This is a genomic window from Mediterraneibacter glycyrrhizinilyticus (genome assembly GCF_015560805.1).
Lineage (GTDB): Bacteria > Bacillota > Clostridia > Lachnospirales > Lachnospiraceae > Schaedlerella > Schaedlerella glycyrrhizinilytica_A.
Genome location: NZ_JADMSO010000013.1, coordinates 1 through 57671 on the forward strand (window position 1 = coordinate 1; position 57671 = coordinate 57671).

The 57671-nt window shown below is 43.5% G+C and carries 47 protein-coding genes (1 of these 47 running past the window's edge); 41 read left to right on the forward strand and 6 right to left on the reverse strand.

The window, feature by feature from the left end; all coding sequences use genetic code 11:
• The first annotated feature begins 208 nt into the window (after positions 1 to 208).
• The 6 genes from I2H87_RS11715 (at position 209) to I2H87_RS11740 (ending at position 10786) form a co-directional block, all read left to right on the forward strand.
• Positions 209 to 418, forward strand: a complete 210-nt coding sequence (locus I2H87_RS11715; RefSeq protein ID WP_009320319.1) for a hypothetical protein — start codon at positions 209 to 211, stop codon at positions 416 to 418.
• A complete protein-coding gene (locus tag I2H87_RS11720; RefSeq protein ID WP_009320318.1) occupies positions 411 to 635 on the forward strand; it encodes a hypothetical protein in 225 nt (74 codons plus the stop codon). Before I2H87_RS11715 ends, I2H87_RS11720 begins: the two co-directional genes overlap by 8 nt.
• A 34-nt stretch (positions 636 to 669) precedes the next feature.
• The gene (locus tag I2H87_RS11725; protein WP_195610086.1) at positions 670 to 7920 is read left to right on the forward strand and encodes an LPD25 domain-containing protein; all 7251 of its coding nucleotides are present in this window, start codon (positions 670 to 672) and stop codon (positions 7918 to 7920) included.
• The gene (locus I2H87_RS11730; RefSeq protein WP_003831705.1) at positions 7901 to 8275 is read left to right on the forward strand and encodes a TnpV protein; all 375 of its coding nucleotides are present in this window, start codon (positions 7901 to 7903) and stop codon (positions 8273 to 8275) included. The genes I2H87_RS11725 and I2H87_RS11730 overlap by 20 nt, the downstream gene beginning before the upstream one ends.
• Positions 8276 to 8641: 366 nt before the next feature.
• Positions 8642 to 10561: a tetracycline resistance ribosomal protection protein Tet(O) gene (gene tet(O) / locus I2H87_RS11735; RefSeq protein ID WP_137327922.1), complete on the forward strand. Its 1920-nt coding sequence runs from the start codon at positions 8642 to 8644 to the stop codon at positions 10559 to 10561.
• 54 nt (positions 10562 to 10615) lie between these two features.
• A complete protein-coding gene (locus I2H87_RS11740) occupies positions 10616 to 10786 on the forward strand; it encodes a cysteine-rich KTR domain-containing protein (RefSeq protein WP_004614788.1) in 171 nt (56 codons plus the stop codon).
• 70 nt (positions 10787 to 10856) lie between these two features.
• Here I2H87_RS11740 and I2H87_RS11745 read toward each other — a convergent pair whose 3' ends face one another.
• Positions 10857 to 12248 carry an MATE family efflux transporter gene (locus I2H87_RS11745; RefSeq protein ID WP_147598129.1) on the reverse strand — a complete coding sequence of 464 codons (1392 nt, stop codon included), beginning with the start codon at positions 12246 to 12248 and terminating at the stop codon, positions 10857 to 10859.
• Positions 12249 to 12376: 128 nt separating this feature from the next.
• Between I2H87_RS11745 and I2H87_RS11750 the strand changes: the two genes are divergently transcribed.
• From I2H87_RS11750 to I2H87_RS11840, 19 genes are all read left to right on the forward strand, one after another.
• On the forward strand, positions 12377 to 12907 hold the full coding sequence (locus I2H87_RS11750; protein ID WP_147598130.1) for a PadR family transcriptional regulator: 531 nt from the start codon (positions 12377 to 12379) through the stop codon (positions 12905 to 12907).
• Between the two features lie 120 nt (positions 12908 to 13027).
• Positions 13028 to 13714, forward strand: a complete 687-nt coding sequence (locus tag I2H87_RS11755; protein ID WP_009243486.1) for an ABC transporter ATP-binding protein — start codon at positions 13028 to 13030, stop codon at positions 13712 to 13714.
• Entirely contained in the window at positions 13704 to 16265 is a 2562-nt protein-coding gene (locus I2H87_RS11760; RefSeq protein WP_195610087.1) for an ABC transporter permease, read from the forward strand. Before I2H87_RS11755 ends, I2H87_RS11760 begins: the two co-directional genes overlap by 11 nt.
• Positions 16266 to 16347: 82 nt before the next feature.
• Positions 16348 to 17013 (forward strand): response regulator transcription factor, encoded by a 666-nt coding sequence (locus I2H87_RS11765; RefSeq protein WP_195610088.1) that lies wholly within the window; start codon positions 16348 to 16350, stop codon positions 17011 to 17013.
• A 2-nt stretch (positions 17014 to 17015) separates the two neighbouring features.
• A complete protein-coding gene (locus I2H87_RS11770; protein ID WP_173695081.1) occupies positions 17016 to 18041 on the forward strand; it encodes a sensor histidine kinase in 1026 nt (341 codons plus the stop codon).
• Between the two features lie 94 nt (positions 18042 to 18135).
• Positions 18136 to 18306: a cysteine-rich KTR domain-containing protein gene (locus tag I2H87_RS11775; protein ID WP_101874530.1), complete on the forward strand. Its 171-nt coding sequence runs from the start codon at positions 18136 to 18138 to the stop codon at positions 18304 to 18306.
• Positions 18307 to 18796: 490 nt separating this feature from the next.
• On the forward strand, positions 18797 to 19267 hold the full coding sequence (locus I2H87_RS11780) for an RNA polymerase sigma factor (protein WP_195610089.1): 471 nt from the start codon (positions 18797 to 18799) through the stop codon (positions 19265 to 19267).
• A gap of 602 nt (positions 19268 to 19869) precedes the next feature.
• Positions 19870 to 20247 (forward strand): type II toxin-antitoxin system PemK/MazF family toxin, encoded by a 378-nt coding sequence (locus I2H87_RS11785; protein ID WP_011527995.1) that lies wholly within the window; start codon positions 19870 to 19872, stop codon positions 20245 to 20247.
• A complete protein-coding gene (locus I2H87_RS11790; protein ID WP_117504853.1) occupies positions 20234 to 20392 on the forward strand; it encodes an SHOCT domain-containing protein in 159 nt (52 codons plus the stop codon). The genes I2H87_RS11785 and I2H87_RS11790 overlap by 14 nt, the downstream gene beginning before the upstream one ends.
• Before the next feature lie 37 nt (positions 20393 to 20429).
• Entirely contained in the window at positions 20430 to 22199 is a 1770-nt protein-coding gene (locus I2H87_RS11795; protein ID WP_195610090.1) for a recombinase family protein, read from the forward strand.
• Positions 22200 to 22711: 512 nt separating this feature from the next.
• Positions 22712 to 23116 carry a MarR family winged helix-turn-helix transcriptional regulator gene (locus tag I2H87_RS11800; RefSeq protein ID WP_009266938.1) on the forward strand — a complete coding sequence of 135 codons (405 nt, stop codon included), beginning with the start codon at positions 22712 to 22714 and terminating at the stop codon, positions 23114 to 23116.
• Entirely contained in the window at positions 23113 to 23952 is an 840-nt protein-coding gene (locus I2H87_RS11805) for a pirin family protein (RefSeq protein ID WP_009266937.1), read from the forward strand. Before I2H87_RS11800 ends, I2H87_RS11805 begins: the two co-directional genes overlap by 4 nt.
• A gap of 44 nt (positions 23953 to 23996) precedes the next feature.
• Positions 23997 to 24572 carry a nitroreductase family protein gene (locus I2H87_RS11810; RefSeq protein WP_009266936.1) on the forward strand — a complete coding sequence of 192 codons (576 nt, stop codon included), beginning with the start codon at positions 23997 to 23999 and terminating at the stop codon, positions 24570 to 24572.
• A 245-nt stretch (positions 24573 to 24817) separates the two neighbouring features.
• The gene (locus I2H87_RS11815) at positions 24818 to 26824 is read left to right on the forward strand and encodes an SHIRT domain-containing protein (protein ID WP_195610091.1); all 2007 of its coding nucleotides are present in this window, start codon (positions 24818 to 24820) and stop codon (positions 26822 to 26824) included.
• A gap of 486 nt (positions 26825 to 27310) precedes the next feature.
• Positions 27311 to 27538 carry a DNA cytosine methyltransferase gene (locus I2H87_RS11820; RefSeq protein WP_009266934.1) on the forward strand — a complete coding sequence of 76 codons (228 nt, stop codon included), beginning with the start codon at positions 27311 to 27313 and terminating at the stop codon, positions 27536 to 27538.
• Positions 27523 to 29409 (forward strand): DNA cytosine methyltransferase, encoded by a 1887-nt coding sequence (locus I2H87_RS11825; protein WP_147623670.1) that lies wholly within the window; start codon positions 27523 to 27525, stop codon positions 29407 to 29409. Before I2H87_RS11820 ends, I2H87_RS11825 begins: the two co-directional genes overlap by 16 nt.
• A gap of 163 nt (positions 29410 to 29572) precedes the next feature.
• Positions 29573 to 31024 carry a nicotinate phosphoribosyltransferase gene (locus I2H87_RS11830; protein WP_009266932.1) on the forward strand — a complete coding sequence of 484 codons (1452 nt, stop codon included), beginning with the start codon at positions 29573 to 29575 and terminating at the stop codon, positions 31022 to 31024.
• A 56-nt stretch (positions 31025 to 31080) separates the two neighbouring features.
• Positions 31081 to 32136, forward strand: a complete 1056-nt coding sequence (locus I2H87_RS11835) for a D-alanine--D-alanine ligase family protein (protein WP_195610093.1) — start codon at positions 31081 to 31083, stop codon at positions 32134 to 32136.
• An 11-nt stretch (positions 32137 to 32147) separates the two neighbouring features.
• The gene (locus I2H87_RS11840) at positions 32148 to 33518 is read left to right on the forward strand and encodes a UDP-N-acetylmuramoyl-tripeptide--D-alanyl-D-alanine ligase (RefSeq protein ID WP_195610095.1); all 1371 of its coding nucleotides are present in this window, start codon (positions 32148 to 32150) and stop codon (positions 33516 to 33518) included.
• A 208-nt stretch (positions 33519 to 33726) separates the two neighbouring features.
• On the opposite strand, the gene I2H87_RS11845 is transcribed toward I2H87_RS11840, so the two are convergent.
• From I2H87_RS11845 to I2H87_RS11855, 3 genes are all read right to left on the reverse strand, one after another.
• Complete coding sequence (locus I2H87_RS11845; protein WP_009266928.1) at positions 33727 to 34338, reverse strand: YesL family protein; 612 nt, start codon at positions 34336 to 34338, stop codon at positions 33727 to 33729.
• 162 nt (positions 34339 to 34500) lie between these two features.
• Complete coding sequence (locus I2H87_RS11850) at positions 34501 to 34962, reverse strand: DUF2798 domain-containing protein (RefSeq protein WP_195610097.1); 462 nt, start codon at positions 34960 to 34962, stop codon at positions 34501 to 34503.
• Positions 34963 to 35225: 263 nt separating this feature from the next.
• Positions 35226 to 35960, reverse strand: a complete 735-nt coding sequence (locus tag I2H87_RS11855) for a lysophospholipid acyltransferase family protein (protein ID WP_022152362.1) — start codon at positions 35958 to 35960, stop codon at positions 35226 to 35228.
• Between the two features lie 223 nt (positions 35961 to 36183).
• Between I2H87_RS11855 and I2H87_RS11860 the strand changes: the two genes are divergently transcribed.
• Positions 36184 to 36903, forward strand: coding sequence for a FadR/GntR family transcriptional regulator (locus I2H87_RS11860; RefSeq protein WP_195610099.1), 720 nt, complete (start codon positions 36184 to 36186; stop codon positions 36901 to 36903).
• Positions 36904 to 37079: 176 nt separating this feature from the next.
• Here I2H87_RS11860 and I2H87_RS11865 read toward each other — a convergent pair whose 3' ends face one another.
• On the reverse strand, positions 37080 to 39149 hold the full coding sequence (locus I2H87_RS11865) for a family 10 glycosylhydrolase (RefSeq protein ID WP_195610101.1): 2070 nt from the start codon (positions 39147 to 39149) through the stop codon (positions 37080 to 37082).
• Positions 39150 to 39637: 488 nt separating this feature from the next.
• Between I2H87_RS11865 and I2H87_RS11870 the strand changes: the two genes are divergently transcribed.
• The 6 genes from I2H87_RS11870 to I2H87_RS11895 all read left to right on the forward strand — a co-directional run bounded on the left by I2H87_RS11870 (position 39638) and on the right by I2H87_RS11895 (position 47943).
• Positions 39638 to 41026 carry an ABC transporter substrate-binding protein gene (locus tag I2H87_RS11870; RefSeq protein ID WP_009266923.1) on the forward strand — a complete coding sequence of 463 codons (1389 nt, stop codon included), beginning with the start codon at positions 39638 to 39640 and terminating at the stop codon, positions 41024 to 41026.
• Between the two features lie 141 nt (positions 41027 to 41167).
• Positions 41168 to 42052, forward strand: a complete 885-nt coding sequence (locus I2H87_RS11875) for a carbohydrate ABC transporter permease (RefSeq protein ID WP_009266922.1) — start codon at positions 41168 to 41170, stop codon at positions 42050 to 42052.
• Positions 42052 to 42894 carry a carbohydrate ABC transporter permease gene (locus tag I2H87_RS11880; protein ID WP_022152359.1) on the forward strand — a complete coding sequence of 281 codons (843 nt, stop codon included), beginning with the start codon at positions 42052 to 42054 and terminating at the stop codon, positions 42892 to 42894. Before I2H87_RS11875 ends, I2H87_RS11880 begins: the two co-directional genes overlap by 1 nt.
• A gap of 14 nt (positions 42895 to 42908) precedes the next feature.
• Complete coding sequence (locus I2H87_RS11885; RefSeq protein ID WP_330611582.1) at positions 42909 to 45602, forward strand: glycosyl hydrolase; 2694 nt, start codon at positions 42909 to 42911, stop codon at positions 45600 to 45602.
• A 61-nt stretch (positions 45603 to 45663) separates the two neighbouring features.
• A complete protein-coding gene (gene tdh, locus I2H87_RS11890; protein ID WP_022152358.1) occupies positions 45664 to 46731 on the forward strand; it encodes an L-threonine 3-dehydrogenase in 1068 nt (355 codons plus the stop codon).
• A gap of 18 nt (positions 46732 to 46749) precedes the next feature.
• Positions 46750 to 47943, forward strand: a complete 1194-nt coding sequence (locus tag I2H87_RS11895; protein WP_195610103.1) for a glycine C-acetyltransferase — start codon at positions 46750 to 46752, stop codon at positions 47941 to 47943.
• A 71-nt stretch (positions 47944 to 48014) separates the two neighbouring features.
• On the opposite strand, the gene I2H87_RS11900 is transcribed toward I2H87_RS11895, so the two are convergent.
• Positions 48015 to 49199: an MFS transporter gene (locus I2H87_RS11900; protein ID WP_195610104.1), complete on the reverse strand. Its 1185-nt coding sequence runs from the start codon at positions 49197 to 49199 to the stop codon at positions 48015 to 48017.
• Between the two features lie 166 nt (positions 49200 to 49365).
• Between I2H87_RS11900 and I2H87_RS11905 the strand changes: the two genes are divergently transcribed.
• From I2H87_RS11905 to I2H87_RS11945, 9 genes are all read left to right on the forward strand, one after another.
• Entirely contained in the window at positions 49366 to 50310 is a 945-nt protein-coding gene (locus I2H87_RS11905; RefSeq protein ID WP_083460848.1) for a DMT family transporter, read from the forward strand.
• 126 nt (positions 50311 to 50436) lie between these two features.
• On the forward strand, positions 50437 to 50871 hold the full coding sequence (locus tag I2H87_RS11910) for a protease complex subunit PrcB family protein (protein ID WP_009266912.1): 435 nt from the start codon (positions 50437 to 50439) through the stop codon (positions 50869 to 50871).
• A gap of 10 nt (positions 50872 to 50881) precedes the next feature.
• The gene (locus tag I2H87_RS11915; RefSeq protein WP_054705330.1) at positions 50882 to 52441 is read left to right on the forward strand and encodes a DUF3794 and LysM peptidoglycan-binding domain-containing protein; all 1560 of its coding nucleotides are present in this window, start codon (positions 50882 to 50884) and stop codon (positions 52439 to 52441) included.
• Between the two features lie 77 nt (positions 52442 to 52518).
• A complete protein-coding gene (ispE, locus tag I2H87_RS11920; protein WP_054705332.1) occupies positions 52519 to 53394 on the forward strand; it encodes a 4-(cytidine 5'-diphospho)-2-C-methyl-D-erythritol kinase in 876 nt (291 codons plus the stop codon).
• Between the two features lie 3 nt (positions 53395 to 53397).
• The gene (locus tag I2H87_RS11925) at positions 53398 to 54093 is read left to right on the forward strand and encodes a GntR family transcriptional regulator (protein ID WP_009266909.1); all 696 of its coding nucleotides are present in this window, start codon (positions 53398 to 53400) and stop codon (positions 54091 to 54093) included.
• Positions 54094 to 54156: 63 nt separating this feature from the next.
• Positions 54157 to 54828 (forward strand): stage II sporulation protein R, encoded by a 672-nt coding sequence (gene spoIIR, locus I2H87_RS11930; protein ID WP_009266908.1) that lies wholly within the window; start codon positions 54157 to 54159, stop codon positions 54826 to 54828.
• Positions 54829 to 54892: 64 nt separating this feature from the next.
• Positions 54893 to 56083 carry a cation diffusion facilitator family transporter gene (locus I2H87_RS11935; protein ID WP_022152353.1) on the forward strand — a complete coding sequence of 397 codons (1191 nt, stop codon included), beginning with the start codon at positions 54893 to 54895 and terminating at the stop codon, positions 56081 to 56083.
• Between the two features lie 50 nt (positions 56084 to 56133).
• The gene (locus I2H87_RS11940) at positions 56134 to 56838 is read left to right on the forward strand and encodes an acyl-[acyl-carrier-protein] thioesterase (protein ID WP_054705338.1); all 705 of its coding nucleotides are present in this window, start codon (positions 56134 to 56136) and stop codon (positions 56836 to 56838) included.
• Positions 56839 to 56972: 134 nt separating this feature from the next.
• A protein-coding gene (locus I2H87_RS11945) for an NAD(P)/FAD-dependent oxidoreductase (RefSeq protein WP_054705341.1) crosses the window boundary here: on the forward strand, positions 56973 to 57671 show its 5' portion. Its footprint extends 675 nt past the window's final position; only the first 699 of its 1374 coding nucleotides appear in the window; the start codon lies at positions 56973 to 56975; its stop codon lies beyond the right edge, outside the window.

Sequence of the window (57671 nt, forward strand, 5' to 3'; positions counted from 1 at the left end):
TCCTTGATCTATGACTATCATATACTATTTATTGAAAATGGTCATGTTTATTTTGTACTATTTATATTCTAACATCACCTGTATCATATCGGTGAGTTTGCCGAGTTTCTGCACAAAAACGGTGCAGCCTGTGATCCGATCAGTAAAGAGCCGCAGGCAACAAAAGCACCGAAGCACAAAGACTATGAACGATAGGAGGGATGGGACAATGGCAGTCAACCAGAAAGCGGTAAAGGTTTTGAATAAAGTCTTTGAAGCAGGCTTTGCAGATGAAAAGGCAATCGCTTCTATGACAATGGACGATATTCTTTCCATGCAGGGCATTACGGTGGCAGATATTACCCTGATCAACGACCTGCAAAAGAGTATCAAATCGAACAAGGTCATTTCCTTTCTTGGTGGTGGTATGAATGAGTGAAAAAAGAATGATCCATTTCAAAAATGAAGAAAACGGGATTGAAGTTTCTGTTCCAGACGGAGGTATGCTTCGGCTGTTTTCTGAAAACGGGGATGCACAATGTGTCCTTTGCCGCTATGTAGATGAAAACCACACAGAGATTGACGGTGTTCTGTATGACACCAAAGACTTTATCAGACGAATGAAACACAATAAAATCAGTTACGCTCCTGCCTGATCGCAGGGGCAGATAACAAGGAGGTGTAAAGAAAATGGCTGCAAAGTATCAGCTAATCACGGAGCTGTATCGGCGTACAGGCGTGTCGGTTGCGAAAAGTCCGCAGGCGTGGCAGAGTTTTCTGTCCTCTGCCTGCCGCAACTATAAGTGCCGCTTTGACGAACAGCTCTTAATCTATGCTCAACGCCCCGATGCCGTAGCTGTGGCAGAGCTTGGCACTTGGAATAAACTCTTTAAGCGGTGGGTAAATAAAGACAGCAAAGGGATTGCCGTGTTCGACCCAAAAGGTCGTAGGAACACGCTGAAATACTACTTTGATATATCCGATACCCACGAGGGTTATTATGGAAGTCGTCCTGTTCCGATCTGGCAGATGGATGAGCGATATGAGCAGGCAGTAAAGGAAAGGCTTTCTGACCGTTTCGGAGAGATTGAAGAAACAGACTTGGCGGAAACACTTTTTAAGACTGCTGAGAACGCTGTGGAGGACAATCTTCCCGATTACCTGTCACAGCTCAAAAGCGTAACTCAAGACAGTTTTTTAGAGGGACTGGATGAATACAACATTGAAGTGCTGTATAAGAGGCTTGCGGTCAACAGCGTGGCATTTATGCTGATGAGCCGCTGCGGTCTGGATGTAAAGGAATATTTTGACCGAGAAGATTTTGCCGACATTGTGAATTTCAATACGCCCCATACGATAAATGCAATCGGGATTGCCACGAGCGATATATCGGAGATGGCACTTCGGGAAATTTCCGCAGCTATCCGAAATGTGCAAATGGAAGCAAGAGGAGAAAACCGCACCTTTGCACCAAAGTCCCAATCCCGTTATGATGTAGGCAGAAAACAGCCCGAAAGGAGTGAAAATAATGAGCGAAATCACATACACAAGGCAGGGGGATTATCTTATTCCCGACCTAACATTACCGACAGAGCCAGAGCTTCCGCTTGGCAGATACGCTATGATGCACAGGGAGTATCTGGAGCAGCACAAGAGAGTGACCTATCTGAACCTGCTGACAGAGGGGATGCTAAATCAGCATCTTTACGAGGTGGAACAGACGGCACTCAAACGGTTGGAGCTTCTGACGAAGCAGCTCTCAATGGAGCAGGGCGTGACGGAGGAACTGAAGGAAAAAGCCCCGATGCAGTGGGTAGGATTGATGAACAACATCCGCAGCCAAGCGGAGGAAGTCATCTTGACGGAACTGATTTACAGCTAAGCATTGCCAATGAGGAAGAAGTAAGTGCCAATCTTCCAACGGTTGAACAGCAGATAGAAAAAATCACACAGGCAGAGGATGAAAAGTCCTCTGCTTTTGTCGTTTCACAGGAAGATATTGACTCTGTTTTGCAAATGGGCAGTAGTTATGATAAGAGCAAATACCGCATCTATCGTCAGCTTCAGAAAAATAGTGACAGCAAAACAAACATTGAATTTCTCAAAAAGGAATATGGTACAGGCGGCGGAACACACATTTTTCCAGACGGGACACAGGGCGGAAGATGGGCAGACAGTAAAGGAATCGCCATTGAAAAACAGGGTTCTTATACTGATCCAGACCTGCGATTATCTTGGTCGAAGGTGGAAAAACGCCTGCGTGAGCTTATCAAGAATGACCGCTATTTAAACCCAAAAGAGAAAGACCATTATGCGGACTATCTGGAACAGGTATCTGCACCGCAGTATGAAATCGACACCCAGAGAAAACTTGTAAGACAACGGTTTATCCAGTCTAAGCAGGCACTTTCCCCTGCTGACAAACGGGACAGCCTTGCCCTGCGTCTGTCTGATTTTATCCGTGATTTGGACGGTTATGAAAAAGAGCTTTTGTCGCAGGTAAATCGTACCGACCTTGCCAATATAAATGACAGGCAGATGGAGGAACAGCTTTCTGATCCTGCGACGGTGCAACAGCTTCTTGATTTTCTGGCTTTGGTACAAGGTAAAACGAGCGACACTTACAGCCGCAGTAATGCGTGGTATTTTTCCAAAGAACTGACGGAGCTGCATCCAATGCACTACCTCTGTCACGAGGGCGATGTGGTGTATCTGGGGGCAGACAAATATGAAGTGCAGTCGGTGACTGAGGATAGGGTGACTTTGCAGAATGTGCAGTTCCCGATTTTGATGCAGGCGTACAATCATACGAAACTAAGCGAACTTCTGAACAAAAACCCTGCTAATGACCATCTCAAAGTCGTAGTAACCGACAGGCAGAAATCAGAAACACTCACCGAGAAAAAGCCTGACAGCTTAGAATTTTCTATCGGCTTTTCCGAACATCCCTGCTTTTATGCAGACGGATTAGGCGATGATATTGAGATCAGTTTTGCATTAGGAAATAAATTACTCGGTATTTTGGATGAGAAACAACACCGTGAAAGGCAGGATGAGAGTAAAAAAGTCGGGTGGTATAAAAAAACTGACTTTCAGATAAACGCAGTAATCAATGGAGAAAACTTCCGATATGATGGGCGATTTGACATCGGTGACGGTGAGGGCGATTTAATTGCTCATTTGAAAAACCATTATGACTATTGCCTGTCGCCGAACTGTCCGTTTATCCCAGAGTGGAAAAAGCAGGGCGAGGATGCGTATCGGAAAAAGATGGAAAGCCTGCGGTGGGGGCGTGAGGTGTTTATTCCCTATTTGGAACAGCACACCGAATTGTCGCAAGAAGATGAAATGCAGCTTGATGCATTTATGGCGTCTGAAAGTTATTGGTATAAAGAGAAAGAAGAACTATTAGAGCAGGCTAAAAAATTCATTGATGACTATGCCTATAAAAAATATGGTCAATCTGATAGGGTGGATTATTCTGACCTGTCAAAAATAGAGATTGCGACGGCTACTACTGAGGATGGTCAGCGTAAGTTTATGGTTATGCTCGATCTTGAGAACTACCGTATGAAATTTTATGAGAATGGTAAATGCACGGATTATACAGAGTATCTTAGCCTTGCTGATATGATAGCAGCCGACATTTCTCATTCAGATTTTGAAAGTTTCGTGTTAGAACGGGCTGAAAAATATAATCAACTTTATCGTGAGGAAAAGACCGAAGCAGTACCAAAAGATACGGATAGATTAAACGCAAGAGAACTGGAAAGCTCAAGGGAACAGTTGAGTGAGCCAATAGAGGATGACTTTATCGGCAGGGAAATTGTTCTTGATAACCGCCGCTATGTGATCGAGCGTATCAGCGAAATCAGCGGTGATGTGTCAATGCGGGATGTGACTTTCCAAAATCAAGCAGGTATTCCGATAAACCGTGTGGAGAAAATTGGTTATATCCGCAGCCTTTTGGAACGGGAAGTATTACCACCCGAAAAAGAAAATGTAGATGTTCCTGTTCCGTCTGATGACCGTCGAAACTTCCGTATTACGGATGATGCTTTAGGCGTGGGCGGTGCAAAGGAGAAATTCAGAAACAACATCGCAGCGATCCAGACACTTCACGAGCTTGAGATTGAAAACCGCCTTGCAACGCCAGAGGAACAGGAAATTCTCTCAAAGTATGTCGGCTGGGGAGGTCTGTCACAGGCATTTGATGAAAATAATGCAGCGTGGGCAGATGAGTTTATAGAGCTTTATGAGAACCTCTCCCCAGAGGAATATCGTGCGGCAATGGAATCGACACTTACTGCCTTTTATACTCCGCCCGTGGTAATCAAGGCGATGTATGAGGTGCTTGACCGTCTGGGCTATGAGAAAGGAAATATGTTAGAGCCGTCTTGTGGCACAGGAAACTTCTTTGGTCTGATCCCTGAAAAGATGGCAGGATCAAAGCTCTATGGCGTGGAGCTTGATGATCTGACTGGCAGGATTGCAAAGCAGCTTTACCAGAAAGCCACCATCGCCGTACAGGGGTTTGAAGATACCAAACTGCCAGACGATCATTTTGATGTGGTGCTTGGCAATGTACCTTTTGGAGATTTTCGGGTCAACGACAGCCGCTACGAACAGCAGAAATTCCTTATCCACGACTATTTCTTTGCAAAAGCCCTTGATAAAGTAAAAGCAGGCGGCGTTGTAATGCTCCTTACCTCAAAAGGCACAATGGATAAGGCAAGTCCCGAAGTACGAAAATATATCGCCCAGAGAGCCGAGCTTTTAGGGGCGATACGGCTTCCAGACAACACCTTCAAAGCCAATGCGGGAACGGAAGTTACAAGTGACATTCTGATCTTAAAAAAGCGTGACCGAGTTATGGAGATAGAGCCAGAGTGGGTACACCTTGACACGGACGAGAATGGGATCACAATGAACCGCTATTTTGTAGAGCATCCAGAGATGGTGCTTGGAACAATGCAGATGGAAAGCACCCGTTTCGGTATGGATACTGCCTGTAAAGCAGATAAAGAACATTCCCTTTCCGAGCTTTTATCGGAAGCGGTGCAGCGTATCAATGGGGAAATCACAGCACAGGAAAATCAGATTGATGAAATCTCCGATGAACAGGCAGAGAGTATTCCTGCCGACCCTTTGGTACGGAACTTTTCTTATACTTTAGTGGATGGCAAGGTTTACTTCCGAGAAAATGATGTGATGACCCCTGCCAAAGTATCTATGACTGCCGAAAACCGTATCAAGGGATTGGTGGAGATCAGGGACTCTGTCCGCAGGCTCATTGACTATCAGACCAACGATTACCCTGATGAAGCGATACGAAAGGAGCAGGAACAGCTTAACCGCTTGTATGATACCTTTACGGGGAAGTACGGGCTTATCAATAACCGAGGGAATTATCTTGCCTTTGCATCCGATGAAAGCTATTTTCTGTTATGTTCCCTTGAAGTGCTTGACGATGATGGGAAATTTAAGCGGAAAGCGGATATGTTCACGAAACGGACGATCAAACCGCACCGTACTGCAACTTCTGTGGAAACCGCAAGCGAAGCCCTTGCCCTTTCTATTGGAGAAAAAGCCTGTGTTGATTTAGGTTATATGGAACAGCTTACAGGGAAAACACAGGAGGAACTGATTGCAGATTTGCAGGGCGTTATCTTTCGTGTACCCAATGCCGAGCCTGCCCGTTATGTGACTGCGGATGAGTACCTTTCTGGAAATGTAAGGGAAAAGCTGACGGTTGCAGAAATTGCGGCAAAGCAAGACCCGTCGCTGTCTGTCAATGTGGAAGCCTTAAAACAGGTTATTCCCAAAGACCTGCCTGCCAGTGAAATCGCTGTGCGTCTTGGTACGACTTGGATACCGCAGGAGGATATTCAGCAATTTGTGATGGAACTTTTAACCCCGTCACAACACGCAAGAGGCAGGATCAAAGTCCGCTATACACCATATAATGGCGATTGGTTTATCGAAAATAAAACTTCCGATTACGGGAATGTCAAGGCGGACAGCACTTACGGTACGAAAAGAGCTTCCGCCTATCGTATTATCGAGGACACGCTGAATCTGAAAGATACCCGTATTTTTGATTATGTGTATGATGAACACGGAAACAAAAAAGCGGTGTTCAATCATAAGGAAACCACAGCGGCACAGGCAAAGCAGGAAGTGATTAAACAGGCGTTTCAGGATTGGATATGGAAAGACCCTGAGCGAAGAAACCGCCTTGTCCGTTACTATAACGACACTTTCAACAGTATCCGTACCCGTGAGTATGATGGAAGCCATATCACTTTTGGCGGGATTAGTCCAGAAATTCAGTTAAGACCGCATCAAGTGAACGCTATTGCCCATATCCTTTATGGAGGGAATACACTTCTTGCCCATAAGGTAGGTGCAGGCAAGACCTTTGAAATGGTCGCTGCCGCACAGGAGAGCAAGCGTCTGGGACTGTGCAATAAGTCCATGTTTGTTGTGCCAAATCACTTAGTCGGACAATGGGCGTCTGAGTATTTAAGGCTGTATCCCTCTGCCAATATCCTTGTGACAACGAAACAGGACTTTGAAACAGCGAACCGAAAAAAGTTCTGTTCCCGTATTGCCACAGGCGATTATGATGCGGTCATCATCGGACATTCCCAGTTTGAAAAAATTCAGATGAGCGTGGAAAGGCAGTACGAGCAGCTTCAGAAACAGCTTGACGATATTGAGCGTGGGATTGAAGATGTGCAGAAATCAAATGGCGAGCAGTTCACAGTCAAACAGCTCATGAAAACAAGGAAAGCCATTGAGCAGAAGCTCAAAAAACTCAACGATACCAAACGAAAGGACAATGTGATTGACTTTGAGCAGTTAGGCGTTGACAGGCTTTTTATTGACGAGAGCCATTTTTACAAAAACCTCTACCTCTATACCAAGATGCGAAATGTGGGCGGTATTGCCCAGACCGAAGCCCAGAAAAGCTCTGACCTCTTTATGAAGTGCCGCTATCTGGATGAAATCACAGGCAACCGTGGCACGATTTTCGCTACGGGAACACCGATCAGTAACTCAATGGTCGAGATGTACTCCGTGCAGAGATACTTGCAGTATGATACACTTGTAAGGAACGGTTTGCAGCATTTTGACAGTTGGGCGTCCACTTTTGGTGAAACCATCACAGCATTAGAGCTTGCCCCTGAAGGGACAAACTACCGAGCAAAGACAAGGTTTGCGAAATTCTATAACCTGCCAGAGCTGATGTTAATGTTTCGAGAAGTAGCTGATATTCAGACTGCCGATATGTTAAAACTCCCTGTGCCAAAGGTCAACTATCACAATATCAAGACCAAGCCAAGTGAGATACAGATAGAAATGGTAGCTTCTCTTGCTAAGCGGGCAGAAAAGATAAGGGCAAGGCTTGTTGAGCCGCAGGTCGATAATATGCTGAAAGTGACCAATGACGGACGAAAACTTGCCCTTGACCAGAGAATGATTGACCCGATGCTGCCTGACGACCCAGAAAGCAAGGTCAACACCTGTATCGACAATGTGCATCGCATTTGGGAGGAATACGCTGACACAAAGGCGGCACAGCTTATATTTTGCGACCTTTCCACGCCGAAGAATGATGGCTCATTTAATGTTTATGATGATATACGGGAGAAACTGATCCGCCGTGGCGTTCCTGCTGAGCAGATACGCTTTATCCATGAAGCGACTACCGATGTGCAGAAAAAAGAGTTATTTGCGAAGGTCAGAAGCGGCGAGGTGCGTATTTTGTTAGGCTCTACCCAGAAGATGGGGGCAGGTACGAATGTGCAGGACAGGCTTGTGGCACTCCATAATTTAGATTGCCCGTGGCGACCAAGCGATGTAGGACGGATTTTGCGGACATTCAAAATAAAAAAGAATGTGGAGGTAACAGACAATGGCAAAGACAATTTTTGAGGAAATGGGCGGCAAATATCAAAGGCAAGGCGATTACTTAATACCGTGTTTGACTGTACCCGCCGAAGAAGAACAGCCGATAGGCATCTGGGGACAGCGGCATTTGGATTATCTGAAGCATCACTGTAAAGTTACATACACCAATCTTCTTACAAGCGGCAGACTTAACGCTTACCTTGCCGACATTGACAGACAGGCACAGGAACGCTTTGAAAGGCTCATAGAGGGTATGAAACAGGCACAGGGCATAACGGAACAGCTAAAGGCAGAAAACGCCTTAGAATGGACAGGATGCCTCAATAACATAAGGGCTTGTGCGAGGGAGATTGTGGAAAAGGAAATTATTTTTGCATAAACAGATGATTAGTGGCAGGGGGAAATCCTGCCGCTTTTTCTGCTTTAGTTTGTCAGCTTGACAAATAAAGGGTTAAGGAATATAATTAGATTCAGTATTATACAAGGAGTTAATAAATATGCGGCAAGGTATTCTTAAATAAACTGTCAATTTGATAGTGGGAACAAAAAGTAGCAGTCCCGTTTCACTTTTAATATGGGGCTTAGTTTTTTGTACCCAGTTTAAGAATACTTTTATCATGTAATTTTATATGCCCGAAAACATATAAGTGTTTTGGGGCTATTGGAGTTATTTACCCAGTGATAGGAGTATTTATCACTGGGTATTTTTATGCCCTTTTTTGGGTGTTGATAGGAGGAAAATCACATGAAAATAATTAACTTAGGCATTCTGGCTCACGTTGACGCAGGAAAGACAACATTAACGGAAAGTTTATTGTATACCAGTGGTGCAATTGCAGAACTAGGGAGCGTAGATGAAGGCACAACAAGGACAGATACCATGAATTTGGAGCGTCAAAGGGGAATCACTATCCAGACAGCAGTGACATCTTTTCAGTGGGAGGATGTAAAAGTCAACATTATAGATACGCCAGGCCATATGGATTTTTTGGCGGAAGTATACCGTTCTTTATCCGTATTAGACGGAGCAGTATTATTAGTTTCTGCAAAGGATGGCATACAGGCACAGACCCGTATACTGTTTCATGCACTACAGACAATGAAGATTCCGACAATTTTTTTCATCAATAAAATTGACCAAGAGGGGATTGATTTGCCAATGGTATATCGGGAAATGAAAGCAAAGCTTTCTTCGGAAATTATAGTGAAGCAAAAGGTTGGGCAGCATCCCCATATAAATGTAACGGACAATGACGATATGGAACAGTGGGATGCGGTAATTATGGGAAACGATGAACTATTAGAGAAATATATGTCAGGGAAACCGTTTAAAATGTCAGAACTGGAACAGGAAGAAAACAGGAGATTCCAAAACGGAACGTTATTTCCCGTTTATCACGGAAGCGCTAAAAACAATCTGGGGATTCGGCAGCTTATAGAAGTGATTGCCAGTAAATTTTATTCATCAACGCCTGAAGGTCAATCTGAACTATGCGGGCAGGTTTTTAAGATTGAATATTCAGAGAAAAGGCGGCGTTTTGTTTATGTGCGTATATATAGCGGAACATTGCATTTGAGGGATGTTATTAGAATATCTGAAAAAGAGAAAATAAAAATCACAGAGATGTGTGTTCCGACAAACGGTGAATTATATTCATCCGATACAGCCTGCTCTGGTGATATTGTAATTTTACCAAATGATGTTTTGCAGCTAAACAGTATTTTGGGGAACGGAATGCTGTTGCCGCAGAGAAAATTTATTGAAAATCCTCTCCCTATGCTCCAAACAACGATTGCAGTAAAGAAATCTGAACAGCGGGAAATATTGCTTGGGGCACTTACAGAAATTTCAGATGGCGACCCTCTTTTAAAATATTATGTGGATACTACAACGCATGAGATTATACTTTCTTTTTTGGGGAATGTGCAGATGGAAGTCATTTGTGCCATCCTTGAGGAAAAATATCATGTGGAGGCAGAAATAAAAGAGCCTACTGTTATATATATGGAAAGACCGCTTAGAAAAGCAGAATATACCATCCACATAGAAGTCCCGCCAAATCCTTTCTGGGCTTCTGTCGGGTTGTCCATAGAGCCGCTCCCTATTGGAAGCGGAGTGCAGTATGAAAGCAGAGTTTCACTTGGATATTTAAATCAATCGTTCCAAAATGCGGTTATGGAGGGGGTTCTTTATGGCTGCGAGCAGGGGCTGTATGGATGGAAAGTGACAGACTGTAAAATCTGTTTTGAATATGGATTGTATTATAGTCCTGTAAGTACCCCCGCAGACTTTCGGCTGCTTTCCCCTATCGTATTGGAGCAGGCTTTAAAAAAAGCAGGGACAGAACTATTAGAGCCATATCTCCACTTTGAAATTTATGCACCGCAGGAATATCTCTCACGGGCGTATCATGATGCTCCAAGGTATTGTGCAGATATTGTAAGTACTCAGATAAAGAATGACGAGGTCATTCTGAAAGGAGAAATCCCTGCTAGATGTATTCAAGAATACAGGAACGATTTAACTTATTTCACAAATGGGCAGGGAGTCTGCTTGACAGAGTTAAAAGGATACCAGCCAGCTATTGGTAAATTTATTTGCCAACCCCGCCGCCCGAATAGCCGTATAGATAAGGTTCGGCATATGTTCCACAAGTTAGCTTAACAGCTTGCAAAAGTCATATAAAATGAGATTTGAAAGGATTAGAGACTAATTATGATGAAATGCGAATGGATATTGTGTCCTGTTTGTGGGAGCAAAACCCGTAATAAAATTAGGAAGGACACTGTTTTGGAGAATTATCCCCTTTATTGTCCAAAATGCAGACAAGAAAGATTGATTAAAGTTGACAACTTGAAGATAACTGTCATCAAAGAGCCAGACGCTTAAGACGCAGAGCCGATGAACTTGAGAAATGTTTCACAGTTCATCGGCTCTGTTACTACTTTTATGCTTGATTTTATTGCCTGTCACAGGGGATAGAAGCTGTTATCTTCATTTTCTGTTCGGCAACAGCTAAACTTCTATGCAAAGGGATTGCCATAAATACTGTAATAAGTGCAGAGAGAACATCGGAAATCGGCTGTGCATATAAAATACCGTTTAATCCCCATATAAATGGAAAAATTAAGATAACGGGAATGAAGCAGATACCTTGTCGGCAAGATCCAAGAATAAACCCTTCTTTTCCTTTTCCAAGAGCAAGGAATAAAGAGGAATATACCGTGTAGTATCCAAACAGCATAAATGTAATACCGTTTACTCTTAAAGAGGAAGCTCCAATGTGAATCATTTCTGTGTTTCCAGTTGTAAACTGTGAAACAATAGTCGTAGAAAACAGACTGAATAATAAACCTACGATCACACAAAAAATAGTTGACCATAAGATGGAAATTTTGATTGCAGTACGCAGACGATCAAATTTTTTCGCCCCATAACTGTAACCTGCAATCGGTTGAAAACCTTTGATAAAACCAAATACTGTTAAGCTGCCCATAGATATAAGACGGGTAACAACGCCCATTCCCGCTATGGCTGAATCGCCGTAATTACCTGCGGCATTGTTTATTAGAGAGATGGAAATACTTGTTAATAATTGAAATACAAGTGTCGGAACGCCAATTTTGAAAATTTCAGATAGAATTTCTTTAGAAAAGGTACAGTCCTTTATTCTAAACTGAAAAGCACTTTTTTGTCTGAAAATATAAAACAGATACACAAGAGTAGATACTACCTGAGAAATTGCTGTGGCAATAGCAGCTCCTGCAACACCAAAATTAAAAGTGTATATAAATAATGGATCTAACCCGATATTGAGGACTGCACCTAACAACAAGGCACACATTGTAGTTTTTGCTGATCCTTCACTTGTCACGATATTGTTCATTGTGACATTAAAAACATTGAAAATGCAAGAAGCAATGTAAATACCGGCATAGGTAGCCGCATAAGGAAGGACACTTTCTGTTGCACCTAAAAGTCTTAGAATGGGGTTCAAAAAGAGGATTGATAAAACAATCATAATTGCACCGCCAACAAGACTGCTATATAGTGCAGTGCTTGCCACTTTGTTTGCCTGATCCTTATTTCTTTGTCCTAACAGTCGAGAAATGTAGGATGCTGCCCCATTACCAAAAAGTAATCCTAAGCCGACGACTACTTGACCGAGAGGATACACAACCGAGATGGCAGCCATTTGACTTTCGCCTAAGCCGCCTACAAAATAGGCATCAACAAGATTGTACAAGGCGTTGATGAGCATACCAATCATTGTTGGAATACCCATAGCTAAAAGGGCTTTTGGAATTGGAGCATTGCCCAATAACTCCAATTTTCTGTTTTGATTGTCCATAGTGTTCTTTCTCCTTTCACTTGACATATAGAATAAAATATACTACTATAAATTATAGTAGTTGAAATGCAAGTGGTATTCTACTATAATTTATAGTAGTTGTCAAGAGAGTAAAGGAGGAAATTGATATGGCGACCATTGACTTAATTGTTTTGGGAATGTTAAAGAAAGAACCTCTGAGTGCGTATGACCTTCAAAAGTTGGTAGAGTACCGCAATATTTCAAAATGGGTAAAAATTAGTACCCCGTCTATTTATAAAAAAGTTATCCAGTTGGAGGAAAAAGGATATATTTCAAGTCATATTGAAAAAGAGGGTAAAATGCCAGAAAAATCAGTGTATTCTTTAACTGAAGAAGGGAAACAGCAGTTTGAAAAATTGATGCTTGAAATATCCTGTAAGCCGATAAACATTTTTTTGGATTTTAATGCTGTCATTGTAAATCTGGACAGTATGCCCAGAGAAAGACAGCAAGAATGTCTGGATAATATTGAGAGCAGTATGGAGGTATTGAAAAAATATCTGGAAGAAAATATTACTTTGAAAAAAAGTAAAGAAGATATTCCTGTTACGGGTATGGCAGTTTTACAGCAACAATACACATTGGCAGAGGCAATAGAGGAATGGATTGTTTCATTAAAAAAAGAAATCAATTCGTAAAAGTGCATGGTAGGAACAAAAGAGATGCTGTTATTTTTTAGTTTGGATTGTAATGAGATTGTAAGAAGTGGTTGCTATACTGAACTTACAAAATAAAAACAGAAATTTGGAGGTTTTCATATGGCAATACTTGAAACAAAAGATTTACGAAAGATATACGGAAGCGGAGAAAACGAAGTCCATGCTTTGGATGGGGTATCCATTTCCGTAGAGGAAGGCGAATTTGTTGCTGTTATCGGTACATCAGGCAGCGGTAAATCTACACTACTTAACATGATCGGCGGGTTAGACCGTCCTACTTCTGGTAGTGTTACTATCCGAGGAAAAGAACTGTTGAAAATGAAAGACGAGGAACTGACGATTTTTAGGCGTCGAAACATTGGCTTTGTTTTTCAGAATTATAATCTGCTTCCTGTTCTTAATGTATATGAGAACATTGTGTATCCTATTGAGATCGACGGTGGCAAGACCGATACAAGATTTGTAAAAGAGATTATCCATACTCTTGGCTTAGAACAAAAGCTTAAGAATATGCCGAATAATCTTTCAGGTGGTCAACAGCAGAGGGTTGCGATTGCCCGTGCCCTTGCGACAAAGCCTGCCATTATCCTTGCGGATGAGCCGACTGGAAATCTGGACTCAAAAACAAGTATGGATGTTATTTTGCTGATGCAGTCGATCAGCCGTCAGTTCCACCAAACCACCATTATGATCACGCACAATGAGGAAATCGCTCAAATGGCAGACCGCACAATCCGCATTGAGGATGGCAAGGTTGTTTCGGGAGGTGTCAGATATGCACGCTAACCGAAATAAAAAAGCAGTTAAGCGAGTAGAAAAGGGAATGATGAAAGCAAACCGTATTCGTAACCTGTTTGCGGTGTTTGCGATCGTTCTTACTACCTTTATGATTACTACCGTGTTTAGTTTGGGCATTAACTATATGGAAAATATGAAGTTAATGCAGGTGCGTACCGCAGGCACAACCGCTAATGCGTCCCTTGCGATGCCGACAGAAAAGCAGGAACAGCAAATTAAGAATTTGGAATATGTTAAAACCGTCGGTACTCAGTATATGGTTGGCTCGGTTGCCGAGAAGAATGACGAGGGGCGTGATCTTTCTATCGCACTTTCGTATTACGACACTACTGAATGGGATAAACACTATAAAGAAACAATCAAAGATATAGAAGGGAAATATCCTTCAAATGAAAATGAAATTATGCTGTCAGAGGATGCTCTTTCACAGCTTGGAATGAAAGAGCCGAAGCTGAATATGGAAATCCCTCTGTCCTATTATGATAAAAACGGTCAGCAGGAAAAAAAATTCACATTAAGCGGATGGTTTCATTCCTATACAGGCACGGGAATGGGCTTTGTTTCCGAAGCGTATTGCAAAAATGCAGGCTATACAATGGAAGAGGACGGCGTTCTTTCCTTGTCGTTGAATAAAATGCCTGATGATTTTTATCGTATTCAAAAAGATGTGGAGCTTAACGAAAATCAATCTTTCGGCGGTGCGGTTTCCATGAAATCATCAAGCGGTTCAGTGATCGCAATGGTAATCCTATTGGTATTCTTTATCATTGGCAGCGGGTATCTCCTTATTTACAATGTTTTGTATATATCCATTTCAAAGGATACCCGTTTTTACGGTTTGATGAAAACGCTTGGAACAACGCAAAAACAGATTAAATCACTGGTAAAAAATCAGGCAGTTAAGTTTGCCTGCATTGGTATCCCGATTGGTATTTTGTTAGCCACCGCTGTTTCCTTTGGAATTGTTCCATTTGTGTTGAACGAGGGTTTTGAACAGGGCAAGTCGATGATGGATGCCGAAGTGTTTTTCCATCCATCTATCTATATTTTGTCCGTAATCTTTTCAGCGGTAACCGTTTGGATTGCCTGCAATGCTCCTGCAAAAGCGGCTGCAAAAATTTCGCCAATAGAAGCATTGAAGTTTCAGAATTTTGCACCGAAGAAAACAAAAAGCAGAAATTCCACCAACGGCGGCAAACTGCACATAATGGCGTTCCACAATGTATTCCGTGACAAAAAGCGTGCTGTCCTTGTGTTTATGTCCTTGTTTATGGGAATTACTATGATTTTAGGTGTAAACGGGGTTATAAGCAGTATGTCGGCTGAGAACTTTATTAAGGAATATATGGACTATAACTTTGAATACACTGATATTCAGTTTGAGCAAGCCGAGCAGCTCAACAAGGAGGTACCTCAATTCGACGAGCATTTTGTGGAACAGATTAAGCAAATCGATGGTGTCGAAAATGTAGATATTCAAAAGACAGTCTGGGCAGGAATTGACTTTGATGAAACCGCTTTAGAAGACTTTATGAAAATTCAATATAAGGACAGCAAATATAAAGCAAAAGGACAATCTTATGAACAGATGTTGGAGGTAATGAAAGGGTATGCTGATGCCGGTGACTACGGCTGCTATATTACAACCCTTGACGATGACAAGGCGTTGGAAAAATACAATGCGGAGCATCCTGATACGCCCATTGACATGGAAGCATTTAAGCGTGGCGAAACAGCGATTGCGGGAAAAGATACTGAATATAATGCGCCCAATACCGCTTTAGTGGGTGAAACGCTGACGCTGACCGCCGACAGCACTGACGGCAAGGCAACTAATTTCAAAATTGGCGGAGCTTTTTACTATGACGATTACTCGAATAATCTTTCCGATAGTATTGATAGACGCAAGGACATTAATATGGTGCCCAATATTATCTTTGTCAGCGAAGCGGGTATGGAACGCCTGACAAAAGAACCAATCATTTCCGCAATCGGTGTTGACATTAAGGATTTCAACGACTTAGAGCGAATTGACAGCGAATTACAGGCAATCAACAGTACCTTGACTGAATCAGAATGGCAGCTTAGATCCTCTGTTAATCAGAAAGAACAATTTGAACAGATGAACTACTCTTTGAGTTTGCTGGGAAACGGTGCTGCAATTCTGCTGATTGTCATCGGCTTGATTAATTTTGTCAATGTAATGCTGACGGGTGTGGTGGCAAGGAAAAATGAATTTGCCATTATGGAAAGTATCGGGACAACGAAAAAGCAGATCAGGAAGATATTGACTTTAGAAGGCGGTATTTATGCTTTGATTTCTACTCTGCTGATTATGACTTTTGGAAATGCCTTCCTAATGTTGGTGGCAGATGCAGTTCCGCATATGGCAAACTATGCAGTATTTAAATACCCTGTTGCTCTTGTCATCGGTTTGATCGCAGCAATCTTTGTAATTTGCTTAAGCGTTCCTGCCATTGTTTACAAGGCAACTTCTGATGAAACGGTCATTGAAAGACTGCACAATTTTGATAATTAAATGAGGTTGCGGGACGGACGCAGCGTTGCTGCGTCTGTTCCTGCAATTTTGCATATTGAGGAAGGTGGTGCGTTTTACGGCTATGGCAAATATTTTTCTCCTTGAAGATGATAAAATTCTGAGCAAGGGTATTTCTATCGCCTTAAAAAAAGACGAGCATACGGTTACAGCAGTCTATGGGTATTTGGAAGCATTGCAGCAATACCAACAGCAAAAGTATGATTTGTTTCTGCTTGATATTAACCTGCCTGACGGCAATGGTTTGGAATTTTGTAAGAAAATTCGGGAAACATCGGAAACACCCGTATTATTTTTAACCGCTAATGATACGGAAGAAGATATGTTGGAAGGGTTTGGCGTTGGTTGTGATGATTATATATCAAAGCCTTTTTCTATTGAAGTTTTACGAAAAAAAGTATTGGCAGTTCTAAAACGAACTGGCATAGGAAAATTTCGTATGAAATACAGAGATTTAGAGTTAGATAAAGAAAAGTGTCTTGTTTTAATGAAGGGACAGGAAATACATTTGACCTCAACAGAATACAAATTGCTCCTTTATCTAATGGAAAACAGGGGAAGGGTTGTTACAAAGGCGATGCTTTTGGAACAGCTTTGGGATATAGACGGAAACTTTGTTGATGATAATACCGTGCGTGTGAATATTAAGCGGCTAAGGCAGAAACTGAATGATGAAAAGCAGGAATACATTGTAACAGTTTTTGGCATGGGCTACTCTTTTGGAGAATGACGATGAAGCATTTTGAAATTTACAGAAAACTGATTTTAATTACAGGTACTGCTACGGCGGTGGTATCTGTTGGTGTGTTCTTTTTTATGGAGGACATCCTTTTCCGTACGCTTTTTATCTCTTTTGTATTTGTATTTTTATGTGGTCTGTTGTTCCTGCTGGACTTTCTGCACAACCGCTATAATGATAATCTGTTAGAGGAGATTACGCTGCTCATTGAAGCTTTGGTAGAACAGCAGGAACGGACGGTCTTTTCAGAGGCTGAGGATACCCTGACCGCACGGCTGCAGCACCAACTTCTAAAACTCCGCAATATTTTAAAGGCACAGAATCAAATGCTGACACAAGAGAAAGAACAGATCAAAACTTTAATCTCCGATATTTCGCATCAAATCAAAACGCCCGTAGCAGCGGCAAACACCTTTGCACAGTTATTAGGTGATACAGGGTTATCCGATGAGGAGAGAAGTGAATATATTGCCACCTTGCAGATGTCCCTTGAAAAGCTGACTTTTTTGACAAACAGTTTGATTAAAATGTCCCGTTTGGAAAGTGGCATTATCCGATTGAAACCTGAACAAAGCAGTTTAAATGATATTGTTATGCAAGCAGTAAAAACGGTTTATGCCAAAGCAAGGGACAAAAATATTACGATTACCTTTGATTGTGGGCAGACCTTTGAAGCCCTGCTTGATTTTAACTGGACGGCAGAAGCTGTTACCAATGTACTTGACAATGCTGTGAAATACACACCAAGCGGAGGAGTTGTGGACTTGAAAATCACCGAATATCCATCGTATTTGCGATTGGATGTATCCGATAACGGAATTGGCATTCCTGAAGAAGAACAGGCAAAAATCTTCGGCAGATTTTACCGTGGAAAGCAGTCAGCAGGAGTTGACGGTGTGGGAATCGGGTTATATCTTACCCGTGATATTGTGAATAAGCAGAACGGGTATATCAAGGTGGCATCCGATGAAAAAGGTACAACATTTTCTTTATTTTTGAAAAAGTTTAGAGAACAATAGTAATTCCAGATAAGTGTACGATATGAATTTGTCAAGATAGTAAATATAAAATTGAAAGATCAAATAAAACAAGATAAATGGAGATGGATAATTTATGATTTCAGAATGGATAATTTGCCCGATTTGTGGCAACAAAACCCGTGATAGAGTTAGAGAAGATACTATTTTAAAAAATTATCCTCTTTATTGTCCGAAATGTAAGAAAGAAACTTTAATAAATGCAAAGAAATTACATATAACCGTCATCAAAGAGCCAGACGCATAGACGCAGAGCCGATGAACTTGTGAGATAACCTTATAAGTCATCGGCTCTTTTTTTACATAAATATAGAATTTGACAAGTCCGCCAAATAAAAAAAACGGTGTTTTGGTGGGCAATTTTGTCATGCTCAGATGGCTATTTTATCCCTCCAGACCTGTTTTGAGTTTGGAGGGATTTCTTATGTGTTGGTCTGATAACACTGTGCTGCTGATTTTAAGCAGCAGTTATTTACATACCGTTCGATAGAGATGAGGATAATTTGTTAAAAAAATTCTTATCTCCATTTGGGGAAATTATGCTCCAAGAATAGATATTAAATATCTATATAATAGAATTGATATTTCTTATAACCGTAAAGGTCTGACAGCCTTTGCGGTTTTTCTTTTGTCGTTTTTTGTTGAATTAAGGCGTAAGCCTGTTTGGGGTGTAGGGTGTCGTTCTCCGCCGATCAATCTGAAATTTCAAAAATTCAGATTGATTGGAGGAACGAAAAATGAATGAAAAACATCCTAACCGAAAAAAGGACAAGCATAACCCTTATACGCCGATGATTGTAGAGGGCAGATATTACCTCTCTTTTAAAGATGGGCGGGGGATAATGCAAAATATTGAAATAGATAAAGTGCTGTATGACCTGTTTAACCGTTTTGAGCTTGAGGACATTTCCTATCTTAATCGAGTGAGCAGGCACATTGAACACTCTGAGTTGACAGAAAGCTCCTTAAATGACCGAGCCTTTTATAAGGAAGAAAGTCTTGAGGAAACCGTTTCAAGGAGTATGGAATATGAGCAGTTACATAAGGCAATTTCAAAACTGCCCGAAACACAAAAACGAAGGCTGCTTCTGTATTTTTTCGGAGAGTTGAACTATGAACAGATCGCAGAGCTTGAGGGATGTAAATATCAGGCTATTCAAAGCTCTATCTATGCGGCAATCAAAACTTTAAAAAAATTTTTGAAATAGTGCCTTGTGTTATGGACTTTGAGTGAGCAAACAGGTGAGAGGGATTAAATTCCTTCCACCTGTTTTGCTTTGTGTGGCGAAAACGGGAGTGATCCTTGACAACCGAATATCCATTCGTCAAATACTTCCTCTTTGTGATTGTGATGAGCATAAGCGTGTGCAGCGGTACGCCAAGACCTGTTAAGAAGCAGCGAGCGATGAAAGGGGGTGATCTCATTCATTACCGACTGAAAATATCGGATTGCTTCCGATTTCGCAATAACCCACAAAGAGAATAATGGTACTCCCGTCCAGTCACAAGTCCGAGCGTGATAAAACCGTCGCAGACAATGAGGGCGGCTCTGGCAGACCGTCAGAGGGGTGAAACTCCCGTGGTGTCAGTTCGCTGCTGACCGTTTGGCGACTTCCCTGTGTTCTATGAACACATTGCATTTCGGGGTGTCGAGGACAAATTGAGATGCTTCTATCATAAAGCCAGATAAAAGGTAGTCATAGGAACAGATTTTGCTAATGATCTTCCAATATTAAATACTTCCTTTTGTCTGGCTGTTACATAGGTAAGTTCTTTCTTACCTAAAACCAGATAGGAGGTCTGAATATTTATGGAAAGAATTATCAAGCGTGGGGATATTTTCTACGCAACACTTAATCCCGTCATTGGCTCAGAGCAAGGTGGTACGAGACCTGTTCTTACTATTTCTAATAATACGGGGAACAGGCATAGTCCAACAATTATTGTCGCACCGATAACAAGTCGTACACATACGAAAGCAAAACTCCCGACACATACAGAGGTGAAAGATTTTGATAAGCTCGATAAGGACTCAATTATTCTGCTTGAACAGATAAGGACGATTGATAAGCAGAGATTAAAACAGTATATAGGGCTGATGCCCGACCACATAATGGCAAGAGTTGATAAGGCTCTTGCCATTAGTCTTGCAATGAACGGAGAGGGGTGTTTTGATGGAGCAAAGTAATGGACAGAAATTTGCACATTATAGTATTCAATTTGCATGTTTGCAGAAGTTAAAGAAAAACGGTTTAATTACGGTAGATGAGTACGAAGCCATAAAAAAACGGCTTATGAGTGATTTCAATGTCGTTTCAAATCTTGCGGCTTAATACTTATCAGTAAATAAAATATCGGAGGTATAATCGTATGAATGATGTTCAAGTAATTAAAGCAAACCGTAACGAAAATCGTATTCGTGGTAGAAAGGTAGAGATACTGAGAGTTGCTGCTTATTGCCGTGTTAGTACAGATAGCGAGGATCAGCTTAACAGCTATAAGTCACAGGTTATGTATTATACGGACTTAATCAAGAAAAAACCAGAATGGTCTTTAGCTGACATATATGCTGACGAAGCCATAACAGGAACGCAGGTAACAAAGCGAGAGGATTTCCAGAGAATGATAAACGATTGTATGAATGGAGATATTGATATGGTCATTACAAAATCCATTTCGAGATTTGCCAGAAATACATTAGATACTCTGAAATATGTTCGTATGCTGAAAGAGAAAGGCATTGCTGTTTTCTTTGAGGATGAAAATATCAATACTTTAACAATGGATGGAGAACTGCTTTTGGTGGTACTTAGTTCTGTTGCACAGCAGGAAGTTGAGAATATATCTTCCAATGTCAAAAAGGGCTTGAAAATGAAAATGCAGCGAGGAGAACTTGTAGGTTTTCAAGGATGTTTGGGATATGACTATCATAAAGATACGAAAAGCATATCTGTCAACGAAAAAGAAGCTGAAATTGTGAGATATATTTTTAATCGGTATATAGAAGGGGCGGGGTGTACAGTGATAGCCAATGAGCTTGAGAATCTTGGCTATAAGACAAAATATGGAAGCTCACGGTGGGTGCAATCCACAGTAATCGGTATTATTAAAAACGAAAAATATAAAGGCGATTTGCTGTTAGGTAAAACATTTACGGTTGATCCTATTTCTAAAAGACGGTTGGAAAACTTTGGAGAGGAAGATAAATTTTATATCCGTGACCATCACGAAGCAATTATCAGTGAGGAGATATTTGAAGAAGCACAGAAGATACTTGCAAAAAGAAATGTTAATCGTGGTGTACATCAGGAAGGTCAGAAGCGGAACAAATTTAGCAGGAAATATGCTTTTAGCTGTATGATTAAATGTGGTTTTTGCGGAGGTACACTAAGCCGAAGAAATTGGCACAGTAGTTCTGCTTATACTAAGACAATCTGGCATTGTGTGACGGCTACCAAACATGGAAAAAAGAATTGCCCACATTGTAAAGGCATACCTGAAGAAGTAATTGAAAATGCTTTTGTAAAAAGCTATCAGCTCTTATGTTCCGATCAACATGAGGTTGTGAGTGAGTTTCTTCAAAAAGTTGAGGATATTCTCAAAGACGACGCTTCTTTGAAACGCTTGCCGAAGATTGAAAAAGAAATGACAGATTTGCAGCGAAGAAAAGAAAAACTGCTTGACTTAAGGCTTGATAACAATATCGACAGGGATATTTATGATAAGAAAAATCAGGAGTTATCGGAGCAGTTAAAAAAACTTCAAGCCGAACAGTTGCAGTTGGTTGAGTTGAGCAAAAATCAGGAGAGTACCAAAACAAGGATAAGAGAATTTCGGAAAAACTTAAATTCTGGAGAACTATTGGAGAGCTTCGATAGAGTGGTTTTTGAAAGTGTAGTTGAAAGAATAATTATCGGCGGTTATAATGATGAAGGAGTGGAAGATCCGTTGAAGATAACTTTTGTATATAAAACTGGTATCCACTCAAATCTTAATGCAAAAGATTTTAAGCCAAAGCGTAAAAACGCTGCGGCTGTACATACGGACGCAGAATTGTGTTCCTATGCAAGTGTCGAGGATGACAAATTGTGTTTACATAGTAGCTCCGACACATGTGGAGACGGTTGTAATGCTGGTTAGAAAAACTCCTGACGCATATATCGACATTACCGTGGATATGGATGAACTGGATTTAACTGCTTCGGAAGCAAAGGCAACCTGTTAGGAAATTAAGGATTACATTAAGGAAAAGTATGACGTGAAAGTGTCTTCGCTGTATATCCCACAGATAAAGCAAAAGATATAAGAGATTTAAAGCTATTAAGCGAGTGCGTAAAGACGGTTCTGAGTATTGAAGTCAAGGGAACGTGCTTTGGCGCTTGACTATACATAGTGGAGAAATTTTCAGCTGGTTCAAGATCTTTTTTATAAATATTATTATTTGTTACCGTCGGATATTCGAACTCATATTTCTGGGAGACTGCTTTCAAAATGTCATAGAAAGCTTCCTCTTAGTCAATACCTATTTCCTTAAAAGAGTTGTAAACTTTGTATTTACAAAATATGAAATATAGTATAATATATCTACATAGATAATATCTAGTTAGATATAAAAACGTAAAGGAGGTGAAAGAGATTTGGGGAGAATCGAGATGAAAATTTTGATTGGACTTCACAGAAACGTAAATACACTGGATAAAAAAACAGCTAAAATAGCTTCGGAGTACCATTTGACATTTAGCCAGTTTATGGTCTTAGAAGCGCTTTACAGTAAAGGTGATATGAGCGTGGGCGAGGTAAGGGAAAGGATACTCAGTAGTGTAGGAACAATTTCGCTTATCGTGAATAATTTGGTGAAAATGAAGTATATAGAAAGAATACCTGATAAAAAAGACAGACGTGTATGTATACTACATTTGACGAAAGAGGGGTATGAAGTGATCAGCAAAATTGCGCCAAAAAATGAAGCGAAGATAACGGAAAGTATGGATGTTTTGGATCAGGATGAAAAGGAAACTTTGCTATATCTTTTGAAGAAGATAGGAGGAATCAAATGAAAAGAAAAGTGAGGACAAAAGTAAAAGGATTTAGAGCAACTGATGGGGCGGGCGTAAATTTAGTAAGAGTCTTAGGAAGTCACACGGCAAGAGAGTTCGATCCTATTTTAATGTTGGATTCTTTTGACAGTCTTAATCCGGATGATTATACAGCAGGATTTCCAATGCATCCTCATAGAGGGATCGAAACAATCAGTTATGTGTCAAGTGGAAAGATGGTTCACAGGGATAGTTTGGGGAACGAAGATGGGATTTCAGATGGTGAAGTTCAATGGATGAATTCCGGTTCGGGGATCATGCACGAAGAAATGGTTCCGGCGGCGGAAAGACTTTTGGGAGTACAGCTGTGGTTAAATCTGCCTGCAAAAGATAAAATGAGCAAGCCGAGTTATAATAGTATTAAGAATGATGAGGTTAAAGAAATAGAAATAGAAGGCGGAAAAATACGACTTTTAGCAGGCGCATATATGGAATACCAAGGATATAAAGGCAATTATTTACCTATGGATTATTATGATATTCATTTAAATCCGAACGCAGAAATTACACTTACCATGGATCAAAATGATTCGGTAATGATATTCACTCTTTTAGGCGATGTCTATATCAATGGGGAGCATATAGAAGAAAAAACAGCGGTTAAATTGACAGAAGGCGATAGCCTTACAATAAAAAATGGAGAAAAGAAAGCTCAGGTTTTATATATGAATTCAAGAGCGCTGAATGAAACCATAGCATGGGCGGGACCTGTTGTCATGAATACGCAGGAAGAGTTGCAGCAAGCATTTTTAGAGCTTAGAAACGATACGTTTATCAAAGATAAAGTAGTGTATTAAGAATGAAGAATAAGAAAAAGTATAACAAGTAAAGAGAGGAAAGTATGAGCATTATAAAATCATTGGAAAAAAGAAGAACATATTATAATCTTGATAAGAAGATACCGATTTCAGAACAAGAGGTCGAAGAAAAAGTAAAAAAAGTGACTGAATTAGTGCCTGATGCATTTAACATGAAAAGCGCGCGAGTTGTGCTCGTGTTTGGTGAAAAACATGAGCAGTTATGGGACGAGATTTATGATGTGTTTGAAGGAAAAGTACCGAGGGAGAAACTAGATTTATTTAAGAACGGAGCAGGAACAATATTATTTTTATATGATCAGGATATTGTTAAGAAAATGCAGGAACAATTTCATACATATGCGGATAATTTTCCGATTTGGGCTAATCAGGCAAACGGAATGCTCCAGATTGTGATGTGGAGTATGTTAAGGGAACTTAATATCGGAGCGTCTTTGCAGCACTATAATCCGATAATAGATGCAAAAGTTAAGGAGCTTTTTGATATACCTGAAAGCTGCATGTTAGTAGCGCAAATGCCGTTCGGAGGCATTAAAAAGGAGCCGGATGAAAAGGAGAAAGAGGATATAAATAAAAGAGTCAGCGTTGTAAGATCGTAAATAAGATTTCAATGAAACCGATGTGCAGAAAAGTCACGTCGGTTTTTCTGTGTTTACAGGAAATTTTCAAAGAGATATATAAAGAATAAGTGTAGATGTTTGAACTGCGAAAGAATCAAATTAGTTGAAATATACATGAAATGGAAGATTGGTAATATATACATGGAATAGAAACTACAATATAATTAATAGGGACTTCCAAGGAAGAAAGTTAAAACAGAAGAATACGAAGGAGGGAGGAAGAGATGAAAAATAGAGCGCTTGCGATCGGGACGGCTGTTATAGTATTGCTAGGCTTGATTTCATTACCGGTATCGGCTGACGAAAGGAGATATGAAGTTTCTGATTTTGAACAGTTTAAAACTGCTGTCGCAGAAATAAATAATAAGCCTTTAGATGGAACATATACGATTAGCCTGACGGGAGACATTAATTTTGGAAGCACCGGATTTGACTGTATATTTTCCAGAAATGTAGAGATACTCGGAAATGGGTATATGATTGATCTCGGCGATCAGTTGTCTCATGGAGAACTTCGCGTAAGAAACAATGCCGTTTTATCATTGGGGAAAAGTAATGGTACGGATAATGAGAATCGGCTCAAGATCACAACTTCTGCACTTAAACGTTCAGCAGCGTTGGTGCAGATCGGGCAGCGAAGTGAAATAGCCGTGTTAAATATGTACGATGGCGTGGAACTAACAGGATGCGTGACGAACGGGGCATCGCTGGCATCTGCTGTTAATATTAACAATGGAGAGTTCAATATGTACGGCGGCAGTATTCATGAAAATATAAATGAAGCTATCGCCGGGATGGGGGGAGCCGTTGCAGGACATGGCAATTATGGAAAAGTTACCTTTAATATGTATGGCGGAGCAATCCGGGAAAATAAGGTAGTCACGAATTATGCGGGCAGCGGAGGGGGTATTTTTTTAGCTGAGGCAGAATTTAATATGTACGGCGGGGAGATTATCGGAAATATAATAGAAAGGACGAAAGACAACGCACAAGGATACGGCGGCGGAGTAATGATATTTGGTGGAAACGCTGTATTGAGCGGCGGAGAAGTATCCAATAATACAGGGGCAGTCGTTGGTGGCGGTATCTTTACAGATGATAAAGCGAATGTTGTAATAAAAGATGGATTTCGCGTAGTTGGGAACGGGGCTCTGGCAGGCGGAGGGATTGGGAATAACGGAGAGCGGATGGTTATCGAAAACGGGGCTGTCATTGCCAATAATACTGCTGTTTTAAAGGGGGATGATATTGCGCATTATGGGAAATCGCTTACATTGGCTCCGGCTGAAAATATGAATACAACGCTTTTGACAGACGGATCTAACGAATGGATCACAGGATGGTATGTAGATGATCCCCGCTGGCAGAAAGACAGTGCGCGAGAAGTGGATGTGACATTCCCATTAGAAAAAGTTACTACATTTCTGAAAGCTGCATATAAAACCAGTAATGTGGTGCGATATCATTTTGAAAGTATTTCGGAGGAGGAACTTCCGGACGAAGTTGCGGAACTACTTCCGATTGACACAGGGGCGTATAATCTGGGAGATATTGTTATTCCTATTCAGCCGATAAAAATAAGCGTGGCAGTAGAAACGGGCATGTGGGAATTCAAAGGATATGACTCTGACAAAAAAATAATAGAAAAAGCAACGACAGAATTTATCGGTTCATGGGAATTTAAGCCAAAAGCGAGTGTTTTGAATGAGGCTCCGACTATTCAGGCACATGATAAAACGATCAATATAGGAGATTTATTTGATCCGTTAGACGGTGTAAGTGCGAATGATAAGGAAGACGGGGTTTTAGAAATAACAATGGATCATATCATTGAGAACAACGTGAATACGGAACAGGCAGGAACATACAATGTTATTTACAAAGTGAGCGATTCGCAAGGCGCATCTGTAAGCAAAAGAATTATCGTAACAGTAGTAGAGAAGACGAAGCCTTTGGATCCGGGGAACAATCCAAATGATAAAAAAACGGATCCGGAGCCGCCAGATCCGAAAGAACCGAAAGAGAGTGATACTACAAAGCCAATAAAACCGGAGAAACAGCCAGAACCGGATAAAACAGAAAGAAAGACTTCCCAACCGGATACAGTAAAGGTATCTGTTGTTCCAAAGACCGGAGATCGGTCAAACATTCAAGTATACAAAGTTTTGTCTGCGGGAATGATAAGTTTGTTGATCATTTTGTTTAGAAGAAAGAAAAAAACAAAGAGATAAGACGACATATGTCGGCGGATAGAGATTAGTATATGTGGTAAGTTATTTCAAGAAAGGGCTGTCGCTTTAACGATGATTAATAAATCGTGAAGCGGCAGTCTCTTTTTGTGGTTTTGCTATACAGCAGTTTTATTTTTATGCGAACGGCGGTATTTATATATGTTCTCTTTTGATGCCATGTGAAATTCAGGGTATCTCTAAAGAACAGGTATATGAATTTTTTTAAGTGTTTGATATAATGTAGGGTATGTTTACGGAAATAGAGAAAAGAATTCTTTACAGTTTTATCAAAAGAATTGCAAGATATCCTGAACTGTTTGCAAATGGGCAAGTATGAAAAACATGCAGTTTCGCTATCCGATTATTTTGCAAAATGTATAAAGAAAAAACGGGCATTCCAGCACAAAGAAAGCTGTGGAACTCAAATCATCAGAAATGAATGGAGAGTAAGCTGCAGAAGTGCGGAATGAACAGGAGGAAAAGTGAATGATGACATATATTAGTTTGTTCAGTAGCGCCGGAGTAGGGTGTTATGGGTTCAAGCTGGAAGATTTTAGTTGTATAGCGACAAATGAACTGATTGAACGCAGACTAAAAATTCAAAAATACAATAATAAATGTAAATACGACAGTGGATATATTTGTGGAGATATTACTACAAACGAAGTAAAAGAGCGTTTATTTGAACAAATAGATCTTTGGAAGAAAAATTAAAGAGAGTTGACGTTGTGATTGCGACGCCTCCTTGCCAGGGAATGTCAGTCGCGAATCATAAGAAAAAGGAACAGGAGATCATAAGAAACTCTCTTGTTGTAGAATCAATAAAAATAATTAAAAAGGTTCGACCAAGATTCTTTGTTTTAGAAAACGTACCGGCTTTTATGAAGACAATATGTACGGATATAGATGGTGTTAATAAACCGATATCGGAGGCAATTCAAAATAATCTGGGCGGTTTTTATTCTTATATTGCTCAGTTGATTAATTTTAAGAATTATGGAGCATGTTCCAGCAGACAACGAACAGTTGTAATTGGCGTGGCAAATGATTATGCAGATGAAATTTCTCCTATGGAGTTGTTTCCGGATTTTGTTGAAGAAAAAACACTGAGAGATGTTATTGGAGGTTTGCCGGCATTAAAAGAGTTCGGAGAGATCGATCATACAGATATCTATCATTCGTTCAGGATGTATCCGGAACATATGAGGGAGTGGATTATGGATTTGGATGAAGGGGAATCTGCATTTGACAATGAAGATGATAAAAAGAAAACACATCAGATAAAAGACGGGAAACTGATCATTAATCAGCAGAAAAACGGAGATAAATACCGGCGTCAGATTTGGGATAAGGTAGGACCTTGTATTCATACTCGTAATGACCAGCTTGCTAGCCAAAATACAATTCGTCCGGAGGATGACAGAGTATTTAGCATTAGAGAATTGATGCTTATGATGACAGTGCCGCATGATTTTAAATGGGTTGATCAATCGTTTGATGATTTGAATCAAATGTCATTGACCGATAAACGGAAGTTTCTAAAAAAAGAAGAAATTAAGATACGACAATCATTGGGCGAAGCGGTGCCTACGGTTATTTTTCAACAAATTGCCCATAAGATGAAAGCGGTATTGCAAAATCCACCATTGAGTACAGCGGAAATAAATAAAATTGTTTCGGGGAGAGCGTTTAACAACACAGAAGAACTTATTGAATTTATAAATAAAAATCCATTGAATTTGCCGATATCAGCATTAAGCCGCATCGCGGAACTTTCAAATACGAAACGGACAGATAATGCTGCTTTTTTTACGAGTAAGTCTCTCATAACTGAGATGATGAAAAATCTTCCTGTTATTGAGAAGAAAAAAGTCAAAATTTTAGAACCGTCGGTTGGAGTTGGTAATTTTATTCCGTTGATTATTGAGAAATTTAAAGATAAAGATGTGGAACTTGATTTAGTGGATATTGATGCAGATAATATGGAAGTGTTAAATGCAATTCTTGGGAAATATAACATACCTGAAAATATAAAGATTCGTTATATTGTGGACGATTTTCTGCTTCATTCCTTTGAGGAAATGTACGACTATGTTATTGGAAATCTGCCGTTTTTCAAAATGAAATCCTCTGACAAATTATTATCCAAGTATAAAGAGGCGGCGATCAACAAAGAAACAACAAATATCTGTTCATTTTTTCTCGATAAAGCGGAGTTAATTGGGAATTATGTTATGCTTGTTTTTCCCAAATTTTTATTGAATACTCCGGAATTTGAGGAGACGAGAACTTATATATCTAAGAAAGCGGTTGAATGTATTATAGATTTTGGAGAAAAAGGTTTTCCGGGAGTATTAATTGAGACGATCGCAATTTTTATTAATAATATGGCAAAGCCGAATAAGACGAGAGTTTTTTCATATCCCAGACAAATAAGACTGCTCCAGAAGCAAAAGTATATTTTGGATAATAAGCTGCCTTATTGGATTATTTATCGGAATGAAAAGTTCGATGAAGAACTGAAGAAATTAAAATTCGATGTGTTTACGGTGTTTAGAGACAGACAAATTAAGAATCGTGTATAGTTCAAGCATCAGTGTACGAGGGGAATTACGCAGTTGAGATTTGCTCTTAATCGACCGTTTTCCCCCTTGTACACCGACGCTAAGATTATCAAATCACAAAAAAGATGAAAATCCTCCGGTTGATGTGGTATAATGTAACGAAAAACGGAAAGGAATTAGATTTATGAGTGCTCAGAATCTTACGCTGCTGACAGATCTGTACGAATTGACGATGATGCAGGGATATTTTGAAACCCAGGAAAATGAAACCGTCGTGTTTGACGTCTTTTTCCGGGAGAACCCGAACAAATCCGGATATTCTGTGATGGCAGGTCTTGAGCAGGTCATTGAATATATCAAAAATTTGAATTTTTCTTATGAGGATGTGGATTATCTGCGGAAGCTGGGGATCTTCAGTGAAGATTTTCTTCAATATTTAAGCGGATTCCATTTCAGCGGAGACATTTATGCGATCCCGGAGGGGACGGTTGTCTTCCCGAAAGAACCGCTTTTGAAAGTGATCGCGCCGATCATGGAAGCGCAGCTTGTGGAGACGGCGATCCTCAATATCATCAATCATCAGTGTCTGATCGCGACGAAGACTTCGCGTGTTGTCTATGCGGCGGAGGGTGACGGCATTATGGAATTCGGACTGCGGCGTGCGCAGGGCCCGGATGCGGGGCTGTACGGCGCGCGTGCGGCGATGATCGGCGGATGTGTCGGAACGTCCAATGTGCTGGCAGGAAAATTGTTCAACGTTCCGGTGATGGGAACGCATGCGCACAGCTGGATCATGAGCTTCCCGGATGAATATACCGCGTTCAAAGAATATGCGAAATTATATCCGAATGCGTGCACGCTTCTTGTGGATACTTACGATACGCTGAAATCCGGTGTGCCAAATGCGATCCGAGTCTTTCGGGAGATGCGGGATGCCGGGATCAAGCCGAAGTCATACGGTATCCGGCTGGACTCCGGAGACTTGGCATATTTATCAAAGAAAGCGCGGAAAATGCTGGACGAGGCAGGCTTTGAAGATGCGGTGATCGCAGCGTCCAATGATCTGGATGAGATTTTGATCCATGATCTGAAGATGCAGGATGCGGCGATCACGTCATGGGGTGTGGGAACGAATCTGATCACATCCAAAGACTGCCCGTCTTTCGGCGGTGTTTATAAGCTGGCGGCGATCCAGAATGCGGACGGGGAATTTGTGCCGAAGATCAAACTTTCGGAAAACACGGAAAAGATCACAAATCCGGGAAACAAAACGATTTATCGTGTATATGATAAAGAGACCGGGAAAATCCGGGCGGATCTGATCTGTTTTGTCGGAGAGACATTTGACACAGCAGAAGAATTACTTTTGTTTGATCCGAGTGCGACATGGAAAAAGACAAGACTTCCGGGCGGAAGTTACACAATGCGCGAGATTTTAAAACCGGTGTTCATCAAAGGGGAATGTGTTTATGAATCTCCGTCGGTGATGGAAATCGCGGAATACTGCCGGCAGGAGAAAGAGACATTGTGGGAGGAGACGAAGCGTCTGTTCTATCCGCATAAGATGTATGTCGATCTGTCACAGAAATTATACGACACAAAGGTAAGTCTTTTGAATGAGATGAGCCAGAAATAAAGCGTCTGAACTGCGGGATTGAAAATAATTGATAAGAAATATAAAGGAGAAAAATCATGAAGATTATCGTATTGGCAGGGGGACTGAGTACCGAGCGGGATGTGTCGCTTTCGTCCAGCGCGGGGATTTGCCGCACACTGTTGGAGAAAGGACATGATGCATTCCTTTTGGATGTATTTATGGGATTTCCATATGAGAAAGACCGGTTGGAGGAAGTATTTACACTTCCGGATCATGGGCTGGATATCGTGAAAAATATCAGCGAGGAAGAGCCGGATCTGGCAGCAGTGAAAGCGTCCAGACCGGATCAGTCCGATTGTTTTTTAGGACCGAATGTCATCGAATTGTGCCGCATGGCGGACATTACATTTTTAGGGCTGCACGGCGGCGAGGGAGAGAACGGAAAGCTGCAGGCGACGTTTGATCTGCTCGGAATCCGTTACACAGGACCGGATTCCCTCGGCTGTGCGATTGCAATGGATAAAGGGGTGACGAAACAGATTTTCCAGCAGGCGGGAGTAGATACGCCGAAAGGTGTCTGCATCCACAAAAATAAAAAGAAAAAAGAGCTGGACGATCTCGGTCTGACACTTCCGGTTGTTGTGAAACCTTGTTCCGGAGGATCGAGTATCGGCGTATATATCGCGCAGACGGCGGAGGAATACGCAGAAGCTTTGGAAAATTCATTCCGTTACGAGGATGAAGTTGTGATCGAAGAGTATATCAAAGGGCGTGAGTTTGCGTGCGGCGTGATCGATGGAGAGGCGCTTCCACCGATCGAGATCATTCCGAAGACCGGATTTTTTGATTATGCGAACAAATATCAGGACGGTGCGACCGAAGAAGTCTGCCCGGCAAATATCAGCGAAGAGATTTCCGAGCGGATGAAAGAGCTGACTGTGCGCGCGTTCCATGCGTTGAAACTGAATGTGTACAGCCGTGCGGATTTTCTTTTGGATGAAAAGGGAAATCTTTACTGTCTGGAGGTAAATACGCTTCCGGGGATGACTGCGGCAAGTCTGCTTCCGAAAGAGGCGAATGTAGCCGGGATCGCATATGGAGATCTTTGTGAACTGATCATCAAAAAATCGTTGGAAGCACGGTACGAGTAAGGAGCGGATTTATGAAACATATGACATTGCGAGAAATCGCACAGGCATGTAAAGGAACGTATTTCGGTTCGGAAGAATCGATGGGGAAAGAAGTTTCCAGCGTTGTGATCGACAGCCGGAAAGTGGAAAAAGACAGTCTGTTCGTGGCGATCCGCGGGGCGCGTGTGGACGGACATACATTCATTCCGAAGACGATAGAGGACGGCGCGCTCTGTGCACTTTCCGAAGAAGATCTGGGCGATGTGTCCTACCCGTATATTCGGGTGGAATCCTGCACGCAGGCGTTAAAAGATCTGGCGGAGCATTATCGGAAGAGTCTGGATATCAAAGTAGTTGGAATTTCCGGAAGTGTCGGAAAAACAAGTACAAAAGAGATGATCGCCTCCGTACTGGAGCAGAAGTTCAACGTGCTGAAAACGGAGGGAAATTTTAATAATGAGATCGGTGTTCCGCTTACCATTTTCAGGATTCGTGAGGAACATGAGGTGGCAGTTCTCGAGATGGGGATCAGCGGATTCGGAGAAATGACACGGCTTGCCAAGATGGCGCGACCGGATATCTGTGTATTTACCAATATCGGCTGTGCACATTTGGAACAACTTGGTTCCCGGGATGGGATTCTGAAAGCGAAGACCGAGATGATCGCTTATATGAATCCTGATGGAAGCATTTTACTGAATGGAGATGATGACAAGCTCGCATCTTATCTTCCGGAAAATGGAATCAAGCCGGTAAGATTTGGGCTTCACACGGAAAATGATTTTCATGCGGAGCAGATCGAGAACCAGGGGCTTCGCGGAACGGACGCCCGGTTTGTCACACCGGAGTCCGCATTTTCCGCGCATATCTCGATACCGGGAAATCATATGGTGTACAATGCGCTTGCCGGGATCGCAGTCGGTTATGCGCTTGGCATGACAGATGATCAGATCAAAGCCGGAATCGAGGCGCTTGTGCCGCTTGCCGGACGGAACAATCTGATCGAGACCGGGAAATTTACAGTGATTGACGACTGTTATAACGCCAATCCGGTGTCGATGAAATCTTCGATCGACGTACTGAAAAAGGCGGATACACGAACGGTTGCCGTGCTCGGGGATATGTTTGAACTCGGGGACAATGAGAAAGCGATGCATTTTGACGTCGGTGTGCACGCGGCAAAATCCGGTGTGGACGTTCTGATCTGTATTGGCGCGCTTTCGGAAGAGATGGCAAAAGGTGCGAGAGAAACAAACGCGGAGATGGAAATTCACCATTATGCAGACAAAGATACATTTTTTGAGGAAATGGATCGGGTGCTGGAAGACGGTGACACGATTTTGGTCAAGGCGTCCCATGGAATGGCGTTTGCACAGATCGTGGAACGGCTGCAGAAAAATTAAGAAAAATCTATGATCTATAAAACATAAAAAAGAATCTCTCACAGACCTGTGCTGTGGTGCGCCGCATGGAAGCGGCAGACCATAAAACGGAAGCCTGTGGGAGATTCTTTTTTTGTATAGGCAACGAGCCAAAGTTCGGGCTTGCCCGAGACCTTGGCGACTGCTTACAATCCCGGAATGTGCCTTTTGGCACTTCCGGTGATTTACATCACTCAAATTTTGCAAATGCTCTTCGCAGCAGATAGGAACATGCATAGGCAACTCCGGAAAAACCGATGGTGATCCAGAGAAAGCCGACAATGCGAAAGTCGATAAATAAAGTTGCCGCGATCGCCGCGCCGTGGATCAGAAGCAGCAAAAGAGTGTATGGCAGGCATGCGATTCCGAGGATCAGTGCATTTTTTAAAGTGCCTTTCAATGTGTTCTCAAACCGTGCGATATAAGGAAACAGGTAGATCATAAAGATCGCGTAAAACAGAGAAACAGCGATCAGGAACATGCGAAGAACCTGTGCCATCGTTTCCGGAAGTGCCGGAAGGATCCGGAAATCTAAGGTCAGTACGATGCCGAGCGCCAGAGCGATCAGCCAGGAAAATGTACCGATCTTGAAGTTGTCTTTGAAAGCTTTGAAATAGCTGCGGATCACATAACTCTCTTCATCTCGCACGGATTTCATTGTGACGGTATAAAGTGCGGTGGATGCAGCTCCGATCGTTACGATCGGAATACAGCAGATCAGAAACAGGATATTTAAAATGATCAAATCTGCCACTTTAGTAAGAAAACGCATAACCGGACTGTCCAGATTGAAAAAACTCATAATAGCCTCCTGATAAATAATTTCTAGCAAAGTGTATGAAACATTGCAACAATTGTAGCGCAAATGAAACCATTCTGTCAATCGGGAAAAACAAAGAAGTGGGGTAGAAGCATCCATCTGTCCGGTGTCATTTTTTGAACATCACATCCCCGAAAATTGGATTTACGAAAAACGGAAAAATAATCCAAACAAAAATCGAACCAATGGTCCGGCGAAGAAAAACTGCCAGAAAAACGCCATTGGGAAATTGAGCGCAGTCGTTTGGATCCAGACAGCAAGGAATTCACTTCCGGCATGTTTAAAAAGCAGAGTCGCAGCAAGACTCATCAACGGACACATGCAGACAACGGAGACTGCAGAAATCGCAAGTACAAGGTGGAACGGATTGTCAGCTTTTACATTGACGATCCGGTACGCCTTTCTAAATGCAATTTTTGAAACAAGAAAAAAATCGAGCAGAAATGCGAGCGGCGCCATAAAGAGCAGTTCGCGGAATGCGGCGGCAAAAATCGCGTTTGTCAGCCCGCCGGTCGCAAGGGCGATGTTGTAACAGATCATCGCATAAACCATGACAAGAACCATCATGATCGTAAAAATAACTTCTTGAAATTTGTTTTTTGGCATAAAAAATCCTCCTGAAATGATAATTGACAAAATGTATGCAAATGTGCGCCGGATGTTGAAATCCATGCATTGCAAGCGTGTTGTTCGTTATCATTCAGGAGAATGTGCGTTTCCAATTAAAACCATCTATTCACTTTTGCCGGGATTTAAAATAGCATAATTGATAAGGCATGTCAAGAAAAATTCTTATTTTATCGTTCTGCCTTATAATGTCGGTGCACAAGGAAGTATTTTCTACTGTACACTGACACTGGTATATTCTCTTACAGCAATTCTGCATTTTTATTGATCGTATCCTGTACAATCTTCTGAACATAAGATCCGATATGTTTTTTCTCTTCTTTATCCAACTGATCCGGATAGATCGGCTCGCCGTATTCCAGAACAACGTGAGTCTTTTTGATCTTCGGGAAATGATTCTCAAAAATTTCGGCAGTATTGTTCATGGAGATCGGAACGATCGCGCATCCGGTCTTGGTTGCGATCTTGAACGCGCCGTCTTTAAACGGAAGCAGACTTAATTCTTCTCCTTTGTTCCGTGTTCCCTCCGGGAAAATGCAGATGGAGATTCCGTTTTTTACATGGTCGATCGCTTTCAAAATCGTTTTCAAACCCTCTTTTGGATTCTCACGGTCGAGGAAAAGGCAGTATAAAAAGCGCATCCAGGTGGACAGAAGCGGTATTTTTTCCATTTCTTTCTTGGCAACATATCCGGTCAGCCGGCGGCAGCGGGAGTATGTGAGCAAGATGTCAAAAAAGCTGCGGTGATTTCCGATAAAGAGTACCGGTTCATCCGGAACCCGTTCTTCTCCGATCACGGTGACGTTTACTCCTGTGACTTTCAAGATTGTCTTAAATCCCCACTGTACGATGCGCAGCGAACTATAATCTCTCGCGTTCCGATTGAACTTCCCGATCAGCCATTCTACAAAAAAGACCGGGATCGTCAGGATCAGAAATGTGACAAGTATCACGACAACACAAACAAAACGAATCATATCAACGAACCTCTTTTCATTACAAAATCATAATCTGATTTATTTTAGCATACAGGGAGCGGAATGGCAAATAGATTAGAGGAATTGATCCGGCAGGAGGGAATTTTCAGTGATATGTATTATGGAAAGTTAAAGTAGTGGAAAAAGAGGGATTCCCTTGACGAAATGCCCAATAGAGACTTATAATATAAGACATAAATTGTGAAAAGTGATGAGGGAGATTATGGAGCGCGGAGGATCAATAGAGAATAAAACTTTGCTGTACTCAAGAGTAGCAGACCGGATTTATCAGTATATCAAGGAAGAGAATCTTCAGCCCGGTGAAAAGCTTCCGGGAGAGCGAAAGCTGGCGGAAGAATGGAAAGTGAGCCGCTCAACTTTGCGTGAAGCGATCCGGGAACTTGAAAATGAAGGAATCGTTCATGTAGAGGTTGGAAAAGGTACTTTTGTAACGGATTATGTTGAGGGAAGACAGGTCAGTATTCATCTGGCTTTGAAGAATTTTCTGGAATTATTTGAAATAAAGAGTGTTTTAGAGAGATATAGTCTGGAAAAAGCAATCCCCGATATGTCAGACGAGATGTTGGATCAGTTGGAGAAGATGGCAGTCCAGATGAATGATATGGCGGCGCAGGGGATTATGCCCAAAGAGATGGATCATCAGTTCCATCGATTTATATTGGAATGCTACGGTAATTATGAGATGACAAATTTGGTCCGGAACATGACGGAGATGTATGAAACTTTTGACGATGAATTGTATGGATACTTTGATGGGAAAGAGTTTGATTATCAGGCGGTATTGCTGAGGACTTTTCCGTATCATCTGGAAATGGTTCAGATGATGCGCAAAAAAAATATCCAGGGGGCTTTGGAAAAGTACGATAATATTATAAAATTGGACTTGGAGATTTACGGTAAAATTCAAGTGGAAAATGCATGAGGAGTATTGCAAAATAACGGATCGACCCGGTTATGGAGCAGTGCTCCTCATTTTTTGCATAGGCGACGAGCCAAAGTCCGGGCTTGCCCGAGACCTTGGCGACTGCTTACAATCCCGGAATGTGCCTTTTGGCACTTCCGGTGATTGAAGCGATTCATCAAATGAGGAGCACTTTTTCACTTTTTACATACAATGATCTGTTGAAGTGTAAATTCCGGCAAATGGATACGAGTTCTTTTTTCTTCTGAATGAACTTCTAAAGTCTGTTCTTCGGGGTAAACCAGTTTTGCTTTGGAAACAGGAACATTCAGTTCTAATATTCCACCGCTTATCGGAAATACATCGCCATGGAACTGTTTGGGAATCATGGAAATCTGATGTACAATATAGGAATCCGCAGTTTCAAAATAAGCGGTCCTGATAATATCAGGTGTCTCGGTTTTGTTCCGTATTGCCGGTCGGATCTGTTCCGAAGTGATCAAGTCGTAAAACAGATCGTGCGGATACTGGAATGTTTCAAGTGAAACCATGGTGAAGAAATCAAAAGCCATATAATAGCAGCTTCCGGCACCAAGTTTATTATGGATCAGCGCAGGATAGTTGGAATCTGATCCCGGAGGCGGACTCCACCAATTTACCCAATGTTCGGAATCACAGCCGACACAGGGTAACAGAATAGAGAGAAGCGCCTCGGCGGACCCGGTACATGTTGTTTCGATAAAATGCTCGCTGATCGGTGGGGTGGTGCAGGATAGAAGTCCGGAAAAACTTCTTTCACTTATGTTTTTCAAGTATCCCGACCATTGATTTGCCTGATATTCGGTGTGGATTTTTGCGCTTTCGGTTCCTAAAATTTCTGAAATAGAAGAGGCGGAAAGCCGGGTAGAATCTGCGTTCCACAATCCGCTCTGACCGGAACTGATGAGCAAGCCGCCTGCGGACACATAATCTTTCAGCAATTGAGCTAAATCATTTTCAATCACAAATACTTCAGGCAAAAGGAGTACGTCAAACTGTTTCAGCATTTCTTCGGTAATGGTTCGCTCCGGCAGGACCATAAATGGCAGCTTTGCGTGTTCGCATAACTGCATTGCTCCCAGAACCGCATTTTGGTGAGGGTTATGCCGTTTCATCCTCAGGATTGCATCCGGCTGGAGCGCAGGGAGATTGACGGACATCGACAGGTCGCTTTGGACAATTCCCACACATTTTACCGGACTGCGACCTGTCAGGTAAGGTTCCATTTTTTCAATCTCTGTAAATGCAGTGCCAAGGAGACGAGCCTCCTGGAAATCCAAAGTTCCGTCAATATGCTGAGATCCACTGTACATTCCGGTGCGGCAGCCTTGAGCGGCAATGGAGGATAAATCGCAGACATATTCATTTACCGAACTATAATTATAAACTTGCGAAGCTTCGCCGGGGACTAAGATCGGATAATGCCCGATCGCGGTATCCCGGGCATAAGCGGATGAAAACCAGTTATCTTTCAGCAGCGGCTCGGAAAATTGGTAGTCCAGCATATCCCGGATGTCCTGCGGATAGTGACAGGAAAAATTAATGGTCACTGCTAAAGAAGGATCGATGGTTTTGACTCGTTCTTTCAATTCCGCAAGAAATTCTTTCGCATTATTGTTTAAAAATTGGATGATGTCCGCTTTATGAGCCAGAATGTCCTGTTCTGATTCCGGAAGCGGATAGTGGAACTGTGTCTCGAATTTACGGCGGCAATTTTCACAGTAGCAGAGAGAAGCGCCAAAAATATCTAAAAACAGGGCGTCAGGGCTGTATCTGGAAACAATCTCTTCTAACTGTTGAAGACAATATTCACGATAACCGGTCTGATAACAGCAGAGACTCCATTTTGCAAATGCGTCATCACGGATCAGCGGGGAACCATCCGCGCATTTCACGCGCCAATCCGGAAATCTGCGTGCCGCGCCCTCGTCGTATTCAATACAATAATATGCGACAAATTCAATATTTTTCTTTTTTAAAAGATTGCTGACTTCTTGAATCCAGTCTTTTTGAACTCCTTTATGCTGCTGTGAACCCGGAACATTACTTGGATAATAGGTGACTCCCCAGTGATCTTTACAATATACCATCAGAGAGTCAATATTTGCGGTGTCGAAAAATGCTTCATATTCGTGAATATCCAGATGATTTAATAAAACATCTGGCGGCTGCGGAGAATGATGGTCGATCAGATAACAGCGCTTGGTAGTAGTATATTTTTCGCTCATTTTTTGATAGGAAAAGGTGAAATATTTTCCTGACTCCTTTCTTACGAATGTAAAATGTGGGATAAACACGTTTAATAAAATAAGCAAAACGTATCATATGATCGGATATCTTCACATATGCTGTTAGATAAAGCATAAAATATGATCTTTTCGCGGCATAGTATTGAATTGAAAATAGATAAGGAAAATTTGATTATCTTTAGGATATAGAAAGAAAAAGTAAATGTCAATACAAAAAAGATGGATAAAAAAGGAAAAAGTAACAAAAATCAAAGACGATAATTATTAGAAATATACAAAGTTGACAAAAGAATCGGCAAAAGAATTGACAAATTATAATAAAGGGGATAGTGTAATCACATAAGTGGTCTGACCGGAAATACCTCACAAAAATGACCGGCAGAAAAGAGATAAGGGAAAAGCGAAACAAAGTAAAACAATCAGACGATCTGGTATGATGAGTCTGGAAAAAGAAAGGAGAAAAGGTAATGAAAAAGAGAGTGATCGCAGCGTTATTGACAGCCAGTATGGCGGTTGGTCTGCTTGCAGGATGTGGATCCTCGGGAGGAGATTCCGGGGGAGAGTCAAAGGAAGCCGGCAAACAAGGCAAAGAGGCTTCTTTAAGATTTATCGATGTCAATCCCAGTCCGGAACGGCAAAAATATTATGAGGGTGTATTCCAGAAGTTTGAAGAAGAGACCGGTATATCGGTAGCCTATGAAAGTGTTCCGTGGGATGATGCTGCAGATAAGCTTACGGTTCTCGGAACATCGGGACAGCTTCCGGATGTGATCACAACGCACCCAAGCTGGCTCGGACAGTTTACGGAAGCTGACTGGATCATGCCGGTGGATGATTATGTGGAAGAGCACGGAGATGAATTTGTTGAAGCGGTAAAGAATATCAACTGGGCGCAGGAGAAAGAAAAATACGGTCATGTATATTCGATTCCGGATGGATTTATGGTCAAAGGTATCTTTTACAGAAAAGACTGGGTCGAGGAGATCGGGTATGAGATTCCGACAGGAAAAGATTGGACATATGATGCATACTTTGATCTGATCAAAGCGCTGACGGATAAAGAGAAAAAACGTTATGGAAATTCGTTCCGTGGAGCAAGAGGGGCATTTGATCCATTGCTCACATATTTGCAGACATTTACAGGCGGATATACATATGACGAGGAGGGAAACTTCCTGCTGAATTCCCCGGAATGTGTGGAAGCGCTGGAAAAATGGTGTGAAATCTACAAGGACGGATATGTTCCGGAAGATTCCGTAAACTGGGGATTTGTTGAGATGGTGGATAACTTTACAGGAGGTCTGACAGGTACTGTCTCCAATGATTCTGAAGTGGCAAAAGCGTGTGAAGAAAAAATGGATCCGTCACAGTGGGGCGTACTTCCGATGCCGGTATCGACGGTGGACGGAAAGCTTCTGAACTCTGCGGGAAGTCCATACTCTTATACGATTTCAAAGACTTCTGAATATCCGGAAGAGGCGCTTGCACTTGTCGATTTCCTCGTAAGACCGGAAAATAACATCGAATACTGCAAGATGGGCGGATTGATCCCGATCAAGAATGATGTGGGCGACGATGAAACATATGGAGAGAACGGACCATATGCACCGTTCCTGGCACAGCTTAACGACCCGAACTTTACAGTACCGCCTACATATGGCGCGTTCAACTATACAGATCTGCATCAGGATATGTTCCATACAGAACTGCAGAAGTATCTGTTGGGACAGCAGTCAGCAGAGGATGTCCTGAACCATATCGGGGATGAACTGACTGCCAGAATGAAACAGTATCTGGCGGACAATGAGGGTGCAGAAGTAGAGAAACCAAAGACTATGCAGCCGGCAGCAGAGTAGATGCCGGGAGACATTTATCTGAAATAGTATGAAAGCGAAAGGGGAATTTAATGTGATCGGAGAAAAGCATTGATTCCCCTTTCTGACACACTGGAGTATATGTCCGGTATCGGTGAAAATGAAAAGGAGAGTGATACTTGAATGGAAAAGAAACGGAAGAGAGAACCTTGGTTGTTTTTGCTGCCGGTTCTTGTGGTTTTACTTTTGTTGTTCGGCTATCCGCTGATCAATAGTATTGTGATGGCTTTTCAGAATTATAAACTGACAGCTCCGAATGATATTTACTTTAACGGATTTGAGAATTTTAAAAAACTATTCGGAGATCCGGATGGTTTGATGATCTTGAAAAACTCGATCATTTATGTTGTGATTTCCGTAGCAGGTCAGTTTCTGCTGGGATTGACTCTTGCCCTTGCATTGAAAAAACAGTTCAAAGGAAGAGGACTTTATCAGTCCATCGTATTTTTGCCGTGGGCTTTTTCCGGTTTCGTGGTTGGTCTCATTTTCCGGTGGTCATTCAACGGAGAATACGGTGTTGTGAACAATCTTCTGATGAAGCTGGGAATCATAGACAATAATATAGCATGGCTTGGGACGCCGGGATATTCGTTGGCGGTTGTGATCATTGCGATGATCTGGATGGGGATTCCGTTCTTTGCGATCATGATACTTGCCGCACTGCAATCCATTCCGGCAGATGTATACGAGGCGGCGGATGTGGACGGATGTGGAACGGTACGTCAATTTTTCCAGATCACGCTTCCTTATATCAAACCGACATTGATCACAACGGTGCTTTTGCGGACGATCTGGATCTTTAACTCACTTGATCTGGTCGTGATCATTACGGACGGAGGACCGGCAAACTCTTCACAGACGCTTCCGGCATATATGTATTCTAAGGCGTTTGGCTCGTATGATTTTGGATTTGCAGCGGCACTTGGCGTAATGTTGATGATCATACTTGGTCTTTATGCGCTGATATTCTTAAAGGTTACGAAATATGATAAGGCAGGTGATTTTTAATGAGCAGGAAAACAAAAAATGCAATCGGAACGACCATCCGTGTTTTAGTTTTAGTTTTTTTCTTTCTGTTGGTTGTACTGCCGATATATTGGATCGTGATCACTTCATTTAAGACCAGCGGCGAGATTCTGGATCTGAACAACATTACTTTTTTCCCGAAAGATTTTACGTTGGAGAACTACACGGGTTTGTTTGAACAGTTTCATTACGGAGTGCTCTTAAAGAACAGCTTGCTCGTGTCGGTGGCATCTGCGCTTGTTGTTACGGTATTCTCTATGTTGGGAGGATACTCTCTGGCGCGTTATAAATTCAGAGGAAAACAGACGGTTGTTTTATTTTTTCTGATCACACAGATGATTCCGGGAATTTTGGTCATTATTCCGTTATATATCATTTTCTCGAAGCTTGGGATGATCAATACACATATCGGTTTGTTTATTTACTATGTAACTGTGAACCTGCCGTTCTGTGTCATTACGATGCGGAGTTTCTTTGAGAGGATTCCGATCACGTTGGAGGAAGCTGCCAAAGTGGATGGATGCACGAAAATGCAGTCACTTTTTAAAATTGTATTTCCGATCATGTTCCCGGGAATCGTATCGGTATTCGTATTTGGATTTATCGGCGCATGGAATGAACTGATCGCGGGATCTATTTTTATAAGTACACCGGAGATGTGGACGATTCCGGTAGGTTTGAAAACACTGATCGGAAAATATAACGTTGAATGGGGACTTTTGATGGCCGGAGGTGTGATGGCATTGATCCCTACGGCGTTGATGTTCGCGGTGATGCAGAAATTTATCGTGGAGGGAATGACGGCGGGAGCAGTCAAAGAATAAACAGGGGGTACAAGGTGAACAGATATGAAATGAAACAGCAGATGCTTTGTCCGGACAAGGAGGCAAGAAATAAAACCAGATGGTGGTGGTATGGCTGTGCCGTTGAAAAAGAGGAAATCTGCCGGGAACTGGATTATATGGAAGAAGCAGGGATCGGCGGCGTCGAACTGCAGATTTTATATCCGTTGGAGGCAGATGACGAAAAAAAGGGAATTCGGAATTATGATTATCTTTCACCGGAATTTATGGAACTGATACGGTTTGCCGCAGATGAAGCAGAGGTCAGGGGGATGCAGTTTGACCTGACGTTGGGGTCTTCCTGGCCTTTTGGCGGACCGTTTGTACCGGAAGAACTGAGCGGACAAAGTGTGCTTCCCTTTTCAATAGATGTGGAGGGACCGTGCAGATTCTCGAAAGATCTGACAACGGTCGTTTACGGCAAAGTTGTCGGAGCTGTTATGGGGAAAATGGAACACGCGCAGATGCTGCCGGAATCCATGAAAGATATCCTGGACAGGGTGAAAGATAAATACTTATTTAACTGGCCATGGGGAACGGAAATCGGAGAAATCGAAGTTCCTGAGGGGCTGCATAAGATTGTTTTGTTTGTATCCACTGATAAAAAGCAGCAGGTTTTAAAGCCGCTCCGGGGCGGAGACGGGCTGATCGTCGATCACAATCGAAAAGAGTCTTTAAGAAAATTTCTGGAGTATGGCGGCGATCCGATCATAGAAGCTGTCGGCGCGAAGAAGATCCGAAATATATTTTGTGATTCGATCGAAGTATTCGGACATAATTGGACAGATATTTTATATGAAGAATTCCGGAAAAGAAGAGGGTATGAACTCAGACCTTATATTTATGCGCTGTGGGGCGAGATTAAAAATATGACAGAGCAGGTCCGATATGATTTTCAGAAGACAATGGCAGAATTGACTGTGGAGAATTTCTTTCGGGAATTGACAAAATGGTGTCATGAGAAAGGGACGCTTTCGCGTATACAGGCACACGGCACATGGGGCGATGTTCTTCAGGCGTATGGAGCGGCGGATATCCCGGAGGGCGAAACATTTTCAGCGTTTGACAGATATGAGGTAAATACGATACATCGACGGCTGGCTGTTTCGGCAGGACATATTTACGGGAAGCCGATCATTTCAAATGAATCGTTTACGTGGCTGCGTTTTCCGAGGTTTGTAGTGACGCTTGAGCAGATCAAAGCGGCTGCGGACAGTATTTTTCTGGATGGGGTCAATCAGATCGTAAATCATGGGTATAGTTACAGCAAAGCGGATGCAGGCGAGGACATGCTGGCTTTTTATGCGTCGACAAATATCAATCACACGAATACGTGGTGGAAATATTATAAGATGATCAGTATTTACATCAATCGTGTATGTGATTTTATGCAGAGAGGAAAACCGGTGGTCTCCACGGCGATTTATCTGCCGCAGCATGATATATGGGCGGAGATGCCGATCGCAGACACCCATATGTGCATGAAATTAAATGAAAGACTGGAAACAGCTTGTGTGGATGGCATACACAAGGCAGGCTACTGGTTTGATTATGTCAATGACGATGTATTAATGAATTGGGAATGTTATGGATATGATACATTACTTCTGATCGAATGTGACAGGATTCCTGTGGCTGTTATGAAAAAAATTCAGGAATTTGCAGACAGTGGAAGAACTGTGATTGCGGCGGAAAAACTTCCGGAGAAATCTTGCGGACTTTTAAATTGTATACAAAATACAGAAGAAATCAGGGGAATCGGGGAGAAGCTGAAAGCGAGAGAGAATGTGATCATTACGAAAGATAAATCAGTCTCGCTTTTAGAGGCGCTGAGAAGTGCAAAGAAGCCGGATGTGATGATACAGAATCATTCGGATATTGTTGGATATGTACATCGAAAAACTAAGAAAGAAGATATTTATTTTATTTCCAATGTATCGGAGAATGCGTGTGCAGAAAAGATTTTGTTTTTCGGTATGTCAGATGATTTCTGTGTATTCGATCCGATGAACGGAAAAGAAAAGGCGGTAAGAAAATACAAAAAAACGGAAGACCGAGTGGAAGTCGATCTTGAGATCGAGGCATATCAATCTTTGATCTTTGTATTTAGTAAGGAGATGGATGCGCCGACCGTGGAGGCGGTGAAAGCTCAAAAACCGGAAATACTGGATATTTCTCATGGCTGGACGCTTCAGGTGGAGCAAGCAGGATTTGAGAAAACATATGAAAGGCTTGTTAGCTGGGAACAGGAGCAGGAACTTAAATTCTATTCCGGAACCGGGCGTTATATCAAAAAGATACAGATCGCAACAGACCAGTGGGAGCAGATGGAACATGCAGCAACGGTCGTTCTGAGGTTGGAGCATATTGGTGAGACGGCAGAAATTCGGATCAATGGGAAGTTGGCAGATGTGATCATCAAACATCCTTATGAAGCGGATATTACAGGATTGCTGAAAAAAGGGGAAAATACGATTGAGATCCGGGCAGTCAATTTGCTGATCAACCGAATGATCGATCCGGGGTATCCGGAAAGAGTGGAAAAGAAACCTGTGATCGAAAGGTGGCCGTATGAGACAGGAAGTCTGGAGCAGTGCAGAAAGGAAAGACTGTTTAACTGGCGTGAAAGAGAGATGATAGAAGAACCATTGCCATCGGGCATTTGGGGAACTGTACAGATTCTTTTTTAGGAATAAAAGAGAGTAGGAAGTGGAGTCTTTTTGCAGGAACGCATAGAAAGGAGAAACCGTTATGAGCAGTGAAAATACAATGTGGGCACTTGTCAAAGAAAAAGCCGAACCGGGACTTTGGCTGAAAAAAGTCGAGATCCCGAAAGTCGGTAAAAATGAAGTGAAGATCAAGATCTTAAAAACTTCTATCTGCGGAACAGACGTACATATTTATAATTGGAATCAATGGGCACAGGACACAATTCCGATCGGATTGACGGCAGGGCATGAGTATGTAGGTGAGATCGTGGAGATCGGTGAGAATGTAGAGGGCTTTCATATCGGAGAAAAAGTGTCGGGAGAGGGACATATTGTATGCGGAAAATGCCGGAATTGCCTGGCCGGTCAGCCGCATTTATGCAGGAATACGCAAGGAGTAGGTGTCAACAGAAACGGTGCATTTGCGGAATATCTTGTTATTCCGGCTACCAATGTATGGAAATGTTCGCCGACGATCCCGGAAGAACTGTATTCTTGTTTTGATCCTTTCGGAAATGCGGTTCACACGGCATTGTCTTTTAATATGGTAGGCGAGGACGTTTTGATCACAGGTGCGGGTCCGATCGGAATTATGGCGGCTGCGATCAGCAGACATGTCGGAGCACGGCATGTTGTCATCACGGATATGAATGAGTACCGTCTGGATCTGGCAAGAAAAATGGGGGCGACACGGGCAGTAAACATCGGAAAAGAAACACTGAAAGATGTCATGGCAGAACTGCATATGAAAGAAGGCTTTGATGTTGGTCTTGAGATGTCCGGAAATGAAGCCGGTTTTAATGATATGGTCAATAATATGAAAAACGGAGGAAAGATCGCACTTCTCGGGTTACAGAAATCGGATGCGCGGATTGATTGGACAAAGGTGATCTTTAACGGATTGACCTTGAAAGGGATTTATGGACGAGAGATGTGGGAAACTTGGTATAAGATGGATACGATGCTGCAGAGTGGTCTGGATATTTCCAAGATCATCACCCATAGATTTGACATACGGGATTACGAAAAAGGCTTTGCGATCATGAACAGCGGGAATTCAGGAAAAGTTGTATTAGATTGGACTTCACTTTATGAAAATAGAGGATTCTGAAAGGAAAGGTATCGGTTTATGAAGAGAGAAGATGTTTTAAAGTTTTATGCGGATGAAGTAGAAGAGATTAAAAATGCCGGTCTTTTAAAAGGAGAAAGTCCGATCACGTCTCCTCAGGGGGCAAAAGTAGTCCTGCAGGACGGAAGAGAAGTCATCAATATGTGTGCGAATAATTATCTCGGGCTTGCCAATGATCAAAGAGTGATCGAGGCGGCAGTCCGATCATATCAAGAACGGGGATACGGACTTTCTTCCGTGAGATTTATCTGCGGAACGCAGGATGTGCACAAGAAATTAGAAGAAACGATCAGCAGATTTTTAGGTATGGAAGACACGATCTTGTATTCTTCCTGCTTTGACGCGAACGGAGGTCTTTTTGAAACGATTCTCACGGCGGAGGATGCGGTGATCAGTGATGAGCTGAATCATGCGAGTATTATTGACGGAGTTCGTCTGTGTAAGGCGAAACGTTATCGTTATAAAAACAATGACATGGCAGATCTGCGGGCACAGTTGGAGGCTGCGGATGCGGCGGGGGCAAGGATCAAGCTGATCGCAACGGACGGAGTGTTTTCTATGGATGGGATCATTGCAGATTTGAAAGGAATCTGTGATCTCGCGGATGAATTTCAGGCGCTTGTTATGGTAGATGACAGCCATGCAGCCGGATTTGTAGGAAGTACCGGACGGGGAACTGCCGAATATTGTGGCGTAACGGGAAGAGTGGATATTATCACGGGAACGTTAGGAAAAGCATTGGGCGGTGCATCCGGTGGTTATACAAGCGGAAGAAAAGAGATTGTCGATCTTTTACGTCAGAGAAGCAGACCATATCTTTTCTCAAATACATTAGCGCCTGCCATTGCGGGGGCAAGTATCGAAGTGTTCAGGATATTGGAACAAGATACTTCTCTTCGTGATCATTTGGAAAGTCTGACATCTTATTACAGAGAGCAGTTGACAGAGGCCGGATTTGACATCATCGACGGAGTGCATCCGATTGTGCCGATCATGCTGTATGATGAAAAGACGGCGGCGGCAATGGCAGCGAGAATGATGGAAAAAGGTGTATATGTCGTTGCATTTTCCTATCCGGTCGTTCCGAGAGGAAAGGCAAGGATCAGAACACAGGTCAGCGCGGCACATACAAAAGAAGATATAGATTATATTGTAAAGTGTTTTAAAGAAGTAAGAGAAGAATTAGGTTTGTAGAAAGCCGTTTACCTAAAAGAACAATCTCCCGGAAAATCCGATTTTTCATATCTGATTTTCCGGGAGATTGTTTAAAGTTGTTTTTTCATCCTCCGACAGAGCAGGATCCCGGTCAGCAGAAGCACCGGGAAAATGATCGCGGCAAGGATTCCGGCTTTTAAGTTGTCGTTCAGGCTGCTGGAGATCAGTCCGACCAGAGTCGGCCCGCCGGAGCAGCCGACGTCGCCGCCGAGTGCGAGCAGGGCGAACATTGCGGTTCCGCCGCGGCGGAGCGCCTGGGAGGCTTTACTGAACGTTCCCGGCCACATGATACCGACGGACAGTCCGCAGACGGCGCATGCCGCGAGGCTGACAAGCGGAACCGGGATCAGGGAGATCCCGAGGTACGAAAGGATACAGAGCAGGCTGCTGAAGATCATAAACCGATCCAGATCGATCCGGTCGCCGTATTTTCCGTAAAAGAAACGGGACGCTCCCATCAGGATCGCAAACGCCATCGGTCCGGCAAGATCTCCCAGTGTTTTTGTGATACCGAGCGCCTGTTCCGCAAATGTGGATGCCCACTGGCTGACCGCCTGTTCGCTTGCTCCGGCGCAGACCATCATGATAAACAGAACCCAGAAGAGCTTCATGCCCAGGAGGTCTTTCATCCGCAGACCGGATTCGCCCTCCGGCAGAAGTGGGGCGATTGGAACTTTTGTAAATGCCAATGCGTTTGCGAGCGGAATGACTGCCCAGATGACGGCGAGGATCTTCCAGTTGGAGATGCCGACAATATAAAAATAAAGCGTTGACAGGGCGACAACGCCGACATGTCCCCAGCAATAAAAAGAATGGAGCATACTCATTGCTTTTTCTTTGTGGTCGGACGGACAGGCTTCCACGATCGGGCTGACGAGTACTTCCAAAAGTCCGCCTCCGATAGCGTAAACGACCACGGCAGTCAGGATCCCGAGGAAAGAGGAACTCATGACTTCCGGCAGGATGGTCAAAAGAACCAGTCCGGCTGCGGAGCAGAGATGCGCGATCACCATGGAAGCACGGTAACCGATCTTGTCCACAAATTTTACCGACAGCAGATCGACGAAAAGCTGCACACCGAAATTGATCGTCACAAGCAGTGTGATCTGGGATAACGGTATCTGATACGTCCGCTCAAATGTCAGAAAAAGCAGCGGCACAAAATTATTGATAATCGCCTGTACGATGTAGCCGACAAAGCAGGCGGTGATGGTTTTGTTGTATTGTTTGTTCAAGTTGAGAAACCCTCCTCTTTATATTTTTTCTCACGCTGTTTCCGGCGTGAACGATAACGTCAAAGGGATTATATCACAATATATCACAATATTTCTATTCTTTCATTAGACAAATTTTCAAAGATACGGTAAAATATCGCAGGAAGAATAAAAGGAAGAGAGAAAGATGATGAACAAGACACAAGTGAGAAATTCGCTTCTGCTTTTGCTGACCGCCACGATCTGGGGCGTGGCGTTTGTAGCGCAGAGCGTAGGAATGGATTATGTGGGTCCGTTTACATTTAATATGGTAAGGAGCCTGATCGGAGGAATCGTACTGATTCCCTGCATTTTTCTGCTCGGGCGGCTCAATTCCCCGGAAAAGTATATGCAGAAAGAAAAGGCAAAAGTAGGAATTTTAAATGACAGAGCTTCAAAAGCCGACGAGCGGAAAACACTGCTGAAAGGCGGGATCTGCTGCGGGATCCTTTTTTCGCTGGCAACGAATATCCAGCAGATCGGCATCCAGTATACGACGGTTGGGAGAGCCGGATTTATCACCGCCTGCTATATCGTAATTGTTCCGATCCTCGGAATGGTATTTTTTCATAAGAAGAGCCGGGCGCTGATCTGGGGAGCGGTCGCGCTGGCGCTGGTCGGTCTGTATCTGCTCTGTATGACCGATGACTTCGGAATCGGGAAAGGAGATATACTTGTACTGATCTGTTCTGTCTTATTTTCCCTCCATATTCTGGTGATCGATCATTTTTCGCCGAAAGTGGATGGTGTGAAAATGGCGTGTATCCAGTTTTTGGTCTGCGCGGTCTTTTCGGCTGTTCCGGCATTTTTGACCGAGACGATCCGGATCAGCGGACTTTTGGCAGCGTGGGCGCCGATCCTGTATGCGGGTGTGCTTTCCTGCGGTGTGGCATATACGCTCCAGATCATCGGACAGAAAAATATGAACCCGACCGTCGCGTCTTTGATCCTGAGTCTGGAATCCTGCATTTCGGTGCTGGCAGGCTGGGTGATCCTCGGGCAGAAACTGACCGCGCGGGAAATATTGGGCTGTGTCTTGATGTTCGGTGCGATCGTGCTGGCGCAGATGCCGGAAAAACGGCGCGGAAACTGACGGATACGGATATGCAGGGACAGACCGGCATCAGGGAATAGAAGAAAAATAGAAGAAACAGATTTTGCGCATAAATAAGAATTAGGATTCATAGGTATTACAGAGAACGGGCGTGCAGAGGTGCAAATGCAGGTTCGAATCAGACATCAGACCTATGGAATCCTGATTTTTTTTGGACTGATTTTTGGGGGAATGTGGATGCTGACAGGCTGTATCTCCACAGTCCGGGAGACAAAGCGGATCGGGGAACCGGAATTTGAGATCGTGGAAAAAGACGCGGTGCCGGAAGAATTTGCCCGCGTGATCCGGGAAGAGCGGGAGAAACCGTTCTGTCTGACTTATGCGGATCAGGGCGAACTGTATCTTGCCCGAGGCTATGGAAGACAGGACAAAACCGGGTACAGCGTGGAAGTGTCCGAATTGTATGAGACGGAAAATGCGGTCGTGTTCCATACAAGGCTGATGGGGCCGGAAAAGAGCGAAAAGACGAAAGAGATCGCGACGTACCCGTATGTCGTAGTAAGAATGAAAGACGGGAAAAAATCGGTGGAATTTGATTGAGGAGGAGTATATGGAACTGATACAGAGACAGGTACATTATACGCAGGAGGGGAAACGGACGTTTGACCAGTTTTATGTGGATGAGGATTATAATGTCCCGGATACGAAAGAGGACGTAAAGCAGATCGTTCAGGGAAAGGGAAATGTAAAAGTCGAGGATCTGCGGCTTGTGGAGAATTATCTGCGTGTTTCGGGGAAATTATATTTTCAGATCCTGTATGTGACGGACAACGCGGAAAATGCGCCCGCCGTTTTGGAGGGAAAGATCCCGTTTGAAGAAATGGTCTATATTGAGGGGGACGACGCCGGACAGTATTTTATACAGAATGTGCGGACCGAATTTACAGCGACGCTGGTACATTCCCGCAAGGTGGGGATCCGTGCGCTTGTGGAAATGGAGATCGGTATGGAAAAACTGGCGGATGAGGAGACAACGACCGATCTGGAAAGCCAAGTATCGGTTTACAAAAAATTTCGTCCGGTCCATCTGCTGGAACTGCATACAATGAAGAAAGATACATACCGGATCAAGGAGGAGATCACGCTGCCCGGAACAAAGGAGAGTGTCGGACAGCTTCTTTTGACCGACGTAAGCAGCCGGAAACTGGAAATCCGTCCGGGGCAGGACGAAATGCTCCTGACCGGAGAACTTCTCGTATTCTGTATGTACCGTTCCGAAGAGGGAAAGACAGACTGGCTGGAACAGAGCGTGCCGTACGAGGGCAGGATCTCCTGCGACGGCGTGGAGGAATCGATGTATTATTCGGTACAGAGTACGCTGGACGATCCGCTCGTCGATGTGCGGCTGGATGAGGATGGAGAAATGCGGATCCTCGGGATCGAGGGGACGATGAACCTGCGGATGAACATTTACCGGGAAGAAGAACTTTCCTTGCTGGAAGATGTGTATTCGCTGGAACAGAACTGTAAGTTTGAGACGCGGGAAGCCGTCTACGAAGAACTGCTGATCCAGAATCATTCCAAATGTAAAGTTTCCGAAAAACTTTTGCTTCCGGAACTGAAAGATGATGTGCTGCAGATCTGCCACAGTGAGGGAGAAATGCAGGTGGAGCATATGGAACAGACCGCGCAGGGAATGCAGGTCGAGGGGATCCTGCATCTGACGTTTCTGTATCTTCGCGCGGACGATGTGATCCCGTTTGGAAGTTGGAGCGGAATGATCCCGTTCTCATGGCTTCTGGAATGTCCGAACATGACCGAGGATGCGCGGCATCATATTACCTGGCATGTGGAACAGTTGTCGGTCGGACTGGCGGGCAGCGAGGCGGTGGAAGTCAAGGCGGTGCTCGCATTTGACACATTTATGCGGAATCCGGTGTTCATGAACGTGATCACGGATGTGGAGTTTGAGCCGGTTTCAATGGAAGAGGTGGAAAAACGTCCCGGAATCGTCGGATATGTCGTAAAAGACGGCGATGATCTCTGGAGTCTGGCAAAACGTTATATGACGACGGAAGAGGGAATAAGAAAGGTGAACGGGATCGAAGCCGGAGAACCAAAAGCGGGGGATAAATTATTGATTTTTAAAGAGAATATGAGTATACTGTAAAAAGAAAATAAAGTATAATGTATACAAGATACAAAAGGTCAAATATACAGAAGAAATTCAGATAAAGGGGAACACACATGAGACAAATCGAGCTGAAAGCACTTGCCAAGATCAATCTGGGGCTGGATGTTCTTGGCAGAAGAGAGAATGGGTATCACGATGTACGGATGGTCATGCAGTCGATTTATCTGTATGACGATGTAAAGATCGAGCGGAAAGAAGAACCGGGGATCGAGATCGAGACGAATCTGTTCTTCCTGCCCACGGGAGAGGGAAATATCGCGTACAAAGCAGCGGATCTTCTGATCCGGGAATTTGACATCAAAGAGGGCGTCCGCATCACATTGAAAAAGCATATCCCGGTAGCTGCGGGAATGGCAGGAGGAAGTTCCAACGCCGCGGCGGTACTTTTTGGAATGAACCGGCTGTTCGGACTGAAATTGTCCCGGGAAGAGCTGATGGAGCGGGGCGTAAAGTTAGGCGCGGATGTGCCGTACTGCATTATGCGGGGAACCGTGCTGGCGGAGGGGATCGGTGAGGAATTAAGCGTGCTTCCGGCGATGCCGAAATGTACGGTACTGATCGCAAAACCTCCGATCAGTGTTTCGACAAAAGTCGTTTATGAGGCGCTGGATTCCTCGGAGATCCGGAAGCATCCGGACATTGACGGACTGCTTGCAGGACTGGAAAAAGGCGATCTGCACGAGATCGCGGCGCACATGGGAAATGTCTTGGAAGACGTGACGATCCCGATGCATCCGGTGATCGATGAGATCAAGCGGGAGATGACAGACGCCGGCGCGCTGAACGCGATGATGAGCGGCAGCGGTCCGACGGTCTTCGGATTGTTTGAAAATAAGATGGAAGCAAGAAAAGCACAGGAGAGGATCCGCACAAAAGGGCTGGCAAAACAGGTTTATGTGACTAATATCCACAGTGCGAGAAGGGACTAGAAGATGGAGTTGAATTTTACAGTAAAAATGGATGAATATCTTCCGCTTCGCGACGTCGTGTTCAATACACTGCGCGAGGCAATCCTGCGCGGGGAATTAAAGCCGGGCGAGCGTCTGATGGAGATCCAGCTTGCGAATAAGCTCGGAGTGAGCCGGACGCCAATCCGCGAAGCGATCCGCAAACTGGAACTGGAGGGACTTGTACTGATGATCCCGCGAAAGGGAGCGGAGGTTGCGCAGATCACGGAGAAGAGTCTGCGGGACGTGCTGGAAGTGAGGAGAGCACTGGAAAATCTGGCGGTACAGTTGGCCTGCCTCAGGATGTCTCCGCAGACGCTTGCGGATCTGAAAGCGGCGGCGAGAGCATTTGAAGAAATCTTAGGGGGCGAAGACGTGACTGCGGTTGCGGAGGCGGATGTGGCGTTTCACGATGTGATCTACATGGCGACGGACAATCAGAGACTGATCTCGCTTCTGAACAATCTGCGGGAACAGATGTACCGTTACCGCGTGGAATATCTGAAAAAGAAAGAATGCCACAAACAGCTTTTATGGGAACATCAGGAGATCATCCGTGCGATCGAAGCAGGGGAGATCGACGTGGCGACAAAGATCACGGAACAGCATATCGACAATCAGGTGGAGGCGGTGAGCGATGCACTGCGCCATCTGGAGGAAAATCAGTTCCGGCATGTATAATCCGGCACAGGCGGGCAATACTCCCACTATCAGAAAGAAATACGATGGAGGGAGTTGTTACATATGCTTGGAAAGAAAAGTGACGGAGGACAAAAGTCAGAGAGGGAGCAAAGAGCAGATGCGGTGATCTGCTTTCTTTCGCTTCTGATCGCGGCACTTTTGACCGGGATGATCACATGGCGGATCGATCAGGGAGCGGAGGCAAAACTGCAGGAACATCTTGCGGGAGAAGTGCTCCGCTTTCATGTGCTTGCGAACAGTGACAGTGAAGAAGATCAGACGCTGAAATTAAAGGTGCGGGATGCGGTACTGGATACGATGGAAGCTGCACTTCCGAAAGGGCTGGATGTGGAAGCGACAAAAGAATGGGCAAGGACGCATACGGATGGGATCCGGGCGGCGGCAGAGCGCACGATCCGGGAAAACGGATATGACTATCCGGTCAGCGCCGCGGTGACGACCAGCTATTTCCCGGACAAGACTTATGGGGATGTGACATTTCCGGCAGGAAATTACACGGCGCTCCGGGTGGAGATCGGAGAGGCGAAAGGGCAGAATTGGTGGTGTGTGCTCTATCCGAATCTCTGCTTTTTGGATGCGGTGAATGCTGTTGTCCCCGAGGAGGGAAAACAAAAGCTGGAGCAGGTACTGACCGAGGAAGAATACCGGCAGGTGACTGCGGGCGGAAAATTTGAAATCCGGTTCAAACTGCCGGAACTTCTTGGATCACTGTGAATACACCGGATCACAGTGAATACAATAGAGAAAAAGAACGATAAAGATACGAAGGTGTGGATATATGACAGAGTTTTTGGTGAAACATTTTGTAAAAGATTACGAACATGTGGAAAAGGTGTCCGTTCGTACCGCCTACGGTGTGTTGGCGAGTATCGTGGGCATCTTTTGTAATGTGTTTTTGTTTGTGGTAAAATTTGCGGTCGGGCTGGTCGCGCACAGCGTGTCGGTCATGGCGGATGCGTTCAATAACTTGTCGGATGCGGGTTCCTCGATCATCAGTTTCGTGGGGGTGAAGATGGCGGAGAAGCCGGCGGACGAAGATCATCCGTTCGGACACGGGCGGATCGAATATATCGCGGCGCTGGTCGTGTCGTTTATCGTTCTGGAAGTGGGATTTACATTTTTTAAAGATTCTCTCGGAAAGATCCGGACGCCGCAGGAGATCAATTTCCGGATGATCTCCGTTGTGATCCTGTTATTGTCTATCGGCGTCAAATTATGGCTTGGACTGTTCAACCGGAAGCTGGGAGAAAAGATCGATTCCAAGGTGATGAAAGCCGTGTTTGCCGATTCTATGGGCGATGTGCTGGCGACGACGTCAACGGTCGTGTCGCTTGTTTTATTTTCTTTGACAGGGATCAATGTGGACGGGATCGTGGGAGTCGGCGTGGCGCTTGTTGTCATGTGGGCAGGAGTCGGGATCGCGAAAGATACGCTGGAGCCGCTGATCGGCGAGGCGGTGGATCCGGAAGTCTACCAGAAGATCAAGCATTTTGTGGAAAAATATGACGGCATCGAGGGAACCCATGATCTGATCGTTCACAATTACGGTCCGAACCGGAGTATGGCGTCGATCCACGCGGAAGTCCCGAACAATGTGGATATCGAGACGTCCCACGAAGTGATCGACCGGATCGAGCGGGATGCGGTTGAGGAATTGGGAATCTTTCTTGTCGTACATATGGATCCGATCGAGACAAAGAATCCGGAAGTGCTTCAGATCCGCGAGGACGCTTATCAGGTGATGAAAGAAACCGACCCGGCATGCAGTCTTCATGATTTCCGCGTCGTGCACGGAAAGGACCGGATCAATCTGATCTTTGACATGGTCGTTCCGCGGGAATATGACGAAGAGAAAAAGAACGATGTGAAAGCACGTTTCTGTGATACGATGAAACAGAAAGATGGGCGGTACGAATTTGTGATCACGATGGAACATTCTTTTGTGGCGGAAGAAAAAGAAGAAGAGTAAAAGTAAGAAAAAGGAAGAAAAACAGAAAATACAGAAAGGGAGCATGCGGCATGTATTATACAATAGAGGGAAGAATCCGATACAGCGAGATCGATCATCACGGAACGGTGACTTTGCCGGGGATCATCAATTATTTTCAGGACTGCAGTACGTTCCAGTCGGAAGACATCGGCGAGGGGCGGGCTAAGCTTGCAAAAAAGAAGCGGGCGTGGATCTTGTCGTACTGGCAAGTGATCGTGGACCGTTATCCGAAGATGGGCGAAAAGATCACAGTGGGGACGTTTTCCTCCGGATTCCAGGGGCTTTTCGGAAAGCGGAATTTTGTGATGAAAGACGAGCGAGGGCAGCAGGTGGCATGCGCCCATTCACTCTGGGTATATCTGGATGTGGAGAGCGGTCGTCCGGTGCGTCCGGATCAGGAAGAAATCGACGCATACGGGGAGGAGCCGCCGCTTGAGATGCCGTATGAGGGGCGGAAGATTGTACTTCCGAAAGAGACAAAAGATCTCCCGGTATTTCCGGTGCGCAAATATCATATTGATACGAATGAACATGTGAATAACTGTCAGTATGTACAGATGGCGCTGGAAGTGCTTCCCGAAGAAATACAGGTGCATAAGCTCCGGGTAGATTACAAGAAGTCGGCGGTGCTTGGTGACAGGATCTTTCCGAAATATGCGAAAGAAGAAGACCGGGTCGTCGTGGAACTGTGCGATGAGGGCGGAAAAGCCTATGCGGTCGTGGAATTCGCTTGACAGCCGCTTCCGGTAGCGGATATAATGAATTGTAACGGAAAGAAGTGACTACACCAGAACTCGTATTCTTACAACAGGATAAGATTACGGGTTCTTTTTGGGAAAATGTCAAAGCGTATCGGGAGGAAAAGAAGATGAAGTATGACGTGATTATTATCGGAGCCGGACCGGGCGGGATTTTTTCGGCGTATGAACTGGTGAAAAAGAATGCGGATCTCAAGATCGCAGTGTTTGAAGCGGGTAATCCACTTGAGAAGCGCCGTTGTCCGATCGACGGGGACAAGGTGAAGAGCTGTATCGGATGCAAGACTTGTGCGATCATGAGCGGATTCGGCGGAGCAGGTGCATTTTCCGATGGAAAATATAATATCACCAATGCATTCGGAGGAACGTTGTATGAGCATATCGGCAGAAAGCCGGCCATCGACCTGATGAAGTATGTGGACGAGATCAATGTATCCCATGGCGGTGAGGGCACGAAGATGTATTCCACAGCGGGAAGCAAGTTTAAGAAATTATGTATGCAGAATCAGCTGAATCTTCTGGATGCTTCGGTGCGGCATCTCGGAACGGACATCAATTATGTGGTGCTGGAAAATATATATGAAGAACTGAAAGAGAAAGTATCGTTCTTTTTCAACTGTAATGTAGATCGCATCGAAGTGCTTGAGGACGGATACCGCGTACACCACAAAGGCGGAGCGGATGAGTGCGAGCGCTGCGTGATCTCGGTCGGAAGAAGCGGAAGCAAGTGGATGCAGGAAGTCTGTAAAGAGCTTAAGATCCCGACTTTGTCGAACCGTGTCGATCTGGGCGTGCGTGTGGAGATCCCG

Bases quoted from the DNA above. Each gene is read 5' to 3' on its own strand.
- I2H87_RS11715 (WP_009320319.1), top strand. From the start codon at position 209: ATGGCAGTCAACCAGAAAGCGGTAAAGGTTTTGAATAAAGTCTTTGAA.
- I2H87_RS11720 (WP_009320318.1), top strand. From the start codon at position 411: ATGAGTGAAAAAAGAATGATCCATTTCAAAAATGAAGAAAACGGGATT.
- I2H87_RS11725 (WP_195610086.1), top strand. From the start codon at position 670: ATGGCTGCAAAGTATCAGCTAATCACGGAGCTGTATCGGCGTACAGGC.
- I2H87_RS11730 (WP_003831705.1), top strand. From the start codon at position 7,901: ATGGCAAAGACAATTTTTGAGGAAATGGGCGGCAAATATCAAAGGCAA.
- I2H87_RS11740 (WP_004614788.1), top strand. From the start codon at position 10,616: ATGAAATGCGAATGGATATTGTGTCCTGTTTGTGGGAGCAAAACCCGT.
- I2H87_RS11745 (WP_147598129.1), bottom strand. From the start codon at position 12,248: ATGGACAATCAAAACAGAAAATTGGAGTTATTGGGCAATGCTCCAATT.
- I2H87_RS11750 (WP_147598130.1), top strand. From the start codon at position 12,377: ATGGCGACCATTGACTTAATTGTTTTGGGAATGTTAAAGAAAGAACCT.
- I2H87_RS11755 (WP_009243486.1), top strand. From the start codon at position 13,028: ATGGCAATACTTGAAACAAAAGATTTACGAAAGATATACGGAAGCGGA.
- I2H87_RS11760 (WP_195610087.1), top strand. From the start codon at position 13,704: ATGCACGCTAACCGAAATAAAAAAGCAGTTAAGCGAGTAGAAAAGGGA.
- I2H87_RS11765 (WP_195610088.1), top strand. From the start codon at position 16,348: ATGGCAAATATTTTTCTCCTTGAAGATGATAAAATTCTGAGCAAGGGT.
- I2H87_RS11770 (WP_173695081.1), top strand. From the start codon at position 17,016: ATGAAGCATTTTGAAATTTACAGAAAACTGATTTTAATTACAGGTACT.
- I2H87_RS11775 (WP_101874530.1), top strand. From the start codon at position 18,136: ATGATTTCAGAATGGATAATTTGCCCGATTTGTGGCAACAAAACCCGT.
- I2H87_RS11780 (WP_195610089.1), top strand. From the start codon at position 18,797: ATGAATGAAAAACATCCTAACCGAAAAAAGGACAAGCATAACCCTTAT.
- I2H87_RS11785 (WP_011527995.1), top strand. From the start codon at position 19,870: ATGGAAAGAATTATCAAGCGTGGGGATATTTTCTACGCAACACTTAAT.
- I2H87_RS11790 (WP_117504853.1), top strand. From the start codon at position 20,234: ATGGAGCAAAGTAATGGACAGAAATTTGCACATTATAGTATTCAATTT.
- I2H87_RS11795 (WP_195610090.1), top strand. From the start codon at position 20,430: ATGAATGATGTTCAAGTAATTAAAGCAAACCGTAACGAAAATCGTATT.
- I2H87_RS11800 (WP_009266938.1), top strand. From the start codon at position 22,712: ATGAAAATTTTGATTGGACTTCACAGAAACGTAAATACACTGGATAAA.
- I2H87_RS11805 (WP_009266937.1), top strand. From the start codon at position 23,113: ATGAAAAGAAAAGTGAGGACAAAAGTAAAAGGATTTAGAGCAACTGAT.
- I2H87_RS11810 (WP_009266936.1), top strand. From the start codon at position 23,997: ATGAGCATTATAAAATCATTGGAAAAAAGAAGAACATATTATAATCTT.
- I2H87_RS11815 (WP_195610091.1), top strand. From the start codon at position 24,818: ATGAAAAATAGAGCGCTTGCGATCGGGACGGCTGTTATAGTATTGCTA.
- I2H87_RS11820 (WP_009266934.1), top strand. From the start codon at position 27,311: ATGATGACATATATTAGTTTGTTCAGTAGCGCCGGAGTAGGGTGTTAT.
- I2H87_RS11830 (WP_009266932.1), top strand. From the start codon at position 29,573: ATGAGTGCTCAGAATCTTACGCTGCTGACAGATCTGTACGAATTGACG.
- I2H87_RS11835 (WP_195610093.1), top strand. From the start codon at position 31,081: ATGAAGATTATCGTATTGGCAGGGGGACTGAGTACCGAGCGGGATGTG.
- I2H87_RS11840 (WP_195610095.1), top strand. From the start codon at position 32,148: ATGAAACATATGACATTGCGAGAAATCGCACAGGCATGTAAAGGAACG.
- I2H87_RS11845 (WP_009266928.1), bottom strand. From the start codon at position 34,338: ATGAGTTTTTTCAATCTGGACAGTCCGGTTATGCGTTTTCTTACTAAA.
- I2H87_RS11850 (WP_195610097.1), bottom strand. From the start codon at position 34,962: ATGCCAAAAAACAAATTTCAAGAAGTTATTTTTACGATCATGATGGTT.
- I2H87_RS11855 (WP_022152362.1), bottom strand. From the start codon at position 35,960: ATGATTCGTTTTGTTTGTGTTGTCGTGATACTTGTCACATTTCTGATC.
- I2H87_RS11860 (WP_195610099.1), top strand. From the start codon at position 36,184: ATGGAGCGCGGAGGATCAATAGAGAATAAAACTTTGCTGTACTCAAGA.
- I2H87_RS11865 (WP_195610101.1), bottom strand. From the start codon at position 39,149: ATGAGCGAAAAATATACTACTACCAAGCGCTGTTATCTGATCGACCAT.
- I2H87_RS11870 (WP_009266923.1), top strand. From the start codon at position 39,638: ATGAAAAAGAGAGTGATCGCAGCGTTATTGACAGCCAGTATGGCGGTT.
- I2H87_RS11875 (WP_009266922.1), top strand. From the start codon at position 41,168: ATGGAAAAGAAACGGAAGAGAGAACCTTGGTTGTTTTTGCTGCCGGTT.
- I2H87_RS11880 (WP_022152359.1), top strand. From the start codon at position 42,052: ATGAGCAGGAAAACAAAAAATGCAATCGGAACGACCATCCGTGTTTTA.
- tdh (WP_022152358.1), top strand. From the start codon at position 45,664: ATGAGCAGTGAAAATACAATGTGGGCACTTGTCAAAGAAAAAGCCGAA.
- I2H87_RS11895 (WP_195610103.1), top strand. From the start codon at position 46,750: ATGAAGAGAGAAGATGTTTTAAAGTTTTATGCGGATGAAGTAGAAGAG.
- I2H87_RS11905 (WP_083460848.1), top strand. From the start codon at position 49,366: ATGATGAACAAGACACAAGTGAGAAATTCGCTTCTGCTTTTGCTGACC.
- I2H87_RS11910 (WP_009266912.1), top strand. From the start codon at position 50,437: ATGCAGGTTCGAATCAGACATCAGACCTATGGAATCCTGATTTTTTTT.
- I2H87_RS11915 (WP_054705330.1), top strand. From the start codon at position 50,882: ATGGAACTGATACAGAGACAGGTACATTATACGCAGGAGGGGAAACGG.
- ispE (WP_054705332.1), top strand. From the start codon at position 52,519: ATGAGACAAATCGAGCTGAAAGCACTTGCCAAGATCAATCTGGGGCTG.
- I2H87_RS11925 (WP_009266909.1), top strand. From the start codon at position 53,398: ATGGAGTTGAATTTTACAGTAAAAATGGATGAATATCTTCCGCTTCGC.
- spoIIR (WP_009266908.1), top strand. From the start codon at position 54,157: ATGCTTGGAAAGAAAAGTGACGGAGGACAAAAGTCAGAGAGGGAGCAA.
- I2H87_RS11935 (WP_022152353.1), top strand. From the start codon at position 54,893: ATGACAGAGTTTTTGGTGAAACATTTTGTAAAAGATTACGAACATGTG.
- I2H87_RS11940 (WP_054705338.1), top strand. From the start codon at position 56,134: ATGTATTATACAATAGAGGGAAGAATCCGATACAGCGAGATCGATCAT.